Genomic DNA, 57,671 nt, shown 5'->3' on the forward strand with positions numbered 1-57,671 from the left:
AGAGTTAAGAGAACAACCTGATTGATGGGCTTATGGGAAAACATCAATTTAGGCTTACTTTGTGAAAAGTAAGACACACCCTGGAGGGGTTCCCGAGTGGCCAAAGGGAGCAGACTGTAAATCTGCCGGCACTGCCTTCGATGGTTCGAATCCGTCTCCCTCCACCATATTCTCCTTAATTGGAAAATCGAAAAGCCAACTCATTGAGTTGGCTTTTTTCGTTTCTGAGCTTTATCTCTTACTAAACGTGTCTTCTAAAACAACCCTCAACTTCCTAAACACTAACCCGCTACTACAAATAACTAATCGAGCTAAATCATTCAAACATCAGTGATCCCATACTTCAGCATGACGCTCACAAACCAGATAAGCAGCGCAGCCTAAACAATGGGTCGATACATGTTCTTCGCATTCGTTCGCAATTATCTGTTTCTGCTGCAAAGTAACCTCAGGCTCCAATACGGGTTCAAAGAACTTTGTCATTACTCATTACATCCAAATAAAATCAGTTAGTTAGTCTCAGGTTAATCCAATCTTTAACTAAGATACATATCATTAGACGCAAAAAAGCCCCTGCTGATTTCTCAGCAGGGGCTTTCTATTATTTGGTGTTATTCCGAATAACTACATCCTATTGATGTTGAGTTAAATCCTGGAATTAACCTTGAATACCAACAATTAACCAAGGTGCATTGTTAGTTGTTAGGTCACGCTCTAGATGCCAGATATCAGTGATATCTTCTTCAACGCCATCCGCTGTGTCACGGTAACGACCGCTAAACTGAAGGCTTAGCTGTGCTTTGCTACCATCGTGGTCTGCGCGAACGATTTCAGCATCAACGTACATTACGTCTGTGTGCTGAGCACCGTCTAGCTTATTACGCTCAGCTTTTAGGTCTTCAAATAGGCTTGGAGATACGTATTCTTCAATCGTGTTTAGCTCGTTGTGATTCCATGCACCTTGCAGTGTACGGTAGTGCTCACGAGAACCATTGATGAATGCCGCTTGATCAAAGCCCGGTGGGTAGTTATGTGGAACATCGCTTTGTGCACCAAAACCGAAACCACCAGCAGCGCCTTGTGATTGAGGTTGTGTTTGCTCGAAGTTATGAACATTTGGTTGTTGCTTAGGTTGTTCAAACTTGTTCTGACCCATGCCGCCGAATGCTGGCTGTTGGCCACGTGCATTCTGCTGATTCATTGAGCCCTGCTTCGCGCCCAACATTCCGCGTAGGAATTTAAACGCTAGGAAAGCAATCAGACCCATAATCAGAATATCCATGAACTGGATACCTTCAAATGCGCCACCAAAGAATGCAGCTAAAAGACCACCAGCAAGTAAACCACCTAGCAGACCGCCCATAAGGCCTTTCTTGCTAGAGTTAGCTGCTGTGTTCTTACCTGTTTGATCTTGACGGATCGAATTCGTGTTTTGTTGTTTTGGTGCTGGAGCCGTTTTAAAGCTTTTGCCAAATGACTTACCACCACCAAACTTTTTCGCTTCCGCGATTGGCGTCACCGCGACTGTTACCAACAGGATCGCGACTAGTGAGAAAAATCGTTTCATTATTATCCTTTATAGGTTTTTTATCTTTCGACACCTTAATCATACTCGTTAACAAAGAACAATGAAATATTCACCGTGTTTACACATGTATCATAATATTGCGGCTATTAATTGATTACTAAACTAGCGAAGGGATTGACGGCACTCTGGGGCAGCATTAAAATATTGAACGATGTTCATTTAATAGAAAGTACCCATGGCAAGACGAAACGATCATACTCGCGAACAATTAGTGCAATTAACCTTAAAAACGGTGACCGACTTCTTAGAAGAGCACTCTTATCACGAGCTAAGTCTACGTAAAATCGCCAATATGATTGGTTACGTTCCAAGTACCTTAGTAAATGTATTTGGTAATTACAACCTACTGCTTTTGCATGTGGTCGCTCAAACATTAGATGAACTGGCGTCAGAATCCGCTGCAACTGTTGAACAATCGAGCAACCCTCAACAAGCTCTATTCAACCTTGCCTACTGCTACCACGATTTTGCACAGAGACACCCTCACCGTTGGCAGCTTATCTTTGAGCACAACATGAACGGTGAAAACCTTCCTGAATGGCAATCGAACCGCATCGATAGAATGACAGGCATGCTAGAACAGTTGCTAGTAGCGATTGCTCCTGAACATACGAAAAGCGAAGTCGTTAAAGCCAGCCGTGTATTATGGTCTGGAGTACACGGAATTACTCTACTTAGCGTTGATGATAAATTTTTCGCCTCTGAGCCTATTGATGGTAAAGAGCTGATCAATAACCTAGTCTCAAACTACTTAACCAACTGGTAATCATCCAAGGAAAGACAATGAACAACAGCAGCCAATCTTCGCTGTTAACGCAAAAAAGGTTCCTACCCTACTTTATTACCCAATTTCTAGGAGCCTTTAACGACAACATATTCAAAAATGTCCTGTTACTGTTTGTTGCTTTCGCAAGCGTAGACACGCTGCCTATTTCCAGCAATCTATTCATTAATTTGGCCGCTGGCCTTTTTATTCTGCCCTTCTTCCTATTTTCAGCTTTGGCTGGTGTACTGGCCGACAAATACGAAAAATCGTGGTTTATCCGTAAAGTTAAGCTCCTCGAAGTAGTGATCATGTCACTGGGTGCGATCGGATTCATCTACGAAAGCTACGGAATATTACTTCTGCTCCTGTTCCTTATGGGAACGCAGAGTGCTTTCTTTGGCCCGGTGAAATACGCCCTGCTTCCACAACAATTAGAAACAAAAGAACTGGTATCTGGTAACGCTCTCGTCGAGACAGGTACATTCTTAGCGATCCTGATTGGTACTCTCGGCGCAGGCATCATTGCATCTGAAGAAGGCGCGAAGCTCATTGCTGCGGTGTGTATTGTTTCGTTCGCCGTGCTTGGCTATGTATCAAGCTGGTTTATCCCACAAGCGCCAAGTAATGCACCAGACCTTAAAGTAAAGTGGCAACCTGTAAAACTGACCTGCGCGACACTTGCGATTGCAAAAAAAGATCGCCCGACCTTTCAAGCTCTGATGTCTATCAGCTGGTTCTGGTTCCTTGGTGCGGCTTACCTAACTCAGTTTCCCAACTTCACTAAACTGCATCTAAACGGCACTGAAAGCTCCGTCGCCTTTTTACTGGCACTATTCTCGGTAGGCATTGCAATCGGCTCTTTAGCTTGTGATAAGTTATCTAATCACCGAATTGAAATCGGCATCGTGCCAATGGGCAGCTTAGGTATCTCGATCTTCGGTCTTCTGATGGCGATATCCATCCCGGAGTCTTTGCCTGACTTTAGTTCTTTCCATCAATTCGTAACCTACTCAGAGCTGTGGCCACTGTTTGCTTACCTTCTGCTTCTGGGTATCTCTGGCGGTGTCTTTATTGTTCCTCTGTATTCACTGATGCAGTTACGTGCCAAGCCCGACGAGCGTGCCCAAGTGATTGCCGGGCTCAATATCTACAACTCACTGTTCATGGTGGGAAGTGCGGTATTAGGTATTGTTTGCCTTAGTGTTCTAGATCTTTCAATTCCGCAGCTGTTTATCTTGCTCGCAGTGGGCAACACTTTGGTGATGCTGTACCTGTTTTATCAGGTGCCTATCTACGCTTTCCGCTTCTTTACGTGGGTGGTCACTCACACCATGTACAGAGTTAAACATAAGAACTTACATCACCTGCCAGAAAAGGGCGGTGCGTTGATTGTCTGCAACCATGTGAGTTATATGGATGCACTGCTGCTGAGTGCGGTTTGCCCTCGCTTGATCCGTTTTGTGATGGAAGAGGATTACACCAAGTTGCCGCCAATTCGACGCTTCTTGAAAAGAGCTGGGGTGATTCCAATCTCCGCGACCAACCGCAACTCGATTCGAAACGCTTTCAAAGAAGTAGAGCGTGCCCTGCATGAAGGTCACATCGTGTGTATTTTCCCAGAAGGAAAGCTCACCTCTGATGGCGAAATGGCTGAGTTCATGCGTGGTATGGAGCTGATCATCAAACGTTCCCCTGTCCCAGTGATTCCTATGGCTCTTAAAGGATTATGGGGTAGCTACTTTAGTCGTTACAAAGGCCGTGCCTGCAAAGGGTTACCCACTCGCTTCTGGACTAAGCTAGAGATAGAAGCTGGCGAGCCGATTTCACCTAAACAAGCCTCTTGTGAAACGCTTCGACAGTCAGTCTCTGACCTTCGCGGATCATTACGTTAGTTAACCAGCCCTTTATTCATATCAGTTGAACAAGCGTTAAGTTTTCCTTAACGTTTGTTCAATTCATTTAGACTTACTTATCATTTTATTGAACGTATAGTGGTCTCATCACAATAAAGCCACAACAAAACAAGACTCTAAATACAATGAACCTAAAAAAGTCCGTTCCATTTTATCTTGCTGCACTGTTTTGCTTAACGCCTTGGGTTAGCTCACCGACAGCCCTGGTTATCGGTTTCCTGCTTGCTAGTTTAGGATTAGTCCCTGAACACTTGGAAGTCGGCAAACTTACCAAAAAGCTACTGGCCTACTCTATTGTTGGCTTGGGTTTTGGTATTCAGTTTGAAAAAGCATTAGCAGTAACAGGCGATGGTATTGGGCTCATTGTAACGACGATTATCGGTACATTAGTCATTGGTTGGTTCTTGGCGAAACAAATGGGGCTAGACCGCACTACGGGCTATCTTATATCTTCTGGTACCGCGATTTGTGGTGGTAGCGCGATAGCAGCAGTGGCACCCGCGATCAAAGCAGACGATGAACAGATTGGCTTGGCATTAGCCACCGTATTCGTGTTGAACTCGGTTGCTCTATTCTTATTCCCGATGATTGGTCACGCGCTTGAGCTCAGCCAACAAACATTTGGTACTTGGGCAGCGATAGCGATTCACGATACGTCTTCTGTAGTAGGTGCAGCTTCAGCGTATGGCGAAGAAGCACTGACGACAGCGACAACATTGAAGCTCGCTCGCGCACTTTGGATCATCCCAATCGCTTTAATTAGTGCGATGATCTTCAAGAACGATCAAAAGAAGATTACGGTTCCCTACTTCATTTTCTTCTATTGCGCCGCTATCGCGGTGAGTGACTTACTGCCACAATTTGAGATGGTCTATCAAGGAATCTTTGATGTGTCTAAGCGAGCGCTGGTCGTGTGTTTGTTCTTAATTGGCTGTGGTATTTCAGTTGAGAAGTTAAAAGCGGCAGGGCCGAAACCACTGATGTTTGGTATTACAATGTGGGTCATGATCTCAACGGGTTCATTGGCGTGGTTAACTCTCGCTTAGCCCGCATAGAAACGCTTTAGATGTTTGTTCGGTGAACTAGACACTCAAGTTAGCGAGCAACAAAACAAAAAGGCAAAGCTCCAATGGGCTTTGCCTTTATCGTTTGTGGTAAGGGTATTCTTTGTTGTAACAATCACGAATCAAACAGGGGCTTATCACTCTTCTTGCTCTCTCTTTTCATTAAAACAAGTACCACAACCAACACAAATGCGGTGAGCTCAGCCAACGAACGAGTCAACCCTGACGAGATGATTGCTTGGCCTATCTGCAGTAAAACCGCAATGGTGAGGGCAATTTTCATAATAAGACCTTATTCTATAATCCGTTATTTATATGGCTTATTATGATGGATGGTTATAAAGATAATAAATTCTGTTTTGAACTATCTAATTGCTAAATTAACTAACCTAGCGCAACTGCCCTTCTAACCACTTAATAAAGGTTCTTACCTTAGGGCGTTTTTCCGTGCCTAGCGGGCAGATTAAGTCATACCCTTGGTCTGTATCCATGCTCGGATAAGGTGCTATCAGCTCACCAGTCTGAACATACTGCTTAACAAAATGATAGCGCCCCATCGCGACACCGATATTGCTGAGGGCACTTCTTACGCCCATATCCCGGTGGCTCACACAGTAAAATTGCTCAAACAAGTTCACATCTAAGCCGTGGTGTTTAATCCAACGCTGCCATACATCTGACCCTAGTGCATGAATGAAATTAATCCGGTGCAGCGATTCTAAGCCATCATCAAAGATGTCGTGTTCAGCCGCGTAACTCGGTGTACATACCGGAATATACTTTTCACCAAACAGGCGCTGTCGATGCATGTCTTTGAGATTTTCAGCACCATAGTAAATAGCGACATCGAGATGATTTTGATGAAAATCCTGCTCTTCTTGCGAGAAAATATTGAGATTAAACTTTGGGTATCGCTGTTTAAAATCAGCCAACCTCGGCAGTAACCAACTGTTGGCAAATGCAGGACTGGTACCGATATTGATCTGTCCATACAAGTCTGTGTTGGTAATGTCTTCGATCTCACCAAAAATAGAGCTTAACGACTTGGATAACGTTCGTTGAAAGCGCTGGCCTTCTTCCGTTAGTTCCAGTTTACGAGTCCCTCGCACAAACAAGTTAAATCCGAGTTCACCTTCTAACACTTTGATTCGATGGCTAACGGCTCCCTGAGTCAAATGCAACTTTCTAGCCGCTAGCGTAAAGCTCATTTTCTCTGCAGCAACATTAAAAGTATGAAGATTTCTAAGTAAAGATTGATGGTTAGCCATACGAACTCATGCATTAAAAATTTTAATTCATACTACTACCCGTTTCGTTTGTTTGCATTAAGAAATAAGTTTTTAATAACCGCAGTTACTTAAAATCCTGCCTCGATCAATATTTGACTCCATACGTTGACGAGCAGAAACATTAAAAAAATTAATTACAAACTTAGGGGCACATATGAATATACTCGGGTATATGCAAAAAGTAGGTAAGGCATTGATGGTTCCCGTAGCCACACTGCCAGCTGCAGCAATCCTTATGGGGATCGGCTATTGGTTGGATCCTGTTGGTTGGGGTTCTGAAAGTATCTTAGCCGCATTCTTGATCAAATCTGGTGGCGCGATCATCGACAACATGGCGGTTCTATTCGCGGTGGGTGTCGCATTTGGTTTGAGCCGTGATAAGAATGGTTCTGCGGCACTGTCTGGCTTTGTGATGTTCCTCGTCGTCACCACGCTACTTGCTCCGGGCTCTGTTGCTCAGTTAATGGATGTTGAACTCAGTGAAGTGCCTGCGGCATTTGGCAAAATCAGCAACCAATTCGTAGGTATCATTGTGGGTATCATCTCTGCTGAGATCTACAACCGCTACTCAACGGTTGAACTTCCTCAAGCTCTAGCGTTCTTCAGCGGTAAGCGTTTGGTTCCTATCCTGACCTCAATCGCAGGTATGGCTCTCTCTTTTGCTCTACTTTACATCTGGCCAGCTGTTTACGACGCTCTGATCGTTCTGGGTATTAAACTAGAAAGCATGGGTGCGGTGGGTGCTGGTCTGTTTGGTTTCTTCAACCGTTTGTTCCTATCAGTAGGTATGCACCACGCTCTTTACCCTGTGTTCTGGTTCGACGTTGTTGGTATTAACGACATTCCAAACTTCTTAGGAGGCGCGCAATCTATCGCTAACGGTACGGGTATTCCAGGTAAAACTGGCATGTACCAAGCGGGCTTCTTCCCTATCATGATGTTTGGCCTACCAGCAGCAGCATTGGCGATGTATCACTGTTCTGATGCGAAAAACAAAAACCAAGTATTCGCAATCATGCTTGCGGCAGCTATGGCTTCATTCTTCACGGGTATCACAGAGCCACTAGAATTCAGCTTCATGTTCCTAGCACCCGTGTTGTTCCTACTGCACGCAGTATTAACAGGCCTATCGCTTTACATTGCAGCAAGCATGGAATGGATGGCAGGCTTCGGCTTCTCTGCTGGTTTCGTTGACCTAGTACTATCAAGCCAAAACCCACTCGCGGTTAACTGGTACATGCTACTGGTTCAAGGTGTGGTGTTCTTCGCGCTTTACTACGGTATTTTCCGCTTCGCTATCATCAAGTTCAACCTACGTACTCCAGGTCGTGGTGAAGAGATGGAAGCAGAAAAAGAAACTGAAACGCCAGAAGCATTGGCTAACCTAACCAACAGCTACATTGAAGCGGTTGGCGGTGCAGACAACATTCTAGAAGTCGATAACTGTATTACTCGTCTACGCTTAACTGTGAAAGACTCAGGTGCAGCAGACAGCGAGAAACTGAAGAAACTCGGTGCGGCAGGTGTGGTACCGGTTGGGAAAGGTGGTCTACAAGTTATCATTGGTCTAGGTAAGGTAGATAAAGTCGCTGAACAAATGAAGAAGGCACTCGCTTAACGCCAAATCTTGAATGACACGATAAATAATTAGAATTTGTGACGGCTTCACCACCGTCACAACCCCCTGAAGCGCAATTACGACTAGTCACCGTGTATTGCGCTTCATTTTATTGCTCTTCGCTCTATTTAGAACGAGTCTGCTGTAACCACTGCGCCAATCCAGCGCGCGAAACCTTAATACCATGTTGTTCCTGCTGAGGCATTCGATAATACTCAATAGGAAATTTGAACCGTTCAAGACGACCAGTTAACTGCTCGATAAACCACTCTTTGGTTGGCAACTCAGCACAATCGACAATCGCTGCAGGTCGAAATCCGAACTCATCATCTTCAATGGGAACAATAAAAGCCTGATTAACCTCAGACAATTGATTGAGTACTCGCTCAATTTCTTCGCAATGAATGTTCTCACCACCAGAAATAAACTGGTTGTCGGCACGGCCAATAATCGACACTTGTTCGCCAAGCCACTCACCAAGATCTTTGCTATCAAACCAACCGCTCTTATCAACTAATGGCGTTAAGTTACCTTGATAGTAATACCCGGACGCGAGCGTCTCGCCACCAATAAAGATACGTTGTTCTTCAATTTTTAGCTGGCGATGGTTAAGGACAAAACCGGCGGTGCTGCCGGCATCAACGGGCTTCGCGGTCACGGTTGAAGCCGCTTCAGTCATGCCGTATCCAAGCCATGTTTCGATGCCCATTTGTTGAGCTTCGAGCCCAAGTGCTTCTGGTATATGACTACCACCCAAAAGTACATGCGTTAAAGTAAGTGCTTGCTTACTCTTTAACAATCGATGTAGTTGAGTAGCGACCAATGAAGCATGACTGCATTCTTCTATATCGGTTTCAAGCTGACCTGTGCCTATTTTGATGCAACCACCAGCCGCCAACCAACGATGAACTATCGCCAGCCCCGACACATGGTACATAGGTAAACTCAGTAACCACGTGTCACCTTGTTGATAACGAAACACCTCAAGCAGCCCTGACGCAGAGCATAGGTGCTGCTCAAGTGTATGAGCGACCGCTTTTGGGTTTCCGGTAGAACCTGAAGTGAATACGATGCTCGCTAGATTTTGCGGATTGAAATTGGATTCTTGAGGTGTCGTTATCTGCTCATCATCACCATCAAACTTCAGTTCACTTAGGCAAGGCAAGGTCACCAACTGAGTATTCAAATCGGCAGTCTCTGATTGCTCTATTCCGCTATTGCCCAAGAGCCAAAGGTAGCTCTGTTGATCTGCTTGATATAAGGAATCGAGCTTTTGCTTCAGGCGTAAACTAGGCTGAGGCATCGTAAACGCACAAACCACACCCAAATTGAGTGCGGCAAGATAAACAGGGATCACTTCAGCTTGATTCTTACCAACAATCGTCAGTACATCACCTTCAGATAGGCCTTGATGAGATAGCTGTTGTTGGTACTCACTAACCAACACAAACACTTGCTGCCAAGTATAAGTGCGGTGAGTGGTCACTAACGCTGGTTGAAGTGGGTTTTGCTGCGCCCACTTTACCCAGAGCGGGGGATGATTAGATTGTGGGCGCATCATATGATAACCAAAAATAGATTAAGAACTTGTTAAGCTAACTAAATAGCCATTCAAATAGCTCGGTCTAAGAAGACCAAATCAATTGTTGCTTTTCAAGCGTAGAGACAGGCAACTGACAGCCCGGCCAAGAAACCTCTAGCTGCTGCTTGAACAAGCCAATCGTATCCAACCCCGGCACTTCATTTGGCAAATATTGCTGCGCCAGACGAGCAATCTGAGTCAGACCTAGGCTCGACTCAATGCTTGAGCTCAATACAGGTTTCATTCCAAGCTTCTGTGCTCGCTCAATGATTGCCACGCAACGCTCGACAGAACCAATAAGAGTTGGCTTGATCACGACTGCTTTAACACCAGTAAGGTCGCTAAGATCAAATTCCGGGCTGCGCACCGCTTCTTGCAGTGTCTCGTCCCACGCAATCGCCACACCATGGTCAATGGCAAAGGCCAAACTGTCTTCTGGCTTTTGGCAAGGCTCTTCGATAAAGCTTATACGCTGGCGCATTGACGGCGAAATGTATTTAATGAATTGCTTCGCTTTCTCTGGCTTCCACGCACGGTTGGCATCAAGTCTTAGAGTCAAATCAGGGATCGACTCAAGGAATAAGCTAACCAACATGCCATCGCGAATCGCTTCGTAGAGGCCGACTTTCACTTTCGCGACCTTCTCGCCTACCATCTCATTCAATACAGGAATCAGTTCATCTGGATCGCCTGTACACAAAGGCGCCGCTTGGTAGTTACCTTGAGCGTTAAGATCGCCTCGCAATTCCATCATCGCCATTGAAAAGCCAAACGCGACAGAAGGATACAGCTCGTCGAAAGGCGTTTGAGGCTTATTGTGGCTCCAAAGCTCTAATTCGTGTTGAAGCTGAATGCCAGCTTGTTCGGCATCTTCTTGGCTAAAACCGGGCAAAGGCGCAACTTCGCCAAAACCAGTTTTACCATCACACTCAAGTTGGATGATATAGCCAACACGTTCGTTCAACTTATTGTCACGAAGAACCACACCACTATCCATAGGTAATTGATAACGGTAAAGTTTAGCGTGACGCTGAGAATTCACTGAGTTCATAAAGTTTCCTAAAAAACGGGGAACATCAAAACAAAACGAGCCGCTATTAGCGACTCATTTTGAAGAGGAGAAAGACTATGGATTACGCGGGAACTTGTCGAAGTCCGGTCGACGTTTCTCGTTGAATGCGTTGCGGCCTTCTTGGCCTTCCTCTGTCATGTAGAACATCATGGTTGCGTTACCAGCCAACTCTTGTAAGCCTGCTTGACCATCACAGTCAGCGTTCAGTGCCGCTTTCAAGCAACGCAGTGCCATTGGGCTGTGTTGAAGCACTTCACGACACCAACGAACTGTCTCTTTTTCTAGGTCAGCAACAGGAACAACGGTGTTTACAAGGCCCATGTCCAGTGCTTCTTGTGCATCGTAGAAGCGGCACAAGAACCAGATTTCACGTGCTTTCTTTTGACCAACGATACGAGCCATGTAAGAAGCACCCCAACCGCCATCGAAAGAACCCACTTTAGGACCCGTCTGACCGAACTGCGCGTTTTCAGCTGCAATAGTAAGGTCTGCCATCATGTGAAGTACATGACCGCCACCGACTGCCCAACCCGATACCGCTGCGATAACTGGTTTTGGACAAGTGCGAATTTGACGTTGGAAATCAAGTACATTCAAGTGGTGCGTACCTGAGTCATCTTGGTAACCGCCGTAGTCACCACGGATACTTTGGTCACCACCAGAACAGAACGCCTTCTCACCAAGACCAGTCAAAATGATTACCCCAACTTTCTCGTCATAACGAGCATCAGCCAGTGCATTGATCATCTCTTTTACGGTTTGTGGACGGAACGCATTGTGCACTTGAGGGCGAGCAATCGTGATTTTCGCAATACCGTCATCAGACTTGTGGTATTGAATATCTTCATATTGACTGCTTTCATCGCGCCAGTTAACGGCTGCGTAAAGTTCTTCTTCTGTGATGCCTACTGTTTTAGCCATGATGATTCCCATTGTTCTATTAGAGAGCGCGACTAGCGTAGAGTCGCGACGGTGTTGCTCTGCTTTCTATAGCGCTTGATACGAGAGGTTCGCTCAGTCAGTTCATCAACGACTGGCGATACATTGGATGATCAGATTTGAAAACATCTCTGGTTGCTCAAAATGAACATTATGACCCGCGTAATCCACCTGACTATATTCAAAGCCACTATTCTCAGCTAGCTCCATGAATTTACGATCTTTTTCTCCACATACATAATGCAATAAATGCTCATGAGATTTCAATGTGGCACGTAAATCCGGTTGCTTAGCTAACGAAGTAGATAACAACATATTTGCTACGGATACTCCAAGGTTACCACTACGCTTTATGACCAAAGTTTGTCTTTGCTCATGATTTAGTGAAGAAAAGACGCTTTGTTGATACCAATCGTCTAAAACATCTTCAATCGACTGCTGTGCAAAGCGAACAGCCCATTGCGTATCGTGTACTAACCTTTGTGCTCTTTCTTCATCACATTCCAAGCCAAAGTTGCCACCTTCAATGATGACTTTCTCTAAGTTAAGAGTTTCGAAGCAAGGGCTTGTTACCCCATACATGGCAAGCCTTCCCCCCATAGAATACCCAATCACCACGATAGGATAATCGACAGGAAGATCGTTGAGAGCCAGCTGAGATGTGATGCACTGAACAATTTTCTTACAGCAATGATCAAACCCTACCGGATCGATAAAGCGACTTTGTCCGTGTCCGGGTAAATCTATGCAAAGGAGAGGAAAATCCTCAAGGAATGGATGACATGCACTCCAATCATCCCCGCTTCCGAGTAAACCATGTAAGAAAACAAGCAAAGGTTTGTCAGAAGAATCTTGTACAGCTGGGTAATAATCGGAGTAAAGCATGTAAAGTCCTTAGGCTAATGCCTCGGTGAGCATTGAACTGAATTGTTTCAGCAAAGTAGACGCTTGTTCGGGAGGCGTCTTAACTTCCACGAGCAAGGTACCCTGACCCTGTTCGAAATGTTGTTCGATAATGGTTTGATAGCAATTCAAGGTTTCTGGCGCAGCGTATCCCAACTGGAATTGCGCAGCAGCGTGTTCAAAACTGAAACCATGAGGCATTTGATAAAGTGACTGTTTCTGCTGCTCTGGCACCGGCAATAAATCAAAGATCGCACCACCATCATTGTTGGTCACAACAATAACCATCGGCGTTAAATTATGAGTCAGCAGAGCCAGTGAGTTGAGATCGTAAAGCAAAGAAGTATCGCCAATCAACATCAATAAGGGGTTCTGGTTGGCTTTCACTACACCCGCAGCCGTCGCCACCAAGCCATCAATGCCCGATGCACCACGATTGCTGTAAACCCGATTCGCAGATATTGAAGACAGCATATCCACCAGCCTTACCATCAAGCTGTTTCCCACAAACAACTCTCTGTCTTTAAGTCTAGACGACAAGTCAACGGCAACACTCAACTCTGTCAGTTGGTCGTTATTAGAGATTTGCGCCAACGCTAACTGCTGAACCGTATTCGCGACTTCCGCCAAAGATGCCGCCCAGCCAGCATGTTCTCCCAACAGCGTTGGTAGATGTTGCTCTGATAACCAATGTTCGATATCAGCGACAATATGAGTTTGAGGCAGATGATCTTGATTAATACGATGTGCATCTGGTGAAACAACGATGTACTGCGATGAACAAAATGTGGCAGCTTGTTCTTTTACCCATTGGTTAAGACGCTTAGATACGATGCGCTCACCAAACTGGATAATAAAATCACACTGACTAAGCTGTGCTTTGGCTGCGTCACTTTGCATCCATAAATCATAGTGTTTCCAGTCACTACTGACACCCGATTGAGGGTCACAGAATACTGGCCAGCCCAAAGCTGTCGCAAACTGCTTGGCTTTAATTGCGGCTTCATTCTCGATAGAACCAATAATCACTGCGCCTTTACGAGCGACATAATCACTTGCTGAAACAGGCTGAGCGATTAAATGACTGGGCAAATAAGTGTTCGAGTAAAGGCAGGTTGAAGCTCTCCAAGCTGCCACGCTCTTTGTATAATCCGCATACATCTCGGCGCTATTAGCGGAATAAAGCGGTTCTGGGAACGGACAGTTGATATGAATAGCCCCACCGACGCTGCGCTGTTTCGCCAGTGCGTTATCAACCGACGTCAAAAGCCAATTCAAAGAAACTTGTGTCGTTGGACTTGGAAGGTTTAGTGCCGTTTCAACGTGAGACGAAAAGATACCCTGCTGCTGAATCGCTTGATTGGCACCACAGTCGACTAAATCAATCGGTCGATCGGAGGTCAACAAGATTAGCTTTTCTCGCGTTAATCCAGATTCAGCGGTCGCTGGTAGAAGGTTAGCTACGGCAGTTCCAGAAGTAACAACCACCGCAACGGGTTTGTTGCTCGCTTTAGCTAAACCTAAAGCCAAGAAGCCAAGCCCGCGCTCATCAAAGTGCGTATGTAAGGTTAGCTTAGAGTTAGCTTCGGCTTCGAGTGTTAATGGTGTTGAACGAGAGCCTGGCGCGATGCAAACATGTTCAACACCGCTGCGGGCAAGCTCTTCAAGTAATGTGTTACACCAAACTCTGTTTAATACAGCTTGGTCGTGATTCATGACGCCACACCTAATGGTGGGTGATCAGAAATTAAGCTAAGCAGAGTAGACATCTTCTTGTTCAGCTCTTGCCACTCATGTTCGGCAACCGATCCCGGCACGATCCCCGCGCCAGCAAACAGTTGTACTTGATCGTTTACAATCAAGGCGCTTCGAATCGCCACGCAGAATTCCGCTCGCTGATGACTGATATAGCCTACAGAGCCTGCATACCAACCTCGTGCAAACGGTTCGTGTTCAAGAATGAAATCCATCGCCTCTTTACGAGGTAAACCCGCCACCGCAGCAGTTGGCTGTAAGGCAGCAAGCAACTGCACACCATTAACGCCATTGTTGAGCTGAGCATGGATATTGCGCTTCAAATGCTGCACCTTACGCAAGCGCACTAGACGCGCATCCTTTTCAACATGGACCGTTTGAGAATGAGGAGTGAGACGCTCAATGATGTCGTCGACCACATACTGGTTCTCATTGAGGTTTTTGCTGTCTTGAGAAAGCCAGTTGGCCAGTTCCATATCCTCAGTAGCGTTCTCTCCGCGACCAATGGTTCCAGCAAGCGCCTCGGTATCAAGCTCCGTACCATGTCGGCTATATAAGCGCTCTGGTGTCGAGCCAATGAAACTGTGTTTAGAATCCAGCACCAACATAAAGTGGAAACTGTGGTGATTTTGCAGATAGCTGGCTTTAAGTAATTGAGCTGCGCAGATAGGCGCATCGAGTTGCAGTGTGGTTTTACGTGCTAAAACGACTTTTTTGTACTCTTCATCGCTAATGCCTTGCAGCACTTTATCGACAAGGTTGCCCCACTGCTCTCTTTCTGGAACGTGATTGATCTGTTCAATATGGGCAGACAAAGGCGCCAATATCGCGGCTTCTACAGAAAGCTTATTCAAAGCATTAATAGAAGAAACGCGATCAGGGGACAAATTAACCGCCAGCGACCAAGTATTGTCAAAGCGGATCAATTCAACCTGAGGAAGGAAGAAAAACGACTCCATGCAGCGACGGTTCTTTGCGGTGTGCCCATCAAACGAGCGTCCACCCCAGATTCGTTGGTCTTCACCAAGAATAGCGTACGCGGGTGCAGGATCTGAAAACGTATGTAACTGTCCGAGCGCAACAACCTCTTCACGAGTGTCGCGTGACTGCCAGTAGAACTTTGGAAAGAGCGGTTGAGCATGAAGCCATTCTATAAATGCAAACGATGGTTTTTGCGTTAGAACTTCAACACAACGAACTTCGCTTGCTTGGGCATTTTGTACTCGCTCAATCAAAGCGGAGATAGTTTGCTGGAAATGTGACAAATCGACCTCGTTCACATCTAAATTATTATTATATTAGTTTGATACTTTATGGGCAGTACCCACTTAGATCAAGAATGTACTATATCTTTTCAACATTCCTGTGATTTTAAGCGATCCCGCCCCTTTATTCATCTTAGCCAATAACCAAGAAAGCGATTAATTAAAATTTAGAAAAGAGTGACAACAAAAAGGCTAAACGTGACACTGAAATGCGACATTCATCAGATTTTTATTCTATCAAACGCCATTTTGCGGTACTTTAATAAAGTATTTAAATTAATTTCAGGAAATCGGCAATGCAAAATATCGGGATGTCGTCAAAACTCAACAGCGTATGCTACGAAATCAGGGGACCTGTACTCAAACATGCTAAGCGCATGGAAGAAGAAGGGCATAAAATACTGAAGCTTAATATTGGTAACCCCGCCCCATTTGGTTTTGACGCCCCTGATGAAATCCTTGTTGACGTAATCCGTAACCTACCGACATCTCAAGGTTACTGCGACTCAAAAGGCATCTATTCAGCCCGCAAAGCGGTTGTTCAGCACTACCAGAAAAAAGGCCTACGTAACCTTGATGTAGAAGACGTTTACATTGGTAACGGCGCATCAGAGCTTATCGTTATGTCTATGCAAGCGCTACTGGATAATGGTGATGAAATCTTAGTTCCCGCTCCGGACTACCCACTATGGACAGCGTCTGTTGCGCTTTCTGGTGGTACACCGGTTCACTACATGTGTGATGAAGATGCTGATTGGTATCCAGATTTAGACGACATGCGCGCGAAGATCTCACCAAAGACGCGCGGCATCGTTCTTATCAACCCGAACAACCCAACAGGCGCGGTATACAGCCGTGATTTCCTATTACAAGTGGTTGAGATTGCTCGTGAGCACGGTTTGATCATCTTCGCCGATGAAATCTACGACAAAGTACTTTACGACGGTGCGGTACACACTTCAGTGGCAACGCTTGCTGAAGACGTATTAATGGTCACGTTCAACGGCCTATCTAAAGCTTACCGTGTATGTGGTTTCCGTGGTGGTTGGATGTTCTTAACAGGCCCTAAACACCTAGCGAAAGGCTACGTTGAAGGACTAGAAATGCTGGCCTCAATGCGTTTGTGTGCCAACGTTCCGATGCAACACGCTATCCAAACCGCACTCGGTGGCTATCAGAGTATCAATGAGCTGATTCTTCCAGGCGGTCGACTGCTTGAACAGCGTGACCGTGCATGGGAACTGATCAACAAGATCCCTGGCGTTTCTTGTGTGAAACCGAAAGGTGCAATGTACCTGTTCCCTAAAATCGACACCAACATGTACAACATCAAAGACGATCAGAAGTTTGTACTCGACTTCCTTAAGCAAGAGAAGGTGCTATTGGTTCAAGGTACGGGCTTCAATTGGCCGAAACCGGATCACTTCCGTATCGTGACTCTGCCGCACATCGAAGATCTAGAAATCGCAATTGGTCGTTTAGAGCGCTTCTTACAGACTTACAGCCAAGACGACCTCATCGAAGGTTAATGAGCACAAAGAAAGATGGCTACAATTTGCTGTTTTAAAAGACTTTAACTTGTATTCATTCACTTCTATGCTTAAAAGGCTCCTGTTTAGGAGCCTTTTTTGTATCCGCTGTCTCGTATCCCTGTGCAAACACAAGATACGAGTGGAGTATTGTTTATACCAATCACAGTAAGTAAGTGTTCAGAAATAGCGTAGGGAAAAAGCTTGAGAACAAGGCAGCTATTTTCGACAAGCAGCTTCGATAAGTAGTTATTCTACAATCAAAAATTCTAACATAGTTATCGAGTTTTTTAACAAGCTAGGATGACCAGTTATTTACTACGATTGGTACTATAAGGACATTTATGAAACAGAGCCATTTCTTTGCCCATCTCGCACGCATGAAGCTAATTCAACGCTGGCCCCTGATGCGTTCGGTATCAAGCGAGAACATTTCAGAACATAGCCTACAGGTTGCTTTCGTGGCACACGCCTTGGCACTGATCAAAAACAAGAAGTTTGATGGTCAGCTTAACCCCGAGCACATTGCTCTGCTTGGCATGTACCACGACACCAGTGAGGTACTGACGGGTGATTTGCCAACGCCAGTTAAATACTACAACCCGGATATTGCACAAGAGTATAAGAAGATAGAAGCCGCGGCAGAACAAAGACTGCTTTCGATGTTGCCAGAAGAGTTCAGAGACGACTTCGCCCCCTTCTTAATATCTGGTACTGCGAGTAAAGAAGAGCAAAGCATCGTCAAGCAGGCAGATACTATCTGTGCGTACCTGAAATGCTTGGAAGAGCTCAGTGCGGGCAATCATGAATACGAGCAAGCCAAGCGCCGATTGGAAGAGACACTCGAACAACGCAAAAGCCCAGAAATGGACTACTTTCTCACCACATTCGCACCGAGCTTTGAATTATCACTAGACGAGATAAGCTAGCTGGGTATAAGTTGTTTTTAATTAGCTAAATAAAATCAATTTGATAGGTGCTATTTTGAATTCTCAACTCGAACCACCCTTTGTACTCGAACAAGAATGGCAGCATCGAAATGACGATGAACATAAAATAAGACGGGATGACCACCGCAGCCCGTATCAGCGTGACCGTGCGCGCGTGCTTCACTCTGCTGCTTTCCGTCGCTTACAAGCGAAAACCCAGATCCATGGCACCACGGTCAACGACTTTCACCGAACGCGCCTTACCCACTCTCTTGAGGCCGCTCAGCTTGGCACCGGTATCGTCGCTCAACTGAAGAAAAAGCAGCCCGAATTTCGAGACCTATTACCCTCAGACAGTTTGATTGATTCACTGTGTTTGGCTCACGACATCGGTCATCCACCCTATGGACATGGCGGCGAAGTCGCACTCAACTACATGATGCGCGACCACGGCGGCTTTGAGGGCAACGCTCAAACGTTTCGCATAGTCACACAGCTAGAACCTTACACTGAACATCACGGGATGAACCTATCTCGACGCACTTTGTTAGGTCTAATTAAGTACCCTTCTCTGCTGAGTGAGGTTCAAGCTAAATTGCAGTCTGAACCCGTTAAGCATCAACGACAACTCCGAGCTAAAGATTGGATGCCAGCAAAAGGCATCTACGATCATGATGAAGAGTTGTTTAACTGGGTGCTTGAACCGCTTTCAAGCAGCGACCAACAGCTCCTAAAACAGAAAAGAAAAACGCATACCGAGCCACTTGAGCACAACAAGACCAAATATAAGTCACTGGATTGTTCGATCATGGAACTTGCTGACGACATCGCGTATGGCGTGCACGATTTAGAAGATGCGATTGTGCTTGGCTCTGTGACCAAAGCTCAGTGGGTCGAATCGGCTTACCCTCAACTGAAAGAGATGGCCGACCCATGGATTTGTGAACACCTAGATTCAATTACAGAGATGCTTTTCTCTGGTGAACAGTATCGTCGAAAGGATGCGATTGGTGGGATAGTCAACGCACTGTTGACCAGTATCTCGATTAAGCGAGTGGAGGCTAACTTTGAGAATGTACTGTTGGCTTACAATGCGGTGCTCGAGCCGAGCATGGACGGCACACTCGATAAGCTGAAACACTTTGTCAGCGAGTTCGTTATTCAAGTGCCACAGGTTCAGGTCATCGAATACAAAGGTCAACAGATCATCATGGATATGTTTGAAGCATTCAGCGCAGATCCTGAACGCTTGCTGCCACTGCCCATCAAGAAGCAATGGCTACAACATCAAGATGAGTCTCGAAAAATGCGCGTGATAGCCGATTACATTTCATCGATGACTGATGATCTTGCGCAGAAAATGCATCAGCAACTGTTCTCAGCTCATACCGAGTTTTAATTCCTGACTCACTTTACTAAAACGGCTTAATCTAAGTAGTTTTTCTCAAACACGCCCGGCGGCATTTGATTGATTTGAAACTGAATCATTTGGTCAAATGCCGTTAGCAAAGGGCTAAAGTCGCCATCACGCTCTAACAAGCTAAGTAAATGATAGCCAGCTTCAACGGTTGAAAGGCTATTTTCACTGGGTGCTTTGCGAATTCGGTAATTACCCTTGAGATCTTTCGGTAAATGAACCGTGTTCAACGCATGCAAGTTACTCGATACTTGCCACATCTTGAATGCTTTCTTCCACGTGCCATCCAATAAAATCACACGCAGCTTCTTATTGGGAGATGTCGCCGACTCAACTGAAACAGAGTTTTCGCTTGGGTATAAAATCACATGTTGATACTGTTCATCGCACAACAATGCGTTGAGTTGTTCGTTGTCTGAAAAGTCTTCGCCAACAAACGTCACGCTGTTATTAAGAGATAACGAGAGAATACGCGCTGTTCCCATCGGACGATGCTCTTCTGATGGGTGCTGAAGAATGATAAGCTCAACATTCGATTCGAGTGGTGTAACCCACTGACAAATACAAGCTTTCAAAGCCTTGCTGCATTGGGGGCAATAACGAGACATGGATTTAATGTGTACCCTGTTTTAATTTTCATTTCACTTTTATGCGTCTTATTCCAATTTGAGCCAATACAAGCTTGGGTCGTTTGGGATAGCAATGCGATTGCCGATGGGCAATGGTGGCGAATCCTAACAGGAAACTTTTCACATACCAACTACTCGCATCTTCTGATGAATCTAGCAGGCTTGTGGATCATCAGCTACCTGTTTCAACCGAGTAAAAAACAGCTTGTTGTTGCTTTGCTTGTGATCAGTTTAGTGACTGGCGTCGCTCTGTTGTTTTCAAGTATTCAGATCTACGTTGGCCTATCGGGCACTTTGCATGGGTTGTTTGGCTTATTCGCGCTCAGAGAGGCTTTAAACGGCAGGAAGTCTAGTTGGCTGTTAGTATTCGGATTAGTCGCTAAAATCGCTTGGGAGCAGCTTATTGGCCCTTCTAGCACGACTGGTGAACTGATTAATGCTCGTATCGCGATTGAAGCCCACCTAGCAGGTGCATTGGCCGGAGGCTTCATATCTATCGCTTCATTTCTAACAAGTAGAAAAACGGGTCAAAGTTGAATTCTTTCGCGGTTCTTTTCAACCGTCGCTTCACCTATCCCTTTGACACTCACCAAATCATCAGCAGTAGTAAATGCCCCGTTCTGATCTCTGTAATCGACGATTTCTTTGGCTTTCTTGTCACCCACGCCAACCAATAGTGCTGAAAGTTCTTCTGCCGTCGCGGTATTGATGTTGACCGTAATCTCAATGCCTTCGTAAAGCTCAGCCTTGGTTGGGCTGTCTGCAAACACGGCAGGGCTTAAGAGCATCAGAAATGAAAGAATTAGTGTTGAATATATCGTGCGCATAAATAGTTCCTTTGTTCAAAAAACGTAACTTATGCATTTGCCGCGCTAGATAACACAATCACCAGATAAAAATAAAGCGGATCACCTAAGTGACCCGCTTCGTTATACATCTTATTTTCATCAGCTTGTTTGTTGGCTCACAAATCTGAATTAAAGCCTAACAATCACGTGTTGATTTCAGTAGTAAGCTCTAACTTGAGCTTGCTACTGAGGTAATCAAACGCTTACTGACCTTGACCCACTACGTAGTATTCAACGTCTGCGTTTTTACGAAGTACGTTTAATACGTTAGTCAGGTCTTGCTGGTTACCAACTCGCTCCAACTGTGCACCAATTTGAGTGCTGTAGGCTGGGTTGATCTCAGCCGTTACTTTAGAAAGCTCAACAACAACGATATTACCGTCTTGGTCTTTAGATTGACCGAACACAGCTTGACCTGCTTCTGGTTTCGCTAGAGCGAATACAGATGCCGCTAATGGCGAGTTACGGTCAATCGTTTCAAGTTCAGTGAACTCAAGGTTGTTGTCCGCTAGTACTGCTTCATTGCCTTGCTCAAGTTCGTTCACTAGAGAAACACCTAGCTCAACCGCTTGCTGCTCTGCTTGTACAGCAGACAGTGCAGCGACAACTTGATCTTTCACTTCAGCTAGAGGAAGAACTGTCTCATCACGAGTCTCTTCTACACGAACAACAATTACGTGCTCAGGTGCAACTTCGATAACTTCCGAGTTTAGACCGTCTTCTTTCACTTCAGGGCTCAAGATAGCTTGCATAACTGCAGGCGTCATCAGAACTTCTGGAGCGTCAACTTGAGAGATGAAATCTGTCGTTGTGATCTTCGCGTTGATAGCTTCTGCAGAATCATCTAGAGAATCTGGGAATTCAAACGCTACTTTTTCTAGCTCAGTTTGTTGCTCGTAGAACTGATCAACTGCGTGTTGGTCTAGAAGCTCTGTCTTAATCTCTGCCGCTACTTCAATGTAAGGCTGAGCTTGAGACGCTTTTAGTTCGTCTAGCTTGATGATGTGGTAGCCGAAATCAGATTTAACTAGGCCAGTAGTATCGCCAATATTCTCAAGAGCGAAAGCCGCGTCTTCGAATGCAGGGTCCATAACATCGCGCTCAATCCAACCTAGATCACCGCCAACGTCTGCACTACCGAAGTCGTCAGATTTCTCTTCCGCTAGCGTAGCAAAATCAGCGCCTGCATTTAGCTCGTCTAGGATTGCCTGAGCTTTCGCTTCGTCATCGCCTTGAACTAGGATGTGGCTAACTTTACGTTGCTCTTCCGTTGAGTACTTGTCTAGGTGCTCTTGGTAGTATTTCTGTGCTTCTTCATCGCTTACTTCAAGCTGAGACTTAAGCGCTTCAGCAGAAAGCTCAATGTAAGATACCTTAGCTTGCTCTGGACGAGTGTAAGCTGCTGGGTTCTCTTGGTAGTACTGTTCGATTTGCTCGTCAGTTAACTCGATGTCTTTTGCAAGGTCAGCAACAGACAGTGTCACTGTGCGAATGTCACGAGTTTGTGCGATAAGCTTGCTCTGAGTATCGATTTCGCCCTGAAGAACGAATTCACTGCCTTGAAGTGCAGTCACAAGCTGGTTGCGCATAAGGTCACGACGCATGTATTCAGCGAAGCTCTCTGCGCTGAAACCTGCACGACGTAGTGCCGATTGGTAAACTTCTTGGTCGAATTGACCCGCCGTTTGGAACTGAGGCATTTCTAGAATCATGGTGCGGATTTGAGAATCACTGATTCGTAGGCCTAGAGACTCAGCTTGCTGCTCAAGCAGTACGTCATTGATCATGCGATCAAGTACTGATTTACGGAAAGACTCTACGTAAGCAGGGTCTGCAAGCATTTGCGCGAAGTAATCGCCAAGTTGAGACTGCATACGATTACGTTCGTTTTGGTAAGCCTGTTCGAACTCACCACGAGCAATTTCTGTGTTGCCAACTTTAGCTGCTGCGTTGTTACCGCCACCGGTGATGTAGCTGCCTACACCTGCGAATACGAATGACAGGATAATCAACCCAAGGATAATTTTTACCGCGATGCTATTCACGCCTTCGCGTAATCGATCCATCATAATTTAAGTGCTCTCCGGATATGAAGCATTGGCTTCAAAATAAAAATCTATTCACGCGATATTATCAGAAAAAGAAATGCGCATCAGTAGGATGCGCATAATTTAAATAAGTTCAATGTGCTTTGTACACATACTGTTTAAGAATGAAACATCATTTTTCAAACAGTAAACGCATTTTACTGCCTTCCCCTCTTAAATGGAGGTTTCAGCAGTGAAAATTAGTTACATGCGTCTTTAAGTGCTTTACCCGCTTTGAAGCCAGGTACTTTAGCTTCTGCGATTTGGATCTCTTCACCAGTTTTTGGGTTACGACCTGTACGAGCAGCACGAGTACGAACACTGAAAGTACCAAAGCCAACAAGTGCAACTTGGTCACCAGATTGTAGCGTTGTGCCAACTGCTTCGATGAATGCGTCTAGAGCGCGGCCAGCTGAAGCTTTAGAGATGTCTGCGTTTTCTGCGATTGATTCTACTAGTTGTGTTTTATTCACTGTTTTTCCCCTATGTGTCATCTGTGACTACTTCTGATGACTGTACGTTCCATTTTGGTTTTAATTTAGCCGCAAGCCTTATTGCAAAAGGGCTGCCGCTTTGATCAATAACTTAGCGTCCAAAAAAAACGCTGACAAGCCTTTTCGGGCCTATCAGCGTAATTCTTTACTTATTTTTGCTATGCATCACTATTTTTTCACGTCAAACTCGACCCCTGACGGATCTCGTTCTAGCGCGACTTTGAGTACTTCATCAATCCACTGAACCGGGATCACCTTCAAGTCAGCGATTACGTTGTCTGGAATCTCTTCCAAATCACGCTCATTGTCTTTAGGGATCAGTACAGTTTTGATGCCGCCACGGTGTGCAGCAAGCAGTTTTTCTTTCAAGCCACCGATAGGTAAAACTTCACCACGAAGGGTAATTTCACCTGTCATACCGACCTCTGCTTTAACCGGGTTACCCGTCAAGCTAGAGACAAGTGCAGTACACATTGCGATACCCGCACTCGGGCCATCTTTCGGTGTAGCACCTTCTGGTACGTGAACGTGAATGTCACGTTTTTCGTAGAAATCTGAGTTGATACCCAGTTTTTCAGCACGAGAACGAACCACTGTCATTGCCGCTTGAATCGACTCTTTCATCACGTCGCCAAGTGAGCCAGTTTGCGTTAGCTTACCTTTGCCCGGCATTGCTTCGGTCTCGATAGTCAGTAGATCACCACCCACTTGAGTCCACGCTAGGCCTGTTACTTGACCGATACGGTTGCTTTCATCCGCTTTACCGAAGTCGTGGCGTTGAACACCTAAGTACTCTTTCAGGTTATCAATGTTAACCGTTACAGACTTAAGATCGCTGTCTAGCAAGATGTTCTTCACTGCTTTACGACAGATCTTTGAGATTTCACGCTCTAGGCTACGTACACCCGCTTCACGCGTGTAGTAACGAATGATGCCGATGATTGCAGAGTCTTCAATCTCAATTTCATGAGGCTTAAGACCGTTGCGTTGAACTTGCTTGTCCAGTAAATGGCTCTTAGCAATGTTCAGCTTCTCATCTTCTGTGTAACCAGATAGACGAATCACTTCCATACGGTCCAGTAGAGGCCCAGGAATGTCCATCGAGTTCGATGTTGCCACGAACATAACATCTGACAGATCGTAATCTACTTCTAGGTAGTGATCGTTAAATGCGTTGTTTTGTTCTGGATCTAGAACTTCTAGAAGTGCTGAAGATGGGTCGCCACGCATATCAGAAGACATCTTATCGATCTCATCTAATAGGAACAGTGGGTTCTTAACACCAACTTTAGACATCTTCTGGATCAGTTTACCCGGAAGTGAACCGATGTACGTACGACGGTGACCACGAATCTCAGCTTCATCACGAACGCCACCAAGTGCCATACGCGTGTACTTACGACCCGTTGCCGCAGCAATCGAACGACCTAGCGAGGTTTTACCTACACCAGGAGGACCAACAAGACAAAGGATTGGGCCTTTTAGCTTGTTGATACGGTTTTGTACTGCCAAGTATTCAAGAATACGTTCTTTAACACGCTCTAAGCCGTAGTGGTCTTCGTTTAAGATCTCTTCCGCTTTCGCTAGATTCTTTTTCACTTTTGAACGCTTAGCCCAAGGAACGCCCACCATCCAATCAATGTAGCTACGTACTACTGTTGCTTCAGCAGACATTGGCGACATCATTTTCAGTTTTTGCAGTTCTTGCTCGGTTTTTTCACGAGCTTCTTGAGGCATCTTGGAGTCTTCGATCTTCTTCTTCAGAGTCTCGAATTCATCAGGAGCGTCGTCCATCTCGCCAAGTTCTTTCTGAATCGCTTTCATTTGCTCATTCAGGTAGTACTCACGCTGAGATTTTTCCATTTGCTTCTTAACGCGGCCACGAATGCGTTTTTCAACTTGCAAGATGTCAATTTCTGACTCCATTTGGCCCATCAAGAATTCCAGACGTTCAGTCACATCTAAGATTTCTAGAACGTGCTGCTTGTCTACCAGTTTAAGTGGCATGTGTGCAGCAATCGTATCAGCAAGGCGAGCTGCCTCATCAATACCGTTCAGAGATGTTAGAACTTCTGGTGGAATCTTTTTGTTCAGCTTAATAAAGCCTTCGAATTGATTGATCGCGCTGCGAACAACCACTTCTTGTTCTTTTTCGTCAAGTTCTGAGGTTACAACGTATTCTGCGTCCGCTAAGAAAAACTCACTTTCTTTGAATTGGTGAATTTTTGCACGCTGCTGACCTTCGACAAGCACTTTAACAGTACCATCAGGGAGCTTTAGTAACTGAAGAATGGTAGCGACAGTACCTACTTTAAATAGGTCGTCAATTGAAGGCTCATCAGTGTCCGCTTCTTTCTGCGCTACAAGTAGTACTTGTTTGTTAGCTTCCATTGCCGATTCAAGGCAAGTAATCGATTTTTCACGACCAACAAACAATGGAATAACCATGTGTGGGTAAACCACTACATCACGTAGAGGTAGCACGGGGATTTCGATACGCTCGGAACGTTCCAAGTTCATATATTTCTCTCTTCCGCTTTAACTTATAAAGCAGTATATGGGGCTTAAACGACTGGATTCAATGGAAGAATAAAAAAAAGGAGGTAATTGCTTACCTCCTTTTTCAATTTGAGTGACTTGTCTAAAAAAGACCTACTCTGCAACAGCTGCTTGGTTATCTGAGTTGCTGTAAATTAATAGTGGTTCTGACTCACCATTAATTACCGACTCATCAATCACAACCTTGCTTACATCAGTTGAAGATGGCAGTTCGTACATAGTTTCTAGTAGAACACCCTCCAAGATAGAGCGTAGACCACGAGCACCCGTTTTACGGTTCATTGCTTTCTTAGCAATGGCACGTAAAGCGTCTTCACGGAATTCTAGCTCTGTATCCTCAAGCTCAAATAATGCAGCGTATTGTTTTGTCAGTGCATTCTTTGGCTCACAAAGGATTTGGATTAGCGCTTCTTCATCAAGCTCTGTCAGTGTTGTTGTAACAGGTAGACGACCAATGAATTCAGGAATTAGACCATACTTCACTAGATCTTCAGGTTCTACTTGAGTGAACAATTCACCGATAGTTTTAGTTTCGTCTTTCGAACGCACTTCTGCGCCGAAGCCGATACCTGAACCTGTTTCTACACGTTGCTCAATCACTTTATCTAGGCCTGCAAACGCACCACCACAGATAAATAGGATCTTAGACGTGTCCACTTGCAAGAACTCTTGCTGTGGATGCTTACGACCACCTTGAGGTGGAACTGAAGCAACTGTACCTTCAACAAGTTTTAGTAGAGCTTGCTGTACACCTTCACCAGACACGTCACGCGTGATTGATGGGTTTTCAGCTTTACGAGAAATCTTGTCGATTTCATCGATGTAAACAATGCCGCGTTCCGCTTTCGCTACGTCGTAATCACATTTCTGAAGCAACTTCTGGATGATGTTTTCAACATCTTCGCCCACGTAACCCGCTTCGGTTAGTGTTGTTGCGTCTGCCATTGTGAAAGGAACGTCTAGGAAACGAGCCAATGTTTCAGCCAGTAGTGTTTTACCACTACCAGTAGGACCGATAAGAAGAATGTTACTCTTACCTAGCTCTACGCCTTCAGCTGTCGTATCACCATTACGTAAACGCTTGTAGTGGTTATAAACTGCAACTGCTAGCACTTTCTTCGCGTATTCTTGACCGATTACATAGTCGTCAAGATGCTCACGAATCTCACGCGGCGTTGGCAGCGATTCCGATTCTTTCTTAGGAAGAACATCTTTAATTTCTTCACGAATAATGTCGTTACAAAGATCGACACATTCATCACAAATGTAAACAGAAGGACCTGCGATTAACTTGCGAACTTCGTGTTGGCTTTTGCCACAGAAAGAGCAGTAAAGCAGTTTACCGCTACCACCCTCTTTGCTTTTATCTGTCATTCGCTAACCTCTTAGCCTTAACTCTCTATGCTTGAGTGTATATCAATTTGAATCACTTTGCGTTAAACAATTGCCCTGCAATTATTGACCGCGGTGATTAAGAACTGAATCCACCAAGCCGTATTCTACTGCTTGATCAGCAGACATGAAGTTATCACGATCTGTATCGCGCTCAACAACTTCTAGAGGCTGACCTGTGTGCTCTGCCAATAGTTTGTTTAGCTTTTGTTTGATCGTTAGGATCTCTTGCGCGTGAATTTGAATATCAGACGCTTGGCCTTGGAAACCGCCAAGTGGCTGGTGAATCATTACACGTGAGTTTGGAAGCACGTGACGCTTACCAGGAGTACCACCCGCTAGTAAGAATGCACCCATAGAGCAAGCTTGACCCATACATACTGTGCTCACGTTTGGCTTGATGAACTGCATTGTGTCGTAGATAGACATGCCTGCTGTTACGCTACCGCCAGGTGAGTTGATGTAAAGATAGATATCTTTGTCTGGGTTTTCTGATTCCAAGAAAAGCAGTTGAGCCACGACAAGATTTGCCATGTGGTCTTCCACTTGACCTGTTAAGAAAATGATACGTTCTTTTAATAGACGAGAATAAATATCGTAAGAACGTTCACCACGGGAAGTCTGTTCAACCACCATAGGAACTAGTGCGTCCATAATCGATGGCATTGTATTTTTTTCTTGGTAGCTCATATTCTTATGTCCCTAAAATAAATGGCCCGAATGATTAAATCATACGGACCATTGTTAGCAGAATTGTTGACCGTACGTCAACCTTCTACGTCAGATATTACTATATTAAGCAGGTTGCTGATTCATTAGCTCGTTGAAGCTAACTTCTTTATCAGAAACTTGAGCTTTAGCGATGATTGCATCAATAGCTTGCTCTTCTAGAGCAACGTTGCGCATGTTGTTCATCATTTGCTCGTTTTGCTCGTAGTAAGCAATAACTTCTGTTGGATCTTCGTATGCTGTAGCCATCTCTTCGATGATAGCTTTAACTTTCTCGTCGTCAGCTTTTAGCTCTTCAGTCTTGATTACTTCACCAAGTAGAAGACCTACAACTACGCGACGTTTAGCTTGCTCTTCGAACAGCTCACGTGGAAGTTGGTCAGCAGCTTCAGTGTTGCCACCGAAACGTTGAGCAGCTTGTTGACGTAGAACACCGATCTCTTGATCGATTAGAGCAGAAGGTACGTCGATGTTGTTTTCGTTAACTAGACCGTCGATAGCTTGCTCTTTGATGCGGTTCTTAACAGCTTGCTTAAGCTCACGCTCCATGTTCTTACGAACTTCAGCTTTAAGACCTTCAACGCCGTCAGTTGCGCCGAACTTAGCAACGAATTCTTCGTTTAGTTCTGGAAGTTCACGAGCTTCAACTTTGTTTACTTTGATTGCAAACTTAGCTGCTTTACCTTTTAGGTTTTCAGCGTGGTAATCTTCTGGGAAGTTTACGTCGATTTCGAATTCCATACCTGCTGTTTTACCAACGATACCGTCTTCAAAACCAGGGATCATGCGACCAGCGCCCATCTCTAGTGGGAAGTTCTCAGCTTTACCGCCTTCGAACTCTTCACCGTCGATAGAACCAACGAAGTCGATAGTTGCACGAGAACCAGCGTCAGCAGCAGCTTCAACTTCAGTCCAAGTTGCTTGTTGCTTACGTAGAGTTTCGATCATCTCTTCAACGTCAGCTTCTTTAACTTCTACTGCTGGTTTCTCAACAGTGATGTTTTCTAGACCTTTCAGCTCAACTTCTGGGTAAACTTCAAAAGTTGCGTTGAATACTAGGTCAGCGCCTTCGTTGTTTTCAACTGGTGCGAAAGTAGGTGCGCCAGCTGGGTTGATTTTCTCTTTAACGATCGCTTCGATGAAGTGACGTTGCATTACTTCGCCCATCACGTCTTGACGTACTGCTTTGCCGTACATTTTAGCAACCATCTTCATTGGCACTTTGCCTTTACGGAAACCATCGAAACGACGGTTTTTCGCGATGTTGCGTAGTTCAGCTGTAACTGCATCTTCGATGTTAGCAGCAGGAACAGTAATATTAAGACGGCGCTCTAGGCCTTCTAGCGTTTCAACAGTAACTTGCATTATATAAACCTCAAAACTGGCTCAGTAATCTGAGCATATGAGCCGTAACTTAGCTTTAATTCAAAAGCAGACGTTGTTGGCTGCATCCTTGTGTAGTGCTCTATCCGAACACCTAATTTAAAATCGAGCATTGATGTCTGAATTGATTATTCAACCAAACACCAGACTAATCAGCGATATCTTCGTTCTTCACACATCGATTAAAACGCAATAAAGCTTGTTTTCAGAAACAAGAAAGGTATCTCCGATTAGCCTCAGGACAGAAATTTTAGACGCGACATTCTAGCGATCTGTTTAATCTCTGTCGAGCCGTTCACCTCTGCATGATGATGAATGCTCTAAATTCGTCCAACTAAGTGATACAAAAACGATCAAATCATCACTTAGCACAACAGAAATGGGGACAATAGCGACTTTTTCAAGGGAATCGAGGGCTTTTTTTGCTAAAAACCTTAAAAAGAGATCTTGCTCTTGTTTTACCCCTCAGAGTCGATAACTTTTTCAACAATCCCCGTTACAAACCCTTAACCTACATCCATCTGTTCACTCTCTGCTTTCAGCAAAAACTACCGCTATTTGCTACCATAAACGAGAGAAGACAGGCTTGATTGTTTACCAAAGAAATCAGCGGAGAGCCTTCATGTTTCAAGCTTTTAAAATCCCAATACTGTTAATGGTCACATACAGTTTACTGATGGTGTTTGGCGGTCATTGGGTGTGGAGCACGAGCCATGAAAGTTTGTTAAATGATCATCAATCTAAGCTGGACCGCTTTTCTGTTCATATTTCAAGCCAATTGGATAAGTTCGCGCACATTCCCGAGCTGCTTTCAAAAGACAAAGAGCTGGTCGATGCCCTGCACTCTCCAAGTAACTCTGCGCAAATCGAACTCACTAATCGTTATCTAGAGCACGTAAACTCGGTGATTCAAGCATCCGACACCTACCTACTAGACAGTATCGGCACCACCATTGCAGCCAGTAACTGGAATCAACCGCGTTCTTTTATTCGTCGTAACTTTGCTTTCCGCCCCTACTTTCAAGAAGCGATTATTGGCAATGAAAATCAATATTTTGCGCTAGGTTCAACCTCTGGAAAGCGAGGCTATTATTATTCTTACCCCGTCTCCTATGCCGCCGAGATTATTGGCGTCATTGTCGTAAAGATGGATTTATCGCTGATTGAAGCAAGTTGGAAAGGCAAACAGAGTTTTTTTGTTGCTGACGATAAAGATCAAATTGTATTTATGTCGAGTAACCCTGAGTGGCTGTTCAAAAGCCTTCAGCCGCTAAGCGAAGTACAACACACTCGAATTCAAGAAAGCAGGCAGTATCTCGATACAAAAATAGAAAGCCTGCACTTCTCCGGCGATTTAGACAGTGCCACCAGTCGTATTGAGTCGCCACACAAACTCGTCCAAGAGCAGTTCTTTAGTTCTTCGCGTTTCCTAGCCGAACCAAGACTCACCATACGGGTATTTTCTCCAACCCACTTAGTTTGGTGGGACTTGGTTGCTTACCTTGTGGTTTTGAGCCTAATCTTTGCGATTATTTATCTAACAATGCAGCTCAACCACCATAGACAACAAAGACGAGCACAGATAGACAGGCTGCAATCCGAAGCCAAGCAAAAACTCGAATTTCAAGTGCTTGAACGTACATCGGAGTTACATGTTGAGATCAAACACCGTATCGAAACCGAGCATGTTCTGAGGCAAACCCAAGACGAGCTCATCCAAGCCGCCAAACTAGCAGTGCTAGGGCAGATGTCAGCGAGCATCAGTCACGAACTGAATAACCCGCTTGCCGCGATTCGCAGTTATGCCGACAACGGCCGATTGTTTCTTGCCAAAGAAAAAACCGATCGTGTCGATGACAATCTATCGCGAATCTCGGCACTCACTGATCGTATGGCGAAAATCAGCCACCAGCTTCGCTCGTTCGCCAAAAAATCTACTGCGGAAGAGCTACACACCTTACAAATACTCCCAGTTTTACATTCATCGAAAGAGCTGATGAAGCCACAACTCAAGAGCGAGCGAGTTAAGGTCAACGAACTCCCTGAGACCTTTGATGCTTGCGTGCTCGCCAACGCCATTCAACTGGAACAGGTGATCATTAACCTGCTGACCAACGCGATTCAGGCGGTGGAACAACAAGATGACAAACAATTAGCTATTCTGTTAGAGATTAGAGAGTCCGACCATCAACAAGCCAATACCTTGCTAATTCATGTCGATGATAACGGCCCCGGCTTCACCTCCCCTTCTAGCGGAAACTTTTTTGAACCCTTCCATACCACCAAGAAAAACGGACTTGGACTTGGGCTATCGATTTCTCAACAAATAATCAACGGAATAAATGGCAAGCTCGTTACCGGTAGTAGCCCTCAAGGCGGTGCTCGAATCAGCATAGAGTTGCCCCTTGTTGGACATGAACAGCAAACAAAAACTCAGCAATAACCAGAATACAAAGAAGTAAAGGAATCACTATGTGTCACGTCTATTTCATTGATGATGAATCCGATCTAAGAATGGCGATTGAACAGAGCTTCGAGCTCGCCGACATTGATGCCGAATTCTTTCCCGATGCGGAGTCTGCTCTGCTCGCGATTCAAGAAAACGGCTTACCTCACGTGATCATCACTGATATCTGTCTACCAGGTCTATCCGGGCATGATCTGCTCAACACCGTGATGCACAAAGACAAAGAGATCCCCGTGATCATGATTACTGGTCACGGCGATATTTCAATGGCCGTTCAAGCCATCCAATACGGCGCCTATGACTTCATTGAAAAACCTTTCGCTAATGAACGCCTAATCGAAACCACTAAGCGAGCGATAGAAAAACGTCAGCTCACACTAGAGAACCTTGAGTTAAAACGTTCACTCAAAGCCAGCCAAGCGCTCGGCCCTAGAATCATTGGTGATACGCAATCCATGACTGAGCTGCGCTCCATCATCACCCATATTGCCGACACCAATGCCGATATATTATTGTTTGGCGAGACAGGTACAGGTAAAGAGTTAGTAGCACGTTCTCTGCATGAACAAAGCAGCCGTCGAGAGCAAAACTTTGTCGCGGTCAACTGTGGTGCTGTTCCTGAAAACCTGATTGAGAGTGAACTGTATGGCCATGAAAAAGGGGCATTCACGGGCGCAGAAAGCAAGCGAGTGGGTAAATTCGAGTTTGCTCAAGGCGGAACTCTATTCTTAGATGAAGTTGAATCCATGCCGATGCAGGCACAAATTCGCCTATTACGCGTCTTACAAGAACGCGTTATTGAGCGAGTTGGTTCAAACGGTTTAGTGCCACTAGATATTCGAGTGATAGCAGCAACCAAAGTCGACCTAAAGAAAGCCGCTGAAGAAGGCTCTTTCCGCCAAGATCTCTATTATCGACTCAATGTTGTGACCTTAGATTTACCGCCGTTAAGAAGCCGACAAGAAGATATCCCAGCACTCTTCCACCACTTCTTACTGGTCGCTGCGGCGCGTTATGGCAAGACTGCCCCTGCCCTTCCACAAAAGGAGCTGCACGCACTTTTGGCTCATGATTGGCCGGGAAATGTTCGAGAATTACGTAATACTGCAGAGCGTTTTGTACTTTTAGGTAAGCTTTCTCACTTATCAGACAGCGCCACTGAAACTACTCAAGAACTGTCTTTGGCAGAATTGGTATCTGACTTTGAAAAAAACACGTTGAAGCAGGCACTTATTGAATGCAATGGCAGTATAAAAGAGACCATGGAGAGGCTGCAATTACCGAGGAAAACCCTCTACGATAAGATGCAAAAGCACCAGCTAACGAAAGAATCTTATAAGGTAGAACCAAACTAAATTAGATTTGGGAGCAAGATCACCTATACTTATTTCGACAACAGGATGTTATGCAATAAATATAATAAGGAAGTGGTTATGGGTGAGAAAACAAAAGTGCCATCGATTACCGATACTTTCGAGATAGATGGTATTTTTTATGCTGACAATCATGTCGATCTACACACGCCAGAATTAGAGGCAAAACGCGCTTTGTATGAGCAGATAAAGCCTCATTCAAATCGTGGCAGAAATATAGATGTGGAGGTCTAGCGACCTCCTCATTTTTTATGGATTAAATTCCATGTCAGTGAATGACTCAAATAGCTACTTGGTTATGATCTCTGGTCCCATCAAGGTGGTTGGTAACCATGTTGATACCCAAGGTACGTAAGTGACGATAATCAGGAATAAGAACATCACCCCAACCCACGGCAATGCGGCTTTTACCACGTTCATCATCGACATCTTCGCGACACCTGCGGTCACAAACAAATTGAGCCCGACAGGCGGCGTTATCATCCCTATCTCCATGTTCACCACCATCATGATACCTAGGTGAATTGGGTCGATACCGAGCGCAATTGCAATTGGGAATACCAAAGGAGCAACGATGATCAGCAAGCCTGATGGCTCCATGAACTGCCCACCAATCAAGAGTAAAACGTTTACTACAATCAAAAAGGTGATCGGACCCAAGCCCGCAGATAGCATAGACTCAGTGATCATTTGAGGAATGCGTTCTTCGGTCAGTACATGCTTAAGAATCAGAGCATTGGCAATGATAAACAGCAGCATGATCGTCAGCTTGCCTGCATCGTAAAGCGTGTCTTTGGTGTCTTTATGGAAAAACGTTTGGAACACCTTGACCAGCGCTGGTTTGGTGTTGTTCTTGTCCGCAAACGGTCCCATATCTTTATAGATAAAGTTGGCAATAAAGAAGGCATACACCGCAGCCACTGCCGCCGCTTCTGTCGGAGTAAAGATGCCACCGTAGATACCACCTAAAATGATGACAATCAGCAGCAAACCCCAGCTCGCATCTTTCGCAGCTGCGAACATCTCGCCCCAGCCCACAAATGGCTGTGCCGGAATCTTCTTAATACGTGCTGCGATGTAGATAGCAATCATCAACATCACACCCGCCAGCAAACCAGGAATAACGCCACCTAAGAACATACGACCTACCGATACATCGGTCGCCGCCGCGTATACCACCATCACGATGGACGGTGGAATCAAGATCCCCAACGTACCTGCGTTACAGATAACCCCTGCCGCGAACTCTTTTGAGTAGCCGTTTTTGATCATACCTGCGATAACGATACTACCGATCGCCACTACCGTTGCAGGAGATGAACCAGAAAGGGCTGCGAACATCATACATGCCACAACCGACGCCATCGCCAAGCCGCCGCGGAACCAACCTACCATCGCGATAGCAAAACGGATAATACGTTTCGCCACGCCACCAGTAGACATGAAGCTAGAGGCCAAAATAAAGAAAGGAATCGCTAAGAGTGTGTAGTGGCCTGCAAATGCATTAAACAGCGTTTGTGCGACTGAAGCTAATGACGCATCTGAGTGCATCAATAAGAATATTACGCTCGATAAACCGAGGGAAATTGCAATTGGTACACCGACCAACATGAAAGCAATTACCATTAAAAATAGAAATAACATTGCCATGATTAGTCTTCCTTACCGTTAGATTTTGTACTCGACTCATTCGCTTTGTTCTGCGGAGTCGAATTCAATACCGCTGTCGCATCTTCGTCAGAGCCCGCTAGCACGTCTGCTTTCAACGCATCCAGCTCTTCTTCGGCTTCGTGTCCTGCAATCATGCGGTCAAGCTTGCCTGTTACGACTTGGTAAGCAACTTGAGCAAAACGGAACGTTAGCATTGCCATACCAATCGGCAGCGCCATATAAGGAATAAAACGTGGCAGTTTCTCGTATCGCTCGCCTTCATTCAGCCAGTCAGCAAGAAACTGAAGCATCTCTGGCATTGGAATATCGTCGGTCTCGTACCATGCGCGATCGGTCGCGAATGGGTACCAATAATTCCAAGAACCGATAAGAAGTAGAATTGAAAAGGCCAGGCAGCTTGTAACGGCAATCAACGCATACACTTTACGTAGCTTTTCTGGGGCAAGGTTGATGATCACATCAACACCAATGTGGAAGTGTTTTTTAACGCCATAAGATGCGCCCACTAACACCATCCAAGCGAACATGAACACAGTCAGTTCTAGTGCCCACAAGATATTGCCATTGAATGCGTATCTGAATACCACATTAGCAAAAGTAAGTAGCGTCATTGCGCCGAGGAAAAATGCGATTAATGACTCTTCAATCACATCCGTAACTCTTCCGACTTTGGAAAAAAGAGAGGTTTCCAGTGCTGATTCGCTAGAATTTGGTTGTTCCATTTGAGGATTATCCATAATTGACTCCGCTTATAGTTATTTTAATAAGGAGTGGCGAAATGCGCGCCACTCCCTTAGCGGTGTTATTGGTTTGAAGCTAACGCTGCATCGATAAGGTCTGAACCGATGTCTTTTTCAAACTTCTTCCATACTGGTTGAAGTGCAGCTACCCATGCTTCACGCTGTTCAGGCGTAAGTGTACGAACCTCACCACCGGCTTCGATGATGTTATTTTTGTTCGCTAGGTTAACTTTTGAAGATTCTGCATTACGTGTTTCAGAGACTTCTTGAACGATAGTGCCAAGCTGTGTACGTACATCTTCAGGTAGGTCTTTCCAGAAGTCGTTTGACGTTACCACTAGGTAATCCAAGATACCGTGATTGGTTTCAGTTACGCCGTCTTGTACTTCAAAGAACTTCTTACCGTAGATGTTTGACCATGTGTTCTCTTGACCATCGATAACCTTAGTTTGCAGGCCGCCGTAAACTTCTTTGAAAGACATCTTCTGTGGGTTAGCGCCTAGTTGTTCAAACTGAGCCACCAATACATCCGATGCTTGAACACGGAATTTCAAACCTTCCGCGTCTTCAGGGTTGATAAGAGGCTTATTCGCCGACATCTGTTTCATGCCATTGTGCCAAAACGCTAGACCTTGAAGGCCACGACGCTTCATCGCATTCTTCAGTTTTTCGCCAGATTCTGAGTTTTGGAAACGGTCAACGGCTTCTACGTCTTCAAATAGGAAAGGAAGGTCAAAAATGCGGTATTTCTTAGTGAACTTCTCAAATTTTGACAACGATGGCGCCGCCATTTGAACATCACCATTTAACAGGGCTTCCAGTACCTTATTATCATCGTAAAGTGTTGAGTTAGGGAAAACTTGCATACAAGCTTTGCCATTCATTTCCGTGTTTACTCGCTCTTCCAGTAAAGAAGCGGCAATGCCTTTCGGGTGCTTATCGGTATTGGTTACATGACTGAATTTAATCACGATTTCACCTGGATCACAGTTTGCAGCAGCATTAAAACTTGTGAGCGCCAGAGCAGAGACAGACAGCAGGGTAAGAGGCTTAAACATTATTATTCTCCTTAGTAAACAAAACAGCCCTTCAATGGGAACTGCGTGCTTTCACTAAGGCAATTAGCGCGCCACATTGACACAAATCATTAACAACCCTTTAACCATAAGGCTTCATGATATCTGCCTGCTGCAATCACCAACTCGCTGCAAAAATCAATGGGTGGGAAATGACACATAGAATATTTGTAAATGGGTGGGAGTTGACCAACGTATTAGTAATGAATTAGGCCAAATGAGGTCTGACCAAAAGCGAGTTTGGCTATGATGCCTTGAAGTAATTTCAACCTATCCTGTAAAGTGCTGCACAACTTAGCCAGATTTACCACTTCACTACTTAACAAGAGTTGATACCAATGAGTCAGATCTACCATCACCCAGTACAAATTTACTATGAAGATACCGATCACTCAGGTGTGGTTTATCACCCGAACTTTCTTAAATACTTCGAGCGTGCGCGCGAACATGTCTTGGGTAGCGATAAACTGGCAGAATTGTGGAATGAGCAAGGATTAGGTTTTGCGGTCTATAAAGCCAACATGACTTTTCAAGATGGAGTTGAGTTCGCTGAGATCTGCGACATCCGAACCTCTTTTGAACTCGATGGAAAATACAAAACGCTATGGCGACAAGAAGTGTGGCGCAAAGATGCAACTAAGCCTGCGGTGATTGGTGATATCGAAATGGTTTGCCTAGATAAAGACAAGCAACTGCAGCCCGTACCTGCTGAAGTATTAAAAGCGATGCTTGGCGAAACGAGCTAACTTCGTCTCACCAAACTAGCTTAAAAGAGATGAGACAACGAAAAGGTTCTCATCTCTATCTGCATGGGTAGCAAATTTCCACCAAGCGTCACCGCAAAGCGATACTGTTCATCCAGCCGCCCTAAGCAACACTGCCAATCTGTAGAACTATCGTCTTGTTGAGCAGAATCCAAATTCAACCCAATCCCGCTATGTAGCCTGATTTCGCGATACAAGCCTGATTGAAAGCCTGACGAACTGAGTTCCACTACTTGCTTGGTCAAAAATGTTCGCTTGGTCAAATTAGAGAAATCGAACGAGAAGCTTCGCAACGATGTGGCTAGCCCCTTGCCTGTCGCTTTGATATACGACTCCTTCAGCGCCCAAAGATCGAAAAAACGCTCTCTCTGCAGTAATGCCGTTCACTTAAGAGTGAACGGCATTTTTGTTCTTAGCATACCGTTGTGGTCTGGGTTTAACTCTTCTAGGGAATGTCCTTTCCCTTCGCCCTTCAAGTATTAAGCTTTCAGCCATGTTGTGGAACCCCTTTAGCTGACGAGGTATTGCGCCTGGTGTTGAATAAGGTAAGCCTACAAGTAACGCTGATACATGAGCTAACGTGCCGTTAAAACTCAGTTGATAAGGAAGGTAATTTCCCTTTAAATTGAAGCAGAGCTCGACCATCTGATATCGGATTAAATTGTAAGTAAGCAAGATGCCCCATAACTCCTGCTTGACCAGCTCTGGTAAACGACTTCGCAGCGTAAGACGGTTTCCAAGCATGTATTGTTTTTGCTCTCGGTAGCCCAGCTCTATTTCCCAACGATGCTCATAAAGGCCTGCAATATCTTTTGATGGGTAACGCAGGGAGTCCGTCATGGAGGTTAATACTTGGTAGTCTTTTCCTTTAATTTTACGAGTGACAAGTCGAGCGGTTATCGACTTTGGTAAATCAGGCCATAGCTTTCTAGCTCTTGGATTACTGTGTAATTGAACAAGTTTGTCATTTCGCCCTAAAGATTGAACAATGTCATATTGTGTATTTTTCTTGAGGGGGATAAGCCAATGGCGCTCTGAGCCAGAGTCTTGCCATTTATGTAATAAACCTAAAGAATAGAACCCCTTATCGAACATTGTTACGCTATGGTTTGGTGTTGTTTCTATCAGTTTTTCAGCTAATATCATTTCGTTTGTATTGTAATTATCAAATGCACTGGCCGTAATAATGTGACTGCTTAGTTCCATTTGGCAGACCATTCTCACTTGCGGATATTGCGTCCCTTTTTGTCGAGAAAATGCCTTTTCATTTTGCGGGTTATCGGGCGTTCGCCAAACAACGCCATCGACGCCAAGCAGCGTTAATCCATTCCATTGGGGTAACTTTGCACTGTTTAACCATGACGTAGTCATTCGCTCAAAGACCGCTTTAATTGCGTCTTCACCCAACGTCTTTCGACGTTGAGTTAACGCACTCGGTGCGACAAAAGCTTTACCTGTACGGTCGACAATATCAAGTTGGTTCACTAAATCTTTCATGGATTTACTGTTATAGATAGCCATTCCAACAAGCAGCCACACCATGGATTCTAAAGTTAATTACCTCTTTCTCATCGTGACAGTATCAGTAAGAGAATAGGCTTCGTCAATGAGTTCAATTGGAAGCAAGTCAGACAAAGTCTCAACGCTGCTAGGTTTCCAATCATTAATTATGTTTAGAGCTTGAAAAACATCCATAAAAAAATCCAAGTGCATTAAATACACTTGGATTTTGACAGCTCTGAAGGATCCTTCAACCGATCGCTTTGGCTTTAACTGATCGGCATTAGACCTCGTGGTCGACTTTTCTTTGGACGTTCTTATCTAAACTAGATAGACGATCAAGACTTCTGCATACGCTTTTTCAAGCGCGCTAAATCAATTGCACTTGAGCGTACAGTAAGCTTGATGCATTCGTAGTCGTATTCTTCCTTCACCACACTCATGTTTGAGCGAATCTCACCGATAATGCCTTGTCCAGAATAAGGAATCGTGATCTCTTCTTCGATCATGCCTTGTTCAGCCACACCCACAATGTACTTGTGTAGTTTGGTGATATCGAGCGGGTCACGAGTCGAGGTCAGCATTGCATCTGGGAATTCTTCAATCAGCTCTAACTGTTCTTCTTCGCTCAATCTATCGCACTTGTTCAGTACCAATAGTTTTTCGCTGCCTTCAACGCCCACTTGCGCTAATACTTCGTGTACCACATCAAGCTGTGCGCGGAATGAAACATCAGAAGCATCAACCACATAAAGCAGCAATGAAGCATCATGCGCTTCTGCTAGTGTTGAGTGGAATGAAGCAACCAGATCGTGTGGCAGTTTCTTGATGAAACCCACCGTATCTGACACTAAGATACGCGGCTGAGTGATCGGCTGAAGTGCACGAACCGTGGTATCTAAGGTCGCGAATAGCTTATCTTCACCGCTCACTTCGGTTGCGGTCATAGCGCGCATCATCGAAGATTTACCCGCGTTGGTGTAGCCAACCAGAGCAACAGTGAAAAGCTCCGAACGCTGAGTGCGTCGGTTCTTCATTTCGTCCTGTACGCTAACCAGCTCACGTTTAAGCGCAGCAATTTGGTCACGTACTTTACGGCGGTCTAGCTCTAATGAAGTTTCACCAGCACCCTGACCCATTTGACGCTCTTTATCACCGTCGGCTGTTTCACGCAGTCGAGGCACTAAGTAGTTTAGGCGAGCGATTTCAACTTGCAGACGTGCGGTACGAGTACGAGCATGGCGGCTAAAGATCTCGATGATGATACCAGTACGGTCAAATACCTCGACACCCAAGTGCGCTTCTACATTACGCAGTTGAGATGGGCTCAAATCACAGTCGAATACCACTACGTCAGCAGTACCAAACTCCACATCTTCAGATGGAAGATCATCAAAATCTAATTCATCGATACTAGCGCGAAAATCAAAAGATTCATCGATAAAATCTTCATCTTCTGCTTCTTCAATCGAACCTTGGTAACCGGTGAGGTGTGCAATTTCTGCAAGCTTACCTGCGCCCAACACGTTTTGTCGTTGTGTTGAACTGTGGTGCTGTGATTGTGTACCGACCACTTTAAACCCTAGGGTTGTTACTAAGCGAGCAAGTTCGGCAAGAGACTCTTTTGCTTCGTCACCTTTGAAGTCCGGTGTCGTAATAGAAATAAGTAAAGCGTTACTAGCTGAGGGTTTTGCTGTTAGTTTCATGTATTCTTCTGTTTATGCACTAATGTGCAACCTAGTATTTGGTCTAAAGTAGCGCGATCCTACGCTGTTCTCGGTCAGCTTTATAGAGCTAACGGAGGCTATTTGGCGATATTATTGCAGTTAATCCATTTATCTCGTTTATCCCTCTGTTTTCGTGAGGAAATAAAACAGGCTAAAACAACAAAAAAGACAGCATCACGTTACTTATTAGTAATTAGTGATACTGCCTTTGCTTAAGCTTAGACTCTCATTGAGCTACTGTCTCAAAAACTAAAAATCAATTCTCGCTTCAGTCTGAGCATCAAAGAATACCGCCTTTGATAAGTCAAAATGCAGCGGCGCCATTTGCCCAACTGACACTTCAAATTCTGGCGACAAGCGACATGCCACTTCTTGGTCGTTCACTTTCACCATCGCAATCGTATCTGGCCCTGTTGGTTCTAGCACTTCTAACTGCAAGTCTAGCTTGGTCGTTGCCGACACATCTTCACTTTCCTGCTCGGTAATATGTTCAGGGCGCAGGCCAATCACCACTTCTTTGCCATCTTGCTCACGCATGCTTTGTGGTAATCGAATGTGGTGCTCTTGCTCAGCTGTACCCGTTACTTTGATGATCGGATTCTGCTCATCATCCAAATCCACCATGGTCTTAATGAAGTTCATAGATGGTGAACCCATAAAGCCCGCCACGAACATGTTATTTGGCTTGGTGTAGATCTCTTGCGGCGTACCGAGTTGCTGCAGTTCACCATCTTTCATCACCGCAATACGGTCAGCCAAGGTCATCGCCTCGATTTGGTCATGGGTCACGTAGACAATGGTGGTGTTCAGCTTTTGGTGCAGACGTTTGATCTGGTGTCGCATCTCGACACGTAGCTTGGCATCCAAGTTAGAAAGCGGCTCATCGAACAGATACAGCTTAGGACGACGCGCCAAAGCGCGCCCCATAGCGACACGTTGACGCTGACCACCAGATAGCTGCGATGGTTTACGATCAAGCAGTTGTTCGATTTGTAGCATTTCAGCGACGCGATTCACTTCTGCGTCGATTTCGTCTTGTGGCATCTTGCGGATCTTCAAGCCGAAGGCGATATTGCCGCGTACCGTCATGTTTGGGTAAAGTGCGTACGACTGGAATACCATCGCGATGTCGCGGTCTTTAGGTTCAACCTGGGCCACGTCAACACCATCAATCACGATTTCACCCGAGCTAATATTTTCTAGCCCAGCAATGGTGTTCATTAGGGTGGATTTTCCACACCCCGAAGGGCCGACAAGTATCAAGAACTCCCCCGAATCGATACTGATGTCGATGCCCTTTAACGTTTCGTTGTCCGCGTTGCGATAGGTTTTACGGATCTGTTTTAAATCTAATGTTGCCATGGGTAATTATCCTTTTACTGATCCTGCCGTTAGGCCACGAACAAAATATTTTCCTGCGAAGACATACACCAACAGCGTTGGCAGCGCGGCGATGATCGCGGCAGCCATATCAACGTTGTATTCTTTAACGCCCGTGCTGGTGTTGACTAAGTTATTTAATGCTACGGTGATTGGCTGAGTCTCTGAGCCGGAATACACCACCCCGAACAAGAAATCGTTCCAGATTGCGGTGAACTGCCAGATCACCGTCACCATGATGATAGGCGTAGAGATCGGTAATAAGATCTTGAAGAAAATGGTAAAGAAGCCTGCACCATCCAGTTTTGCTGCTTTGATCAATTCATCCGGAATCGAGATGTAGAAGTTACGGAAAAACAGAGTTGTAAACGCCATGCCGTAGATAACGTGCACAATCACCAAGCCGATGGTTGTGTTCGCTAGCCCCATCTTGCCGAGCATGGTTGCCATTGGTAGTAGCACCACTTGGAACGGAATGAAGCAACCAAACAACAGTAAGCTGAAGAACAGATTCGAGCCTCGGAATTGCCATTTCGTCACTACATAACCATTGAATGCACCGAGCAATGTTGAAATCGCAACCGCAGGAATCACCATTTGGAACGAGTTCCAGAAGTAGCCTTTGATGCCTTCACATTTCACGCCCGTACAGGCGGTGTCCCACGCTTTATACCAAGCATCAAACACCCACTCTTTCGGTAAGCTCATCAAGTTACCTGCCTTGATGTCTGGCAGAGTTTTGAATGAGGTCAGCGCCATGACAAACAATGGCATTAGATACACCAAGCAGAAGAAAAGCAGTGCTGAATAAATAAAGATTCGAGCAAAATTGATGTTATTCATCATGACTTTTTCTCCCTAAGTTCAGAGTAAAGATAAGGCACGAGAATCGCTAAGATACCAGCAAGCATCATCATGGCACTGGCAGCACCAAGGCCGATTTGTCCACGCGTAAATGAGTGTGCGTACATGAATAACGCAGGAAGATCCGATGAATAACCTGGGCCACCCGCTGTCATCGCGGTCACAAGGTCGAAACTCTTAATCGCAATGTGTGAGGTGATGATCACCGCGCTGAAAACCACAGGGCGCAAGCAAGGTAGAATGATTTTCAGATAAATAGTGGGTAAGCTTGCCCCATCAATTTGAGCCGCTTTGATGATTGAAGAATCAATGCCACGAAGGCCGGCTAAGAACATCGCCATCACGAAGCCTGACGACTGCCAAAGTGCTGCGATAACCAAGGTATAGACCGACATTTCAGAGTCGACTAACCAATCGAATTTGAAGTCGGTAAAGCCCCAATCTTGCATCAGTTTTTCAATGCCAAGACCCGGATTGAGAATCCATTTCCAAGCGGTACCCGTCACGATGAATGACAAGGCCATTGGGTATAAATAAATGGTACGAATCGCGCCTTCTTGACGGATGTTCTGGTCAAGCAATACCGCCAAACCCACACCCAACAAGATAGCAATCGCCATGAACAGAAAACCAAACACACCGAGGTTGGTGATTGAGGTGATCCAGCGATCGTTGTCCATCAGCTTTTCATATTGAGCTAAACCAACAAAGTTGAAGCTCGGTAAAAATCGAGAATTCGTAAACGACAGCGCCGCCGTCCAGAATATATAGCCGTAGATACACACCACGGTCACTAACGCGGTCGGCGCCAGTACAATCTTGGGTAACCAATGTTGCAACCTGTCAGCAAAGCTAGGCTTGGGCGCAGGCTGGCTCCTTGTGGGTTTTGGAGTCGACTCAGTCAAAACATGCTCCATAACTTATCCTTGTTGCACAATCGAGCCAATGGCTTACCTTTCGGCACCACATCAGCATCACGCATATCAGAATTGGGAGTGAAGAGTAGATAGACTCCCTACGAGCCTACCCACCCTGGGGGTTTGGTAAAGCAACACAACCCGTCACTCACGTGCGTTGTGTGTCGCTTATCAAGTTAGATTAGATAGCCGCTTTCACAGCTTTCGCTAACTTAGCCGCCGCTTGTTTTGGATCGGCATCTTTTTCGTTGAAGAAGTTGGTTACCACGTCGTAAATCGCGCCTTGAGCGTAGCTTGTTGTCGCTAGGCCGTGAGCCATACTCGGAACAAGATCGCCAGATTTCGCACTCGCTTTGAAGGTTGCCATTGAATCCAACGCACATTGGTCGAACTTAGACATGTCCATATCTAGACGTACAGGGATAGAACCCTTGTTAAGGTTGAAGACTTCTTGGAAATCTTTGGTAAGAATGGTTTTCGCTAGGTCTTGCTGCGCTTTTTGGTTCTCTTTGTCACTCAGCTCAAAGAACGCAAAGCTATCGATGTTGAAAGTGAATTGGCCATCAGTGCCCGGTGCTGGTGCACAGATGTAATCTTTACCCGGTACTTTGCCTGCCGCAGTAAATTCACCTTTCGCCCAGTCACCCATGATCTGCATTGCCGCTTCGCCATTGATAACCATCGAAGTTGCTACGTTCCAATCACGACCCGGAGAGTTGCTGTCGATGTAATCACGCATCTTTTTGAACTTGGTGAATACTTCCACCATTTTGTCACCAGACAACACGTCCATATCCAGGTCAACGAACGCTTTGTTGTAGTCTTCACTGCCTAGCACATCAAGTGCCACCGCTTCGAATACCGTCGCGTCTTGCCAAGGTTGACCACCGTGAGCCAGTGGAATGAAGCCAGCCGCTTTAATCTTGTCTGCGGCAACAAAGAACTCATCTAACGTAGTTGGAACCGTCACGCCTGATTTTTCTAAAACAACAGGGTTCGCCCAAAGCCAGTTAACACGGTGAACGTTGACAGGAACTGCGACATATTCGCCATCCCACTTCATCACTTTAGTGACCACTTCTGGCAGTAGCTCATCCCATTTTTCTTGTTTCGCAGTTGCATCGAGAGACGTTAGAAAACCTAAACCACCCCACTCTTGAATATCATGACCTTTAATCTGCGCCGCAGATGGAGGATTGCCCGACACTGCTCGAGTTTTCAAAACAGTCATCGCACTTTCACCGCCGCCACCAGCAACAGCGAAATCTTTCCAAGTATGGCCTTGTTCTTCAATCATCTCTTTCAGTACAGCTGCGGATTTCGCTTCGCCACCGGCAGTCCACCAGTGAAGCACTTCCACTTCACCAGCTTGAGAAAATGTTGAGGCAGCAAGAAGAGATAGAGTAAGTAGGGTTTTATTGATTTTCATTATTATCTTCCATGTTTTAGCGGACTCGACGTCCGGTTCAATACAGAGTCTACTTATTCTGATTTGTAAGATTGAAACAAAAGGTAAGCTCAATGTAACACAATTGTTACATTAAACTTCTAGGCCGCGTGGAATATAGACTTTAGCTTCTAAGCCGCCTTGAGGGGAGTTACGAATAATGAGATCTCCGCCGTGTCCGTGTAGGATGTTTCGACAGATTCCAAGCCCTAAACCGTGTCCTTGGTCGTCAGTGGCGAGCCTGAAGTAAGGTTCAAACACCAACTCTAACTTGTCTTCAGGAATACCTTTTCCGTGATCTTGAATAGTCACGATAACCCACACCGAATCACTGTTAATATCGACTTCAGCTGATGTCCCATATTTCACAGCGTTGTCGATAAGATTGGTCAGCACACGTTTAATGGCTAATGGTTTGCCGACTAACGGGTCAACCACAATGGGCTCAAACTCAACCAAGGTTTGATGTTGGTTGTGCAGTTCAATCACGGAGAGCATCATCTCATTGAGGTCGATAATGGCGTTGTTTTCGTGAAGGTCGGTATCTCTTACCGCTTGTAAAGCGCCCTTAACCATCATCTCAAGCTCATCCAAATCCTTATTGAACTTGTCTTTCTTTACTTCGCTTTCCAATAGCTCGGCTCGTAGTCTAAGCCGTGTTATTGGTGTCTTTAAATCATGTGAGATTGCAGAGAAAAGGTGCTCACGGTCGGCAACATAGCGACGAATCCGTTGCTGCATTCGATTAAACGCTCGGGTCGCCGTCACCAGCTCAGTAGCCCCCTCTTCGTTAAGTGGCGGCTGCTGAATATCCATACTCATCTCATTGGCCGCTCTTGCTAATTTTTTAAGAGGGCGTACTTGCCGACGAATCATCAAGTAAGTCAAAACCAAAAGAATGAGGGTCGAGGAAACTAAGAAGATCACCTGTTCTCTGCCGAGAATCGTATCGTCGAGTTTGACGTAAGGCGCAGGCAACAACGCGGCGATATACACCCATTCATGACTGGCTAATTCTATCTGAACAACCAGAATAGGAGGGTTAAGAGGTTCTAAGGTTAAAGTATGATGTGCCCACGATCGTGGGAGATCGCTCAAGTAGATGTCATTTTTAAGCAAACGAAGATGTTCAGGGCGAGAGAAATCAACCCGCACTGATTCGACTTTATTGAGCTTGCTACTCAAAACACTTTCTATCGCTTCAATCGAGGCGGTTTTTAAACGGGTATCAGGGATCGGTTCGACAATCAACGCCTCTTTATTGAAAGAAACGAAGAAGCGCGTACCGCCCATATTGCGGATTTGATCCAACACGATATGGCGATATTTAACGGGCAGAGACTGGAAGAAAGTCACCGTCGAGGCAAACATATTGGCCATGCTTGAAGAGGCAGAACGAATCCCTTCTAGCTCTTTGTGTTTGGATTCGCTATACCAAATAGACGTTGCGATACCTTGAGCTATCACCACAGCTAACAAGGTCAGTAACAATGTTCTGGCAACCAAAGAGTTTGGCTTTAACCGACTCAACCCGTTCATAGGAAATACTTCATTGCCGAGGTGCTCATTAACATCACTTGATTATCAGTGTTCATACTGAACAGGCACAGCGAGGATATAGCCATTACCGCGCATGGTTTTGATGTAGTGAGGATACTTGCCACTGTCGCCCAATCGGCTTCTCAGACGACTAAGCTGCACATCAATGCCTCGCTCAAAAGGCAACGCTTCACGGCCTCTGGTCGCGAATGAGATAGTGTCACGGTCGAGAACTTCGTTAGGGCGAGTTAAGAACAACATCAACAGAGAAAAATCACTGCCCGACAAATCCATCTCTTCCGAGTTTTCATTGTGGGAAATTCGATGCGCTAACGTATCAAGCGTCCAATCACCAAAAACAATCTGTTTTGGCAATGCATCACTTGTCTTGTCATCCACCACTTGAACGCGGCGCAACAACGCTTTGATACGCGCCATTAACTGACGAGGGCTAAACGGCTTGGCAATGTAATCATCAGCACCAATTTCTAAGCCGATAATTTGGTCGGTTTCATCCGATACGGCAGTCAGCATGATGATAGGCACATTCGATTGCTTACGGACGCGTTGACACAAGGTAAAACCATCGTCACCGGGTAGCATCACATCAAGCAGAATCAGATCTGGATAACCTTGGTTTTGCAGATGAGCTTCTAGTTCAACACCATCTCCCACAGAAGAAACATCGAAACCAGATTTTGTGAGGTACTCTTCCAGCAGCTCGCGGATTTCTTGATCATCATCCACCACGAGAATTCGAGTATTTGTTGGCATCGCCCAAACCTATTAAATTTACAACTTATTCACATAGTGTATAGGCTGGCCGATTGTTTGATTATTGACATGTTTGTAAAGTTAGAAGAACAAACAGATAAAGATCACAACTTAGTGACCTCTATCTGAATCTTTAGGGCTTAATCCGCTATTGGTTGGTTATGAAGAGCAGCTGATCTCCATGGCTTTACCCCACTCAGGAGGTAGAGCCGCAAGGTATTCATAATCCGGGTGTTCCGCATAAGGGTCTGCCAGTACCACCATCAAAGCGTCAATATCGCTGCTATCACCGCGCTCTGCTTTGTCTATCGCTAGCTGAGCTAGGTAGTTTCTGAGGATGTATTTCGGGTTTACCTGTCTCATATTTTCGCAGCGCTCGATCACTGAGCTATCTTCCAATTCACAGCGTTGTAAGTAGTTATCTACCCACAGCTTTGCTGCCTCTCGGTCGATAACCAAATCAATCACTTCTTGCGGCTGCAAGGTATCCAAATTCGACAACGTTCTAAAAAATCTTGGGTAGTCGACTTTGTTTTGCGACATCAGCTCGAACATAGATTCGAACAAACGACTGTCGCCTTCTTGTTTCGAAAGTAGCCCCAACTTACGACGCATCATCTGACTAAAGTAACCGTTCATTTGCGGTTCGTACTGCTCTAAAGCCGCCTCTAAGTCGGCCTTATCCACCAGCGGAGAAAGTGAGTGAGCCAGTGCCGACAGGTTCCATAAACCTATTCTCGGTTGCTGGTTGAATGCGTAACGACCTTGGTAATCAGAGTGATTACAGATCAAGCGAGGGTCGTATTCGTCAAGGAAGGCGAATGGGCCGTAATCGAATGTTTGCCCGATGATCGACATGTTATCGGTGTTCATCACGCCATGAGCAAAACCATTCGCTTGCCACAACGCGACCATTTCCGCAGTGCGATCGACAATCTCATTAAACATGGCAGCGTAGGGCTTTTCTTGATCAAGGCATTTCGGGAAGTGCCATTCGATGACTTTATCAGCCAGTAATTTATGTTCTGCCAACTGATTGGTATAAAACAGATGTTCAAAGTGACCAAAACGAATGTGGGATTCAGCAGCACGCACCAACAATGCGCCCCACTCTTGTTTCTCACGATAAACTGGCGTGTCACTGGTCATCATGGCTAATGCACGTGTGGTTGGGATATTAAGCCCCGCCATTGCTTCGCTACATAAGTACTCACGAACCGTTGATCGAATAACAGCGCGTCCATCCCCCATACGAGAATAAGGCGTTTTACCTGCACCTTTGAGGTGTAAATCGAACGTTTCGCCACTTTTCGCGACAACTTGAGCTAATAACAGCCCTCTTCCATCACCTAAATCCGGATTATAAGAACCAAACTGGTGGCCTGCGTATTTCATTGCTACAGGCGCAAACTGTTCAGGTTCAACATTGCCAGATAACGTTTCAAGCAATTCCTCGGAAGCATCATCAAATGACGGAAAGCCGAGTTCATCCGCAAGCTTATGGTTCCATGCGAGCCATTGGACATCGCTGAGCGGTGTAGGTTGAATTGGGGTATAGAACAGTCGAGGTAATGCAGTAAATCGATTGTTAAATGAAATAGAATCCCAGACAGACATGAGAGATACACTGTAGATAAAAGATAACTTAAGATTATCACAGTTTCGTAACAACTTCAGAAGTGCGATGGCGCTTGTTTATAGAGGTAAGGTGATAAACCATTCCACAGGAAGAAAGTGGCGACTAGGAGTAAATGACTAGGGGAAGCTTGCTAAAAGAAGGTGACTAAGAAAAAGTTAAGTGGCTAGCCTGATGAGAAAAGCCACATTTATAAGAGAAAGAGTTCTGACTTTGAAGACTTTTTAACAAGTGATTTCATAATAAAAACTAAAACTATAGAGCCATGAAGCTGACTACATTAGAGCAAGAATACCCACTAGAGAAAGGGTAGAGAAAATCCAAGTACGACTGATTACGCCAAAGTTACTGTGTTGAATCATTTCTTGATGCTGCATATGTCTCTCCTTGAGAACGTGATGGTGTAACTACAATATATCGGCTTTTCGCCAAAAGCAGCAAGCACATTAATATTAACATTTTATGACAACACCAAGAATATTCTGTAATAATTCACCTCTCTGATAAAACAGAAAGTTATGCTCGACTGGTCGTCGAAAGCAGTGCACCAGCCCCAATAAAGACACCTCCAGTGACACGATTAAATACCTTAGCTCGGCCTTTCGCAAACAACCAATTTGACGACTTCGCCCCCAAGTAGGCATACACCAGTAACCAAGACAATTCCATCACTGCGAAGGTCAAAGCAAACACGGTAAACTGTGGTAATAGCGCAATTGAGGGATCAATAAACTGTGGGAAAAGTGCGGTAAAAAACAGGATAGCTTTGGGGTTACTTGCGCCAACAATAAAGCCACTTAAGTAATGCTGCGCAGCACTTTCTTTGACAGATTGAGCACCGCTTTGTTGATTCGATAGGTTGTCATAATCTTGTTGGCTAGAGCGCAGAGACTTCCAGCCGAGGAAGATCAGATAAGCTGCACCAGTCCATTTTATGACATTAAATACCACTTCAGACGAAGCAATAATTACCCCTAGCCCGGTAAACGATAAAGTTAAAATACCAGTAATCGCAGTTAAGCTCCCCAAGGCAGTAAATATCGATAATTTAAAGCCAGATTGCACACCTTTGGTCATGCACAATAAAGAACTTGGGCCTGGTGATGCCGTTAAAATTAGCACCGCTAATAAATAATAAATCCATGTATCAAAGCTCATCGTGAATCCTCCTTAACTCACTAAAACGACTAAATATTAAACACCAATATGTAATAAGCCCTCATATTAATCAACTAAATATTGCGCTTAACGTCTTCGATATAAATGCAAACATCTTTAATCTAGGCAATAAAAAACGCCATGCATTGCTGCATGGCGTTTAAATAAAAACGTTTCAAATCGAACGCCTTACTAGATGTCAGGTTCTAAGCTTACAGCCCTAAGATAGGGGCACTAACCTAATAATTGAAACCTAGTCTTTGTAGATAGAGAACTCATCAGCGCAAGCAACAAGCTGCTCACGAGTGATCATGAATACGCCATGACCACCGTTAGAGAATTCAATCCAAGTGAATGGAATCTCTGGGTACTGATCCATCATATGAACCATTGAGTTACCAACTTCACAGATAAGAATACCGTCGTCAGTTAGGTAGTCTGGTGCATTAGCTAAGATGCGACGAACCAATTTCAGACCGTCTGTACCCGCTGCTAGGCCAAGTTCTGGCTCGTGAGTAAACTCATCTGGCAGGCTGTTCATATCTTCTTCGTCCACGTAAGGTGGGTTAGATACGATCAGGTTGTATTTCTCTTTTGGCAAATCACGGAAAAGATCTGAACGGATTGGGAACACTTGCTGCTCCATGCCGTGATCTTGAACGTTCTGCTCTGCAACTTGCAATGCGTCAGTAGAGATATCAATCGCATCTACTTCAGCGTCTGGGAATGCGTGAGCACAAGCAATAGCGATACAACCACTACCCGTACACATATCCATGATGCGAGTTGGCTCTTCAGTTAACCAAGGTTGGAATTGAGCTTCGATCAGCTCACCAATTGGAGAACGAGGCACAAGAACGCGCTCATCAACGAAGAACTCAAGACCACAGAACCAAGCTTTGTTGGTTAGGTAAGCCGTTGGTGTACGATCATTAATACGCTTGATTACGCGCTCAACAATACGTAGACGTTCGCTGCTCGTTAGACGAGAGTTCATCACATGCGAAGGAACATCAATCGGCAGATAAAGAGTAGGTAAGATAAGTTGTACTGCCTCATCCCACGCGTTATCAGTGCCGTGACCATAAAATAGGCCCGCTGCGTTAAAGCGGCTAACAGTCCAACGAATCACATCTTGAAGCGTGTGTAGTTCTGATACCGCTTCTTCTACAAAAATCTTATCCAAAATTGTCTCCGAAAAGCGCTACAATACTGCTAATTACGTTTCTAATTAGAATTCATAACCTGATGAGCAAAAAAGACACCGACTTCGATGACGATTTCGCCCTGTTCAACGATGCAGTAAAGGGCGTTAAAAAGTTGCAACAGGATACCATAGTCCAGCAGCCAAAAAGAAATGCCAAGCAAAAAGAAATTACTCGAACGGCAAGACAAGCCAGTGATAGCGAGTTTTATTTCTCGGATGAGTTCATTCCGCATCTTAGCGAAGACGGTCCGACGCGTTATGCGCGTGATGATGTCTCTAAATATGAGGTCAAGCGCCTCCGTCGTGGTGTCTACGTGCCTGACGTGTATCTCGATATGCATGGTATGACTCAACAAGAAGCCAAACGTGAGCTTGGCGCGATGATTGCGCACTGCGTGAAAGAGAGCGTGGCGTGTGCCTGTGTTCAACACGGTATCGGTAAACACATCCTTAAACAGAAGGTGCCTTTGTGGTTAGCACAGCACCCAGACGTGATGGCTTTCCACCAAGCACCGTTAGAGTTTGGCGGCAATGGCGCGCTGTTAGTCTTGCTTTCGGTTCCTGAGAAGTAATTCTGGTTAACAAACTCTCTCTCACCAAAAAACAACAAAGGGCATCCCAATCATATTGAGATGCCCTTTCTAATTGTCTGCAACTTTGTCATCAAACAGAGCTCAACGAGCTTATGGATTGATGTTCCAAAGCAACTCACCTTTTTGTGTCTCAAGGTTGAAGTCGATACACGCTAGGCCCGAAGTGGGAAACATAGGCGGCGCCATGCCTGTTGCAAACTCTGCAGTTAGGTAGCCAACTAGAGGTAAATGAGAAACAAATAAAATGGTCTCTAGTTTTTCTACTTCAGCCATTGCTAAGGTCAAATCAAACACATCGTCGGACATTCCATAAGGCGTAATATCATCACAGGTTTCTACTTTCTTTCCAGAAAACGCCTGAGAGATCTCTAACCACGTTTCTTGTGCCCTTAAATATGGGCTCACCAGCACTTTATCGAATTGACTAATCCCCTGCTCATTTGCAGCTTGTGCCACGGCAAGAGAAGCCATTTTCCCGCGCTTGGTCAACGCTCTTTCTGCATCCGAGTTGGCAAAATGTTCTGCTTCACCGTGGCGCATAATGAATATTTTCATGTTCAATCCTGTCTTCGTAACATGTCGAAAGTCGATATATCCCATATATCAGCGAAACGCTACTTAGGTTTGGCTCTCAATCCAGAGAAACCGCAGTCAATATAAATAATTATATCAAGTCACTTGCCAAAGAGTTCGACTTTCTTAACAATCTTGTTAAAAGAAAATAAATTACTGATAAAAATCGATAAAAGTGATTTAGAAATCGCCAAAAAGCACTTCATATCCCAAAATATGATCACAAGGTTTGCACGCCGAATCATCGGGTACATAATTTAAAAACCACCTTCTCTGGAGATGCTCCTGTGCACTTAAGCCCAAATGATGAACATCAATACCGCTACATAACCTTAAATAACGGGTTACGTGTACTGTTAGTTCAGGATCAAAATGCTCAAAAAGCAGCAGCCGCATTAGCCGTCAATGTGGGGCATTTTGATGACCCTACAGACCGAGAGGGTTTAGCTCACTACTTAGAGCATATGCTATTTTTGGGAACTGAAAAGTATCCAAAGGTCGGAGAGTTCCAAAGTTTTATCAGCCAGCATGGCGGTAGCAACAACGCTTGGACAGGAACAGAGCACACCTGCTTCTTTTTTGATGTTGAATTGAATGCCTTTGAAACCGCACTCGATCGCTTCAGCCAATTTTTTACCGCTCCCCTTTTCAACGAAGAAGCGTTAGACAAAGAACGCCAAGCCGTTGACTCCGAATACAAGATGAAACTCAACGACGACTCACGACGCTTGTACCAAGTTACCAAAGAACTGGTGAATCACAATCACCCATTCTCGAAGTTTTCTGTCGGTAATATCGATACGTTGGGTGACAGAAACGGCGAGACGATTCGACAAGAGATCTTGGCTTTCCACCAGCAACAATACTCTGCTGACTTGATGACACTGACACTGTCTGGCAATCAGTCGTTAGATGAGATGCAAAGCTGGGTTGAGGATCGCTTTAGCTCAATCACCAATCACAACCTACAAGGCAAAAAGGTTGAAGTTCCGATTGTCGGCGAGTTAAGTACGGGTGTACAAGTCCGCGTTGAGCCGATTAAAGAAGTGCGCAAACTGATCTTAACCTTCCCGATGCCAAGCATGGACGAACACTACGGCGTTAAGCCTTTGTCGTTCTTTGCCCACCTTTTAGGTTACGAAGGTGAAGGCAGTTTGATGATGCAACTCAAAGAGAAAGGCTGGATAACATCTCTCTCTGCAGGTGGTGGCGCGAGTGGCAGTAACTACCGTGATTTCACAGTCAGTTGCTCATTGACCATAGAAGGTTTAACCAAAACCGATAACATCATCCAAGCGATATTTCAGTACATCAAGTTAGTCGAACAACAAGGCATAGAAGAGTGGCGCTACCTAGAAAAACGCGCCGTTTTAGAGTCTGCTTTCCGCTTTCAAGAGCCAGCAAGACCGCTTGATGTCGTCAGCCACCTCGTCATCAACATGCAGCACTACCAAGAGCAAGATGTGGTGTATGGCGATTACAAAATGTCGCATTTCGATGACGAATTACAGCGTTCTTTGCTGCCTTACTTAACCGTAGACAACATGCGAGCGACCATTGTTGCTCAGGGATTCGAGTATGACAGGGAAGCGAAGTGGTACTTTACTCCCTACTCGGTCACACCTTTTAGCGCTGAACAAGTTCAATGCTTTACGTGCATTAACCCCGGTTGGCAGTTTGAACTCCCAAGCAAAAACCCGTTTATTTGCTACGATCTAGACCCGACTGAACTGGAAGGTGACGCTAAGTTCCCACAACTGTTAGAAGAGCTCGACGGCTTTAAGCTGTGGCACCTGCAAGACCATCAATTTCGAGTTCCTAAAGGTGTGGTGTATGTCGCTATCGATAGCCCGCACTCAGTTGCTAGCCCAAGAAATATCGTTAAAACACGCTTGTGCGTAGAGATGTTCTTAGACTCACTCGAAAAAGATACGTATCAGGCTGAAATCGCCGGAATGGGCTACAACATGTACACCCATCAGGGCGGTGTAACGCTCACTCTGTCCGGGTTTAGCGAGAAACAGCCACAACTGCTCAATATGATTCTTGAACGTTTCCAAGCACGCGACTTTAGTCCAACACGCTTCGAAACCATCAAGCATCAATTGCTCAGAAACTGGAACAACGCGTCGCAAGATCGCCCTATTTCGCAGTTGTTTAATGCAATGACTGGGATACTTCAACCAAATAACCCGCCTTATTCCGTGTTAATTGAAGCCCTAGAAACGATAGAGGTCGATGAGCTCTCCTCTTTTGTTCAAGCAATCTTGGCGGAACTTCATGTTGAGATGTTTGTGTATGGCGACTGGAAAAAAGCCGATGCACACAAGATGGCTGAAACGCTAAAAGATGCACTGCGTGTTCAAGATCAGGCTTACGAAGAATCACTGCGTCCGCTCATCATGCTCGGTGAAAACGGCAGCTTCCAACGTGAAGTGGTGTGTAACCAAGATGATTCAGCAATTGTGGTTTATTACCAATGCCCTGATATTTCACCTAAAAATATCGCGCTGTATTCATTGGCAAACCATTTGATGTCGGCCACTTTCTTCCATGAGATACGAACCAAGCAGCAGCTAGGTTACATGGTCGGTACTGGCAATATGCCGCTCAACCGACACCCTGGTATTGTGTTGTATGTGCAATCACCGAATGCCGCCCCTGCTGACTTGTTAGCTTCAATAGATGAGTTCCTCAATGCCTTTTACATGGTGCTGTTGGAGCTTAACGACTATCAATGGCACAGCAGTAAGCGCGGTCTCTGGAATCAGATTTCGGCACCAGATACGACTTTGCGAGGGCGAGCTCAGCGCTTATGGGTTGCGATAGGCAATAAGGATGTTGAGTTCAACCAGAGAGAGCGCGTATTGGAAAACCTTAAGGGGTTAACTCGCTCAGACATGATGCGTTTTGTGGTTAGCCAGCTAAAACCACGCACGGCAAATCGCCTGATTATGCATGCTCACGGTAATGCTCATAATGAGGAAGAGAAGCTGTCAGCAGGTGTTGAAATTGGCTCTATTGATGAGTTTCAGTTACGCCCGAAAGATACTGAGCTAGGCTGATAAAGCTGGAATGAAAATCATAAGGTTGATGTGAAAGCATCAACCTTTTTTATTGGATGCAGTCCAAAAGCAGATCTCCTATTACGCTCCTTCGTCGCTTTAGGAGATGACGGTAGTTTTGATTGACGTGTGTTTGACCACCTTTCTAATCAACGCAATAACTTACTTTTTATCTCTCAATCATCATTCCCGAGAAGGAGGAACGACTGAGTCGGGAATCTCATTCCTTTCACACTCGTTCATAAAACAGAAAAGCCCGCATCAATTGCTTGATACGGGCTTCTTAATCAATGAGTTAGAGAGTTACTTGTAGAAAGACTCACCCAATCCAGCACGTGTCAGTAGGCCATCACATGGCGCGAAACGATCACCGTACTTCTTAGCGAAATCGTTCATCATCTCAACCAGTGACTTAATGCCGATTTGATCCATATAACGGAACGGACCACCTAGGAATGGCGGGAAACCGATACCGAAAATCGCACCGATATCACCATCACGAGGGCTGCGGATAATGCCGTCGTCTAGACAACGAACCGCTTCGTTTAGCATAGGTAACACACAGCGCATCGCGATATCGTTATCGCTCAACTTAGGATCTGGTTGCAGCTTAAGCAGCTTGTAAACTGACTTATCCACTTCCTTCTTCTTCCCTTTGTAAGTGTAGAAACCTTTACCACTCTTGCGGCCTTTACGATTGTCATTCAAAAGAATATCGAACACATCAGGACCTTGGAAACGATCGCCAAGCTCATTCACTAAAATCGGAATGATCTTCGCACCGATATCAACACCCACCTCATCTAATAAAGTGATAGGACCAACCGGGAAACCGAAGTCCAATAACGTGCTGTCGAGCTTTTCAATCGGCTCGTTCGCTAGCAGTATATGCGCTGCTTCGTTCATGTACGGAGCAAGAATACGGTTCACATAAAAACCAGCCGTGTCTTTCACAACAATCGGCGTTTTACCTTGCTTCTTCGCTAATGCAACAACCGTAGAAATCGTCTCTTCTGACGTAGTTTCATGAGGGATAACTTCTACTAGCGGCATTTTTTCGGCTGGGCTGAAGTAGTGAAGACCGACCACGTTTTCTGGTCGCTGCGCCTTCTCCGCAATCTTATGGATCGGCAATGAAGACGTATTCGTCGCGAAAATAGTCTCTGGCTTGGCATTGGCTTCGATGTCCGCAACCATTGACTGCTTAAGGTCGAGGTCTTCAAATACCGCTTCAATCACCACATCGGTGTGATTAAAGCTCGTAAAGTCGATACCACCAGACAGTTGAAGCATCTTACTTTCAAGGCCCGCTCGGCTCAGAATGCGACGCTTACGCTGCTTATCGAACAACTTGAAGTTGTAGTTAAGCGCGTTCAGTACACCTTCATTTGATACGTCTTTAATGCGTACAGGCACTTTCGCCTTAGCAACACTGACATGGCTGATGCCT

The 57,671-nt window shown here is 45.2% G+C and carries 46 protein-coding genes, 1 tRNA gene and 3 pseudogenes (1 of these 50 running past the window's edge); 15 read left to right on the top strand and 35 right to left on the bottom strand.

Features of this window, described 5'->3' with window-relative positions; genetic code table 11:
- The first annotated feature begins 82 nt into the window (after positions 1 to 82).
- Positions 83 to 167 (top strand) — tRNA-Tyr (locus AB4585_RS03580).
- 491 nt (positions 168 to 658) lie between these two features.
- Here the strand turns inward: AB4585_RS03580 and AB4585_RS03585 are convergent.
- A complete protein-coding gene (locus AB4585_RS03585) occupies positions 659 to 1,567 on the bottom strand; it encodes a Tim44 domain-containing protein (protein WP_371721892.1) in 909 nt (302 codons plus the stop codon).
- A 196-nt stretch (positions 1,568 to 1,763) separates the two neighbouring features.
- Between AB4585_RS03585 and AB4585_RS03590 the strand changes: the two genes are divergently transcribed.
- The 3 genes from AB4585_RS03590 (at position 1,764) to AB4585_RS03600 (ending at position 5,313) form a co-directional block, all read left to right on the top strand.
- A complete protein-coding gene (locus tag AB4585_RS03590) occupies positions 1,764 to 2,354 on the top strand; it encodes a TetR/AcrR family transcriptional regulator (protein ID WP_048613073.1) in 591 nt (196 codons plus the stop codon).
- 17 nt (positions 2,355 to 2,371) lie between these two features.
- Positions 2,372 to 4,246 carry an MFS transporter gene (locus AB4585_RS03595; protein WP_372169356.1) on the top strand — a complete coding sequence of 625 codons (1,875 nt, stop codon included), beginning with the start codon at positions 2,372 to 2,374 and terminating at the stop codon, positions 4,244 to 4,246.
- Positions 4,247 to 4,392: 146 nt separating this feature from the next.
- Complete coding sequence (locus tag AB4585_RS03600) at positions 4,393 to 5,313, top strand: YeiH family protein (protein ID WP_017060176.1); 921 nt, start codon at positions 4,393 to 4,395, stop codon at positions 5,311 to 5,313.
- 133 nt (positions 5,314 to 5,446) lie between these two features.
- Here AB4585_RS03600 and AB4585_RS03605 read toward each other — a convergent pair whose 3' ends face one another.
- Positions 5,447 to 5,614 carry a hypothetical protein gene (locus AB4585_RS03605; RefSeq protein WP_017060175.1) on the bottom strand — a complete coding sequence of 56 codons (168 nt, stop codon included), beginning with the start codon at positions 5,612 to 5,614 and terminating at the stop codon, positions 5,447 to 5,449.
- Positions 5,615 to 5,720: 106 nt separating this feature from the next.
- Positions 5,721 to 6,599: a LysR substrate-binding domain-containing protein gene (locus AB4585_RS03610; protein WP_372155432.1), complete on the bottom strand. Its 879-nt coding sequence runs from the start codon at positions 6,597 to 6,599 to the stop codon at positions 5,721 to 5,723.
- A 193-nt stretch (positions 6,600 to 6,792) separates the two neighbouring features.
- Here AB4585_RS03610 and nagE point away from each other — a divergent pair, with 193 nt between their 5' ends.
- The gene (gene nagE, locus AB4585_RS03615; RefSeq protein WP_017064077.1) at positions 6,793 to 8,238 is read left to right on the top strand and encodes an N-acetylglucosamine-specific PTS transporter subunit IIBC; all 1,446 of its coding nucleotides are present in this window, start codon (positions 6,793 to 6,795) and stop codon (positions 8,236 to 8,238) included.
- Positions 8,239 to 8,362: 124 nt separating this feature from the next.
- Here the strand turns inward: nagE and menE are convergent, their stop codons facing one another.
- From menE to AB4585_RS03645, 6 genes are all read right to left on the bottom strand, one after another.
- Positions 8,363 to 9,799 (bottom strand): o-succinylbenzoate--CoA ligase, encoded by a 1,437-nt coding sequence (gene menE / locus AB4585_RS03620; RefSeq protein ID WP_017060172.1) that lies wholly within the window; start codon positions 9,797 to 9,799, stop codon positions 8,363 to 8,365.
- A gap of 64 nt (positions 9,800 to 9,863) precedes the next feature.
- Positions 9,864 to 10,871, bottom strand: coding sequence for an o-succinylbenzoate synthase (gene menC, locus AB4585_RS03625; protein WP_017060171.1), 1,008 nt, complete (start codon positions 10,869 to 10,871; stop codon positions 9,864 to 9,866).
- A 75-nt stretch (positions 10,872 to 10,946) separates the two neighbouring features.
- Positions 10,947 to 11,813, bottom strand: coding sequence for a 1,4-dihydroxy-2-naphthoyl-CoA synthase (menB, locus tag AB4585_RS03630; RefSeq protein WP_017064079.1), 867 nt, complete (start codon positions 11,811 to 11,813; stop codon positions 10,947 to 10,949).
- A gap of 105 nt (positions 11,814 to 11,918) precedes the next feature.
- Positions 11,919 to 12,716 carry a 2-succinyl-6-hydroxy-2,4-cyclohexadiene-1-carboxylate synthase gene (gene menH, locus AB4585_RS03635; protein ID WP_017071715.1) on the bottom strand — a complete coding sequence of 266 codons (798 nt, stop codon included), beginning with the start codon at positions 12,714 to 12,716 and terminating at the stop codon, positions 11,919 to 11,921.
- Positions 12,717 to 12,725: 9 nt separating this feature from the next.
- Positions 12,726 to 14,450, bottom strand: a complete 1,725-nt coding sequence (menD, locus tag AB4585_RS03640) for a 2-succinyl-5-enolpyruvyl-6-hydroxy-3-cyclohexene-1-carboxylic-acid synthase (RefSeq protein WP_371721888.1) — start codon at positions 14,448 to 14,450, stop codon at positions 12,726 to 12,728.
- A complete protein-coding gene (locus AB4585_RS03645) occupies positions 14,447 to 15,754 on the bottom strand; it encodes an isochorismate synthase MenF (protein WP_065583685.1) in 1,308 nt (435 codons plus the stop codon). The genes menD and AB4585_RS03645 overlap by 4 nt, the downstream gene beginning before the upstream one ends.
- A gap of 296 nt (positions 15,755 to 16,050) precedes the next feature.
- Here AB4585_RS03645 and AB4585_RS03650 point away from each other — a divergent pair, with 296 nt between their 5' ends.
- From AB4585_RS03650 to AB4585_RS03660, 3 genes are all read left to right on the top strand, one after another.
- Complete coding sequence (locus tag AB4585_RS03650) at positions 16,051 to 17,283, top strand: pyridoxal phosphate-dependent aminotransferase (RefSeq protein WP_017060166.1); 1,233 nt, start codon at positions 16,051 to 16,053, stop codon at positions 17,281 to 17,283.
- A 344-nt stretch (positions 17,284 to 17,627) separates the two neighbouring features.
- On the top strand, positions 17,628 to 18,212 hold the full coding sequence (gene yfbR / locus AB4585_RS03655; protein WP_017060613.1) for a 5'-deoxynucleotidase: 585 nt from the start codon (positions 17,628 to 17,630) through the stop codon (positions 18,210 to 18,212).
- Positions 18,213 to 18,267: 55 nt separating this feature from the next.
- Positions 18,268 to 19,611, top strand: a complete 1,344-nt coding sequence (locus AB4585_RS03660) for an anti-phage deoxyguanosine triphosphatase (protein WP_017060614.1) — start codon at positions 18,268 to 18,270, stop codon at positions 19,609 to 19,611.
- A 26-nt stretch (positions 19,612 to 19,637) separates the two neighbouring features.
- Here AB4585_RS03660 and AB4585_RS03665 read toward each other — a convergent pair whose 3' ends face one another.
- Complete coding sequence (locus AB4585_RS03665; protein WP_017060615.1) at positions 19,638 to 20,237, bottom strand: tRNA-uridine aminocarboxypropyltransferase; 600 nt, start codon at positions 20,235 to 20,237, stop codon at positions 19,638 to 19,640.
- 9 nt (positions 20,238 to 20,246) lie between these two features.
- Here AB4585_RS03665 and rrtA point away from each other — a divergent pair, with 9 nt between their 5' ends.
- A complete protein-coding gene (rrtA, locus tag AB4585_RS03670; RefSeq protein WP_017060616.1) occupies positions 20,247 to 20,795 on the top strand; it encodes a rhombosortase in 549 nt (182 codons plus the stop codon).
- Here the strand turns inward: rrtA and AB4585_RS03675 are convergent.
- From AB4585_RS03675 to AB4585_RS03710, 8 genes and pseudogenes are all read right to left on the bottom strand, one after another.
- Positions 20,786 to 21,085: a helix-hairpin-helix domain-containing protein gene (locus AB4585_RS03675; protein ID WP_017060617.1), complete on the bottom strand. Its 300-nt coding sequence runs from the start codon at positions 21,083 to 21,085 to the stop codon at positions 20,786 to 20,788. The two genes, rrtA and AB4585_RS03675, sit on opposite strands and share 10 nt — an antisense overlap.
- A gap of 224 nt (positions 21,086 to 21,309) precedes the next feature.
- Complete coding sequence (ppiD, locus tag AB4585_RS03680) at positions 21,310 to 23,175, bottom strand: peptidylprolyl isomerase (RefSeq protein ID WP_372155429.1); 1,866 nt, start codon at positions 23,173 to 23,175, stop codon at positions 21,310 to 21,312.
- Positions 23,176 to 23,393: 218 nt separating this feature from the next.
- Positions 23,394 to 23,687 carry an HU family DNA-binding protein gene (locus tag AB4585_RS03685; RefSeq protein ID WP_012604504.1) on the bottom strand — a complete coding sequence of 98 codons (294 nt, stop codon included), beginning with the start codon at positions 23,685 to 23,687 and terminating at the stop codon, positions 23,394 to 23,396.
- A gap of 168 nt (positions 23,688 to 23,855) precedes the next feature.
- Positions 23,856 to 26,207 carry an endopeptidase La gene (gene lon, locus AB4585_RS03690; protein ID WP_017060619.1) on the bottom strand — a complete coding sequence of 784 codons (2,352 nt, stop codon included), beginning with the start codon at positions 26,205 to 26,207 and terminating at the stop codon, positions 23,856 to 23,858.
- A 132-nt stretch (positions 26,208 to 26,339) separates the two neighbouring features.
- Positions 26,340 to 27,620, bottom strand: coding sequence for an ATP-dependent protease ATP-binding subunit ClpX (gene clpX, locus AB4585_RS03695; RefSeq protein WP_009847283.1), 1,281 nt, complete (start codon positions 27,618 to 27,620; stop codon positions 26,340 to 26,342).
- Positions 27,621 to 27,701: 81 nt separating this feature from the next.
- On the bottom strand, positions 27,702 to 28,328 hold the full coding sequence (clpP, locus tag AB4585_RS03700) for an ATP-dependent Clp endopeptidase proteolytic subunit ClpP (protein WP_004736080.1): 627 nt from the start codon (positions 28,326 to 28,328) through the stop codon (positions 27,702 to 27,704).
- A gap of 105 nt (positions 28,329 to 28,433) precedes the next feature.
- Positions 28,434 to 29,732 carry a trigger factor gene (gene tig, locus AB4585_RS03705; RefSeq protein ID WP_017060621.1) on the bottom strand — a complete coding sequence of 433 codons (1,299 nt, stop codon included), beginning with the start codon at positions 29,730 to 29,732 and terminating at the stop codon, positions 28,434 to 28,436.
- 294 nt (positions 29,733 to 30,026) lie between these two features.
- Positions 30,027 to 30,209: pseudogene (locus tag AB4585_RS03710) on the bottom strand (hypothetical protein); the annotation flags it as partial.
- 163 nt (positions 30,210 to 30,372) lie between these two features.
- Here AB4585_RS03710 and AB4585_RS03715 point away from each other — a divergent pair.
- From AB4585_RS03715 to AB4585_RS03725, 3 genes are all read left to right on the top strand, one after another.
- Positions 30,373 to 32,193 carry an ATP-binding protein gene (locus AB4585_RS03715; protein ID WP_017060622.1) on the top strand — a complete coding sequence of 607 codons (1,821 nt, stop codon included), beginning with the start codon at positions 30,373 to 30,375 and terminating at the stop codon, positions 32,191 to 32,193.
- 29 nt (positions 32,194 to 32,222) lie between these two features.
- On the top strand, positions 32,223 to 33,572 hold the full coding sequence (locus AB4585_RS03720; protein WP_102393527.1) for a sigma-54 dependent transcriptional regulator: 1,350 nt from the start codon (positions 32,223 to 32,225) through the stop codon (positions 33,570 to 33,572).
- Between the two features lie 78 nt (positions 33,573 to 33,650).
- Positions 33,651 to 33,824, top strand: a complete 174-nt coding sequence (locus tag AB4585_RS03725; protein WP_170962805.1) for a hypothetical protein — start codon at positions 33,651 to 33,653, stop codon at positions 33,822 to 33,824.
- A 54-nt stretch (positions 33,825 to 33,878) separates the two neighbouring features.
- Here the strand turns inward: AB4585_RS03725 and AB4585_RS03730 are convergent, their stop codons facing one another.
- The 3 genes from AB4585_RS03730 to AB4585_RS03740 form a co-directional block, all read right to left on the bottom strand.
- On the bottom strand, positions 33,879 to 35,240 hold the full coding sequence (locus AB4585_RS03730) for a TRAP transporter large permease (RefSeq protein ID WP_017060625.1): 1,362 nt from the start codon (positions 35,238 to 35,240) through the stop codon (positions 33,879 to 33,881).
- Positions 35,241 to 35,242: 2 nt separating this feature from the next.
- A complete protein-coding gene (locus AB4585_RS03735; protein ID WP_372169357.1) occupies positions 35,243 to 35,998 on the bottom strand; it encodes a TRAP transporter small permease in 756 nt (251 codons plus the stop codon).
- A gap of 65 nt (positions 35,999 to 36,063) precedes the next feature.
- Complete coding sequence (locus AB4585_RS03740) at positions 36,064 to 37,059, bottom strand: TRAP transporter substrate-binding protein (protein WP_004736072.1); 996 nt, start codon at positions 37,057 to 37,059, stop codon at positions 36,064 to 36,066.
- A gap of 356 nt (positions 37,060 to 37,415) precedes the next feature.
- On the opposite strand from AB4585_RS03740, the gene AB4585_RS03745 reads away from it, so the two are divergent.
- Positions 37,416 to 37,823, top strand: a complete 408-nt coding sequence (locus tag AB4585_RS03745; RefSeq protein ID WP_016767075.1) for a thioesterase family protein — start codon at positions 37,416 to 37,418, stop codon at positions 37,821 to 37,823.
- Positions 37,824 to 37,843: 20 nt separating this feature from the next.
- Here the strand turns inward: AB4585_RS03745 and AB4585_RS03750 are convergent.
- The 12 genes and pseudogenes from AB4585_RS03750 to prmB all read right to left on the bottom strand — a co-directional run.
- A pseudogene (locus AB4585_RS03750) lies at positions 37,844 to 38,212 on the bottom strand (4'-phosphopantetheinyl transferase superfamily protein); the annotation flags it as partial.
- Between the two features lie 16 nt (positions 38,213 to 38,228).
- Positions 38,229 to 39,536, bottom strand: a pseudogene (locus AB4585_RS03755) (IS4 family transposase).
- Between the two features lie 143 nt (positions 39,537 to 39,679).
- A complete protein-coding gene (gene hflX / locus AB4585_RS03760) occupies positions 39,680 to 41,047 on the bottom strand; it encodes a GTPase HflX (protein ID WP_136974229.1) in 1,368 nt (455 codons plus the stop codon).
- A 270-nt stretch (positions 41,048 to 41,317) separates the two neighbouring features.
- Entirely contained in the window at positions 41,318 to 42,430 is a 1,113-nt protein-coding gene (locus AB4585_RS03765; RefSeq protein ID WP_017066148.1) for an ABC transporter ATP-binding protein, read from the bottom strand.
- Between the two features lie 6 nt (positions 42,431 to 42,436).
- Positions 42,437 to 43,294, bottom strand: a complete 858-nt coding sequence (locus AB4585_RS03770; protein ID WP_009848502.1) for a carbohydrate ABC transporter permease — start codon at positions 43,292 to 43,294, stop codon at positions 42,437 to 42,439.
- Positions 43,291 to 44,229 (bottom strand): carbohydrate ABC transporter permease, encoded by a 939-nt coding sequence (locus tag AB4585_RS03775; RefSeq protein WP_017060634.1) that lies wholly within the window; start codon positions 44,227 to 44,229, stop codon positions 43,291 to 43,293. Before AB4585_RS03775 ends, AB4585_RS03770 begins: the two co-directional genes overlap by 4 nt.
- Positions 44,230 to 44,410: 181 nt before the next feature.
- The gene (locus AB4585_RS03780) at positions 44,411 to 45,658 is read right to left on the bottom strand and encodes an ABC transporter substrate-binding protein (RefSeq protein WP_017066147.1); all 1,248 of its coding nucleotides are present in this window, start codon (positions 45,656 to 45,658) and stop codon (positions 44,411 to 44,413) included.
- Positions 45,659 to 45,769: 111 nt separating this feature from the next.
- Entirely contained in the window at positions 45,770 to 47,215 is a 1,446-nt protein-coding gene (locus tag AB4585_RS03785) for an ATP-binding protein (protein WP_372155424.1), read from the bottom strand.
- 45 nt (positions 47,216 to 47,260) lie between these two features.
- Positions 47,261 to 47,989, bottom strand: coding sequence for a response regulator (locus AB4585_RS03790; RefSeq protein WP_017060637.1), 729 nt, complete (start codon positions 47,987 to 47,989; stop codon positions 47,261 to 47,263).
- A 159-nt stretch (positions 47,990 to 48,148) separates the two neighbouring features.
- Entirely contained in the window at positions 48,149 to 49,606 is a 1,458-nt protein-coding gene (locus AB4585_RS03795; protein WP_372169358.1) for a protein adenylyltransferase SelO, read from the bottom strand.
- Positions 49,607 to 50,141: 535 nt separating this feature from the next.
- Entirely contained in the window at positions 50,142 to 50,783 is a 642-nt protein-coding gene (locus AB4585_RS03800; RefSeq protein ID WP_372155420.1) for a LysE family translocator, read from the bottom strand.
- Between the two features lie 253 nt (positions 50,784 to 51,036).
- Positions 51,037 to 51,969, bottom strand: a complete 933-nt coding sequence (gene prmB, locus AB4585_RS03805) for a 50S ribosomal protein L3 N(5)-glutamine methyltransferase (RefSeq protein ID WP_017060640.1) — start codon at positions 51,967 to 51,969, stop codon at positions 51,037 to 51,039.
- 62 nt (positions 51,970 to 52,031) lie between these two features.
- On the opposite strand from prmB, the gene smrB reads away from it, so the two are divergent.
- Positions 52,032 to 52,562: an endonuclease SmrB gene (gene smrB / locus AB4585_RS03810; RefSeq protein ID WP_017064096.1), complete on the top strand. Its 531-nt coding sequence runs from the start codon at positions 52,032 to 52,034 to the stop codon at positions 52,560 to 52,562.
- A gap of 111 nt (positions 52,563 to 52,673) precedes the next feature.
- On the opposite strand, the gene sixA is transcribed toward smrB, so the two are convergent.
- A complete protein-coding gene (sixA, locus tag AB4585_RS03815; RefSeq protein ID WP_017064097.1) occupies positions 52,674 to 53,138 on the bottom strand; it encodes a phosphohistidine phosphatase SixA in 465 nt (154 codons plus the stop codon).
- A gap of 305 nt (positions 53,139 to 53,443) precedes the next feature.
- Here sixA and AB4585_RS03820 point away from each other — a divergent pair, with 305 nt between their 5' ends.
- Positions 53,444 to 56,221, top strand: a complete 2,778-nt coding sequence (locus tag AB4585_RS03820) for an insulinase family protein (RefSeq protein ID WP_372169359.1) — start codon at positions 53,444 to 53,446, stop codon at positions 56,219 to 56,221.
- A 303-nt stretch (positions 56,222 to 56,524) separates the two neighbouring features.
- On the opposite strand, the gene fadJ is transcribed toward AB4585_RS03820, so the two are convergent.
- Positions 56,525 to 57,671 carry the 3' portion of a fatty acid oxidation complex subunit alpha FadJ gene (gene fadJ, locus AB4585_RS03825; RefSeq protein WP_372169360.1) on the bottom strand. The gene runs 1,070 nt beyond the window's last position, so 1,147 of the gene's 2,217 nt are visible here — the last part of the coding sequence; its start codon lies off the right edge, out of view — the gene reads right to left on this strand; its stop codon occupies positions 56,525 to 56,527.

The organism is Vibrio sp. 10N.222.49.C9 (genome assembly GCF_041474985.1).
In the GTDB taxonomy this organism is placed as follows: domain Bacteria; phylum Pseudomonadota; class Gammaproteobacteria; order Enterobacterales; family Vibrionaceae; genus Vibrio; species Vibrio crassostreae_C.

Bases quoted from the DNA above. Each gene is read 5' to 3' on its own strand.
- smrB (WP_017064096.1), top strand. From the start codon at position 52,032: ATGAGCAAAAAAGACACCGACTTCGATGACGATTTCGCCCTGTTCAAC.
- nagE (WP_017064077.1), top strand. From the start codon at position 6,793: ATGCAAAAAGTAGGTAAGGCATTGATGGTTCCCGTAGCCACACTGCCA.
- yfbR (WP_017060613.1), top strand. From the start codon at position 17,628: ATGAAACAGAGCCATTTCTTTGCCCATCTCGCACGCATGAAGCTAATT.
- menB (WP_017064079.1), bottom strand. From the start codon at position 11,813: ATGGCTAAAACAGTAGGCATCACAGAAGAAGAACTTTACGCAGCCGTT.
- hflX (WP_136974229.1), bottom strand. From the start codon at position 41,047: ATGAAACTAACAGCAAAACCCTCAGCTAGTAACGCTTTACTTATTTCT.
- AB4585_RS03745 (WP_016767075.1), top strand. From the start codon at position 37,416: ATGAGTCAGATCTACCATCACCCAGTACAAATTTACTATGAAGATACC.
- AB4585_RS03775 (WP_017060634.1), bottom strand. From the start codon at position 44,229: ATGGAGCATGTTTTGACTGAGTCGACTCCAAAACCCACAAGGAGCCAG.
- AB4585_RS03800 (WP_372155420.1), bottom strand. From the start codon at position 50,783: ATGAGCTTTGATACATGGATTTATTATTTATTAGCGGTGCTAATTTTA.
- AB4585_RS03610 (WP_372155432.1), bottom strand. From the start codon at position 6,599: ATGGCTAACCATCAATCTTTACTTAGAAATCTTCATACTTTTAATGTT.
- AB4585_RS03650 (WP_017060166.1), top strand. From the start codon at position 16,051: ATGCAAAATATCGGGATGTCGTCAAAACTCAACAGCGTATGCTACGAA.
- ppiD (WP_372155429.1), bottom strand. From the start codon at position 23,175: ATGATGGATCGATTACGCGAAGGCGTGAATAGCATCGCGGTAAAAATT.
- AB4585_RS03585 (WP_371721892.1), bottom strand. From the start codon at position 1,567: ATGAAACGATTTTTCTCACTAGTCGCGATCCTGTTGGTAACAGTCGCG.
- AB4585_RS03765 (WP_017066148.1), bottom strand. From the start codon at position 42,430: ATGGCAACATTAGATTTAAAACAGATCCGTAAAACCTATCGCAACGCG.
- menE (WP_017060172.1), bottom strand. From the start codon at position 9,799: ATGATGCGCCCACAATCTAATCATCCCCCGCTCTGGGTAAAGTGGGCG.
- AB4585_RS03675 (WP_017060617.1), bottom strand. From the start codon at position 21,085: ATGCGCACGATATATTCAACACTAATTCTTTCATTTCTGATGCTCTTA.
- menH (WP_017071715.1), bottom strand. From the start codon at position 12,716: ATGCTTTACTCCGATTATTACCCAGCTGTACAAGATTCTTCTGACAAA.
- AB4585_RS03780 (WP_017066147.1), bottom strand. From the start codon at position 45,658: ATGAAAATCAATAAAACCCTACTTACTCTATCTCTTCTTGCTGCCTCA.
- AB4585_RS03685 (WP_012604504.1), bottom strand. From the start codon at position 23,687: ATGACACATAGGGGAAAAACAGTGAATAAAACACAACTAGTAGAATCA.
- AB4585_RS03720 (WP_102393527.1), top strand. From the start codon at position 32,223: ATGTGTCACGTCTATTTCATTGATGATGAATCCGATCTAAGAATGGCG.
- menC (WP_017060171.1), bottom strand. From the start codon at position 10,871: ATGAACTCAGTGAATTCTCAGCGTCACGCTAAACTTTACCGTTATCAA.
- AB4585_RS03790 (WP_017060637.1), bottom strand. From the start codon at position 47,989: ATGCCAACAAATACTCGAATTCTCGTGGTGGATGATGATCAAGAAATC.
- AB4585_RS03735 (WP_372169357.1), bottom strand. From the start codon at position 35,998: ATGGATAATCCTCAAATGGAACAACCAAATTCTAGCGAATCAGCACTG.
- AB4585_RS03590 (WP_048613073.1), top strand. From the start codon at position 1,764: ATGGCAAGACGAAACGATCATACTCGCGAACAATTAGTGCAATTAACC.
- AB4585_RS03725 (WP_170962805.1), top strand. From the start codon at position 33,651: ATGGGTGAGAAAACAAAAGTGCCATCGATTACCGATACTTTCGAGATA.
- AB4585_RS03730 (WP_017060625.1), bottom strand. From the start codon at position 35,240: ATGGCAATGTTATTTCTATTTTTAATGGTAATTGCTTTCATGTTGGTC.
- AB4585_RS03795 (WP_372169358.1), bottom strand. From the start codon at position 49,606: ATGTCTGTCTGGGATTCTATTTCATTTAACAATCGATTTACTGCATTA.
- AB4585_RS03605 (WP_017060175.1), bottom strand. From the start codon at position 5,614: ATGAAAATTGCCCTCACCATTGCGGTTTTACTGCAGATAGGCCAAGCA.
- tig (WP_017060621.1), bottom strand. From the start codon at position 29,732: ATGCAAGTTACTGTTGAAACGCTAGAAGGCCTAGAGCGCCGTCTTAAT.
- AB4585_RS03665 (WP_017060615.1), bottom strand. From the start codon at position 20,237: ATGTCTCGTTATTGCCCCCAATGCAGCAAGGCTTTGAAAGCTTGTATT.
- AB4585_RS03770 (WP_009848502.1), bottom strand. From the start codon at position 43,294: ATGATGAATAACATCAATTTTGCTCGAATCTTTATTTATTCAGCACTG.
- menD (WP_371721888.1), bottom strand. From the start codon at position 14,450: ATGAATCACGACCAAGCTGTATTAAACAGAGTTTGGTGTAACACATTA.
- AB4585_RS03785 (WP_372155424.1), bottom strand. From the start codon at position 47,215: ATGAACGGGTTGAGTCGGTTAAAGCCAAACTCTTTGGTTGCCAGAACA.
- AB4585_RS03595 (WP_372169356.1), top strand. From the start codon at position 2,372: ATGAACAACAGCAGCCAATCTTCGCTGTTAACGCAAAAAAGGTTCCTA.
- clpX (WP_009847283.1), bottom strand. From the start codon at position 27,620: ATGACAGATAAAAGCAAAGAGGGTGGTAGCGGTAAACTGCTTTACTGC.
- AB4585_RS03715 (WP_017060622.1), top strand. From the start codon at position 30,373: ATGTTTCAAGCTTTTAAAATCCCAATACTGTTAATGGTCACATACAGT.
- lon (WP_017060619.1), bottom strand. From the start codon at position 26,207: ATGAACTTGGAACGTTCCGAGCGTATCGAAATCCCCGTGCTACCTCTA.
- sixA (WP_017064097.1), bottom strand. From the start codon at position 53,138: ATGAAAATATTCATTATGCGCCACGGTGAAGCAGAACATTTTGCCAAC.
- clpP (WP_004736080.1), bottom strand. From the start codon at position 28,328: ATGAGCTACCAAGAAAAAAATACAATGCCATCGATTATGGACGCACTA.
- AB4585_RS03740 (WP_004736072.1), bottom strand. From the start codon at position 37,059: ATGTTTAAGCCTCTTACCCTGCTGTCTGTCTCTGCTCTGGCGCTCACA.
- AB4585_RS03600 (WP_017060176.1), top strand. From the start codon at position 4,393: ATGAACCTAAAAAAGTCCGTTCCATTTTATCTTGCTGCACTGTTTTGC.